At 45.0% G+C, this 57,671-nt stretch carries 55 protein-coding genes; 29 read left to right on the top strand and 26 right to left on the bottom strand.

The features are described 5' to 3' along the window. Window positions 1–364 precede the first annotated feature (364 nt). From HGT73_RS00005 to HGT73_RS00020, 4 genes are all read left to right on the top strand, one after another. Entirely contained in the window at window positions 365–688 is a 324-nt protein-coding gene (locus HGT73_RS00005; RefSeq protein ID WP_214211518.1) for a site-specific integrase, read from the top strand. Between the two features lie 226 nt (window positions 689–914). Continuing rightward, on the top strand, window positions 915–1,103 hold the full coding sequence (locus HGT73_RS00010) for a helix-turn-helix domain-containing protein (RefSeq protein ID WP_214212071.1): 189 nt from the start codon (window positions 915–917) through the stop codon (window positions 1,101–1,103). Between the two features lie 64 nt (window positions 1,104–1,167). Continuing rightward, entirely contained in the window at window positions 1,168–2,091 is a 924-nt protein-coding gene (locus HGT73_RS00015; RefSeq protein WP_214211520.1) for a peptidoglycan-binding protein, read from the top strand. Then, on the top strand, window positions 2,088–2,549 hold the full coding sequence (locus HGT73_RS00020; RefSeq protein WP_214211521.1) for a lysozyme inhibitor LprI family protein: 462 nt from the start codon (window positions 2,088–2,090) through the stop codon (window positions 2,547–2,549). The genes HGT73_RS00015 and HGT73_RS00020 overlap by 4 nt, the downstream gene beginning before the upstream one ends. A gap of 337 nt (window positions 2,550–2,886) precedes the next feature. On the opposite strand, the gene fis is transcribed toward HGT73_RS00020, so the two are convergent. The 8 genes from fis to aroQ form a co-directional block, all read right to left on the bottom strand. Further along, window positions 2,887–3,183, bottom strand: a complete 297-nt coding sequence (gene fis / locus HGT73_RS00025) for a DNA-binding transcriptional regulator Fis (RefSeq protein ID WP_048912826.1) — start codon at window positions 3,181–3,183, stop codon at window positions 2,887–2,889. 25 nt (window positions 3,184–3,208) lie between these two features. After that, entirely contained in the window at window positions 3,209–4,174 is a 966-nt protein-coding gene (gene dusB, locus HGT73_RS00030) for a tRNA dihydrouridine synthase DusB (protein ID WP_214211523.1), read from the bottom strand. A 310-nt stretch (window positions 4,175–4,484) separates the two neighbouring features. Then, on the bottom strand, window positions 4,485–5,366 hold the full coding sequence (prmA, locus tag HGT73_RS00035; protein WP_214211524.1) for a 50S ribosomal protein L11 methyltransferase: 882 nt from the start codon (window positions 5,364–5,366) through the stop codon (window positions 4,485–4,487). Window positions 5,367–5,379: 13 nt separating this feature from the next. Then, entirely contained in the window at window positions 5,380–6,825 is a 1,446-nt protein-coding gene (panF, locus tag HGT73_RS00040; RefSeq protein WP_214211526.1) for a sodium/pantothenate symporter, read from the bottom strand. A gap of 4 nt (window positions 6,826–6,829) precedes the next feature. Further along, window positions 6,830–7,060 carry a DUF997 family protein gene (locus HGT73_RS00045; protein ID WP_214211528.1) on the bottom strand — a complete coding sequence of 77 codons (231 nt, stop codon included), beginning with the start codon at window positions 7,058–7,060 and terminating at the stop codon, window positions 6,830–6,832. 68 nt (window positions 7,061–7,128) lie between these two features. Then, window positions 7,129–8,478, bottom strand: a complete 1,350-nt coding sequence (gene accC / locus HGT73_RS00050; RefSeq protein ID WP_214211530.1) for an acetyl-CoA carboxylase biotin carboxylase subunit — start codon at window positions 8,476–8,478, stop codon at window positions 7,129–7,131. 10 nt (window positions 8,479–8,488) lie between these two features. Then, the gene (gene accB, locus HGT73_RS00055; protein WP_214211531.1) at window positions 8,489–8,953 is read right to left on the bottom strand and encodes an acetyl-CoA carboxylase biotin carboxyl carrier protein; all 465 of its coding nucleotides are present in this window, start codon (window positions 8,951–8,953) and stop codon (window positions 8,489–8,491) included. Window positions 8,954–8,975: 22 nt separating this feature from the next. Next, window positions 8,976–9,428, bottom strand: a complete 453-nt coding sequence (gene aroQ, locus HGT73_RS00060) for a type II 3-dehydroquinate dehydratase (protein WP_214211533.1) — start codon at window positions 9,426–9,428, stop codon at window positions 8,976–8,978. 637 nt (window positions 9,429–10,065) lie between these two features. Between aroQ and mreB the strand changes: the two genes are divergently transcribed. The 7 genes from mreB (at window position 10,066) to tldD (ending at window position 20,178) form a co-directional block, all read left to right on the top strand. Beyond that, complete coding sequence (mreB, locus tag HGT73_RS00065) at window positions 10,066–11,109, top strand: rod shape-determining protein MreB (RefSeq protein WP_048912818.1); 1,044 nt, start codon at window positions 10,066–10,068, stop codon at window positions 11,107–11,109. 121 nt (window positions 11,110–11,230) lie between these two features. Continuing rightward, window positions 11,231–12,262: a rod shape-determining protein MreC gene (gene mreC / locus HGT73_RS00070; RefSeq protein WP_214211535.1), complete on the top strand. Its 1,032-nt coding sequence runs from the start codon at window positions 11,231–11,233 to the stop codon at window positions 12,260–12,262. Then, window positions 12,259–12,747 carry a rod shape-determining protein MreD gene (gene mreD / locus HGT73_RS00075; protein WP_214211537.1) on the top strand — a complete coding sequence of 163 codons (489 nt, stop codon included), beginning with the start codon at window positions 12,259–12,261 and terminating at the stop codon, window positions 12,745–12,747. The genes mreC and mreD overlap by 4 nt, the downstream gene beginning before the upstream one ends. 8 nt (window positions 12,748–12,755) lie before the next feature. Next, on the top strand, window positions 12,756–13,331 hold the full coding sequence (locus HGT73_RS00080) for a Maf family protein (RefSeq protein ID WP_214211539.1): 576 nt from the start codon (window positions 12,756–12,758) through the stop codon (window positions 13,329–13,331). Between the two features lie 9 nt (window positions 13,332–13,340). Then, window positions 13,341–14,810 (top strand): ribonuclease G, encoded by a 1,470-nt coding sequence (rng, locus tag HGT73_RS00085; RefSeq protein WP_214211541.1) that lies wholly within the window; start codon window positions 13,341–13,343, stop codon window positions 14,808–14,810. A gap of 32 nt (window positions 14,811–14,842) precedes the next feature. Next, window positions 14,843–18,673: an AsmA2 domain-containing protein YhdP gene (gene yhdP / locus HGT73_RS00090; RefSeq protein ID WP_214211543.1), complete on the top strand. Its 3,831-nt coding sequence runs from the start codon at window positions 14,843–14,845 to the stop codon at window positions 18,671–18,673. A 59-nt stretch (window positions 18,674–18,732) separates the two neighbouring features. Then, window positions 18,733–20,178 (top strand): metalloprotease TldD, encoded by a 1,446-nt coding sequence (gene tldD, locus HGT73_RS00095; protein WP_214211545.1) that lies wholly within the window; start codon window positions 18,733–18,735, stop codon window positions 20,176–20,178. Between the two features lie 24 nt (window positions 20,179–20,202). On the opposite strand, the gene aaeR is transcribed toward tldD, so the two are convergent. Then, window positions 20,203–21,123: an HTH-type transcriptional activator AaeR gene (gene aaeR / locus HGT73_RS00100; protein ID WP_214211547.1), complete on the bottom strand. Its 921-nt coding sequence runs from the start codon at window positions 21,121–21,123 to the stop codon at window positions 20,203–20,205. A gap of 263 nt (window positions 21,124–21,386) precedes the next feature. Between aaeR and aaeX the strand changes: the two genes are divergently transcribed. Genes aaeX through aaeB form a run of 3 tightly spaced genes read left to right on the top strand, consistent with a single transcriptional unit; the run spans window position 21,387 to window position 24,498 of the window. Continuing rightward, window positions 21,387–21,590 (top strand): p-hydroxybenzoic acid efflux pump operon protein AaeX, encoded by a 204-nt coding sequence (gene aaeX, locus HGT73_RS00105; protein ID WP_214211549.1) that lies wholly within the window; start codon window positions 21,387–21,389, stop codon window positions 21,588–21,590. 7 nt (window positions 21,591–21,597) lie between these two features. Further along, entirely contained in the window at window positions 21,598–22,530 is a 933-nt protein-coding gene (gene aaeA / locus HGT73_RS00110) for a p-hydroxybenzoic acid efflux pump subunit AaeA (protein WP_214211550.1), read from the top strand. A gap of 12 nt (window positions 22,531–22,542) precedes the next feature. Continuing rightward, complete coding sequence (gene aaeB / locus HGT73_RS00115; RefSeq protein WP_214211552.1) at window positions 22,543–24,498, top strand: p-hydroxybenzoic acid efflux pump subunit AaeB; 1,956 nt, start codon at window positions 22,543–22,545, stop codon at window positions 24,496–24,498. An 86-nt stretch (window positions 24,499–24,584) separates the two neighbouring features. Here the strand turns inward: aaeB and argR are convergent, their stop codons facing one another. From argR to zapG, 4 genes are all read right to left on the bottom strand, one after another. Beyond that, a complete protein-coding gene (argR, locus tag HGT73_RS00120) occupies window positions 24,585–25,055 on the bottom strand; it encodes a transcriptional regulator ArgR (RefSeq protein WP_048912807.1) in 471 nt (156 codons plus the stop codon). A 280-nt stretch (window positions 25,056–25,335) separates the two neighbouring features. Continuing rightward, the gene (degS, locus tag HGT73_RS00125) at window positions 25,336–26,388 is read right to left on the bottom strand and encodes an outer membrane-stress sensor serine endopeptidase DegS (RefSeq protein ID WP_214211553.1); all 1,053 of its coding nucleotides are present in this window, start codon (window positions 26,386–26,388) and stop codon (window positions 25,336–25,338) included. 84 nt (window positions 26,389–26,472) lie between these two features. Next, window positions 26,473–27,846: a Do family serine endopeptidase gene (locus tag HGT73_RS00130; RefSeq protein WP_407073131.1), complete on the bottom strand. Its 1,374-nt coding sequence runs from the start codon at window positions 27,844–27,846 to the stop codon at window positions 26,473–26,475. 16 nt (window positions 27,847–27,862) lie between these two features. After that, complete coding sequence (zapG, locus tag HGT73_RS00135; protein WP_214211557.1) at window positions 27,863–28,261, bottom strand: Z-ring associated protein ZapG; 399 nt, start codon at window positions 28,259–28,261, stop codon at window positions 27,863–27,865. A gap of 198 nt (window positions 28,262–28,459) precedes the next feature. Here zapG and zapE point away from each other — a divergent pair, with 198 nt between their 5' ends. From zapE to sspB, 5 genes are all read left to right on the top strand, one after another. Further along, on the top strand, window positions 28,460–29,599 hold the full coding sequence (gene zapE, locus HGT73_RS00140) for a cell division protein ZapE (protein WP_214211558.1): 1,140 nt from the start codon (window positions 28,460–28,462) through the stop codon (window positions 29,597–29,599). 238 nt (window positions 29,600–29,837) lie between these two features. Beyond that, a complete protein-coding gene (gene rplM, locus HGT73_RS00145; protein WP_214211559.1) occupies window positions 29,838–30,266 on the top strand; it encodes a 50S ribosomal protein L13 in 429 nt (142 codons plus the stop codon). 15 nt (window positions 30,267–30,281) lie between these two features. Then, a complete protein-coding gene (gene rpsI, locus HGT73_RS00150) occupies window positions 30,282–30,674 on the top strand; it encodes a 30S ribosomal protein S9 (RefSeq protein ID WP_048911352.1) in 393 nt (130 codons plus the stop codon). Between the two features lie 242 nt (window positions 30,675–30,916). Beyond that, window positions 30,917–31,546, top strand: coding sequence for a stringent starvation protein SspA (gene sspA / locus HGT73_RS00155; protein WP_214211561.1), 630 nt, complete (start codon window positions 30,917–30,919; stop codon window positions 31,544–31,546). Window positions 31,547–31,562: 16 nt separating this feature from the next. Further along, window positions 31,563–32,045 carry a ClpXP protease specificity-enhancing factor gene (sspB, locus tag HGT73_RS00160; protein WP_214211562.1) on the top strand — a complete coding sequence of 161 codons (483 nt, stop codon included), beginning with the start codon at window positions 31,563–31,565 and terminating at the stop codon, window positions 32,043–32,045. Between the two features lie 350 nt (window positions 32,046–32,395). Here sspB and HGT73_RS00165 read toward each other — a convergent pair whose 3' ends face one another. Together HGT73_RS00165 and gltB are read right to left on the bottom strand one after the other, a co-directional pair. Continuing rightward, window positions 32,396–33,814, bottom strand: coding sequence for a glutamate synthase small subunit (locus HGT73_RS00165; protein ID WP_214211564.1), 1,419 nt, complete (start codon window positions 33,812–33,814; stop codon window positions 32,396–32,398). A 9-nt stretch (window positions 33,815–33,823) separates the two neighbouring features. Further along, complete coding sequence (gene gltB, locus HGT73_RS00170) at window positions 33,824–38,290, bottom strand: glutamate synthase large subunit (protein WP_214211566.1); 4,467 nt, start codon at window positions 38,288–38,290, stop codon at window positions 33,824–33,826. Between the two features lie 634 nt (window positions 38,291–38,924). Here gltB and arcB point away from each other — a divergent pair. Continuing rightward, window positions 38,925–41,252 (top strand): aerobic respiration two-component sensor histidine kinase ArcB, encoded by a 2,328-nt coding sequence (gene arcB / locus HGT73_RS00175; RefSeq protein ID WP_214211568.1) that lies wholly within the window; start codon window positions 38,925–38,927, stop codon window positions 41,250–41,252. A gap of 727 nt (window positions 41,253–41,979) precedes the next feature. Further along, a complete protein-coding gene (gene mtgA / locus HGT73_RS00180; protein WP_214211569.1) occupies window positions 41,980–42,714 on the top strand; it encodes a monofunctional biosynthetic peptidoglycan transglycosylase in 735 nt (244 codons plus the stop codon). On the opposite strand, the gene npr is transcribed toward mtgA, so the two are convergent. The 9 genes from npr to kdsD all read right to left on the bottom strand — a co-directional run bounded on the left by npr (window position 42,711) and on the right by kdsD (window position 49,396). Next, a complete protein-coding gene (gene npr, locus HGT73_RS00185) occupies window positions 42,711–42,983 on the bottom strand; it encodes a PTS phosphocarrier protein NPr (protein ID WP_214211571.1) in 273 nt (90 codons plus the stop codon). The two genes, mtgA and npr, sit on opposite strands and share 4 nt — an antisense overlap. After that, window positions 42,973–43,833 (bottom strand): RNase adapter RapZ, encoded by an 861-nt coding sequence (gene rapZ / locus HGT73_RS00190; protein WP_214211572.1) that lies wholly within the window; start codon window positions 43,831–43,833, stop codon window positions 42,973–42,975. Before rapZ ends, npr begins: the two co-directional genes overlap by 11 nt. A 48-nt stretch (window positions 43,834–43,881) precedes the next feature. Beyond that, entirely contained in the window at window positions 43,882–44,367 is a 486-nt protein-coding gene (gene ptsN, locus HGT73_RS00195) for a PTS IIA-like nitrogen regulatory protein PtsN (protein WP_214211573.1), read from the bottom strand. A 159-nt stretch (window positions 44,368–44,526) separates the two neighbouring features. Continuing rightward, entirely contained in the window at window positions 44,527–45,960 is a 1,434-nt protein-coding gene (gene rpoN / locus HGT73_RS00200; RefSeq protein ID WP_214212072.1) for an RNA polymerase factor sigma-54, read from the bottom strand. A gap of 45 nt (window positions 45,961–46,005) precedes the next feature. Then, entirely contained in the window at window positions 46,006–46,731 is a 726-nt protein-coding gene (lptB, locus tag HGT73_RS00205) for an LPS export ABC transporter ATP-binding protein (RefSeq protein ID WP_214211575.1), read from the bottom strand. Window positions 46,732–46,736: 5 nt separating this feature from the next. Further along, window positions 46,737–47,285: a lipopolysaccharide ABC transporter substrate-binding protein LptA gene (lptA, locus tag HGT73_RS00210; protein WP_214211577.1), complete on the bottom strand. Its 549-nt coding sequence runs from the start codon at window positions 47,283–47,285 to the stop codon at window positions 46,737–46,739. Further along, window positions 47,269–47,832: an LPS export ABC transporter periplasmic protein LptC gene (gene lptC / locus HGT73_RS00215; protein ID WP_214211578.1), complete on the bottom strand. Its 564-nt coding sequence runs from the start codon at window positions 47,830–47,832 to the stop codon at window positions 47,269–47,271. The genes lptA and lptC overlap by 17 nt, the downstream gene beginning before the upstream one ends. Then, window positions 47,829–48,392, bottom strand: a complete 564-nt coding sequence (gene kdsC / locus HGT73_RS00220; RefSeq protein WP_214211580.1) for a 3-deoxy-manno-octulosonate-8-phosphatase KdsC — start codon at window positions 48,390–48,392, stop codon at window positions 47,829–47,831. Before kdsC ends, lptC begins: the two co-directional genes overlap by 4 nt. Before the next feature lie 17 nt (window positions 48,393–48,409). Beyond that, window positions 48,410–49,396 (bottom strand): arabinose-5-phosphate isomerase KdsD, encoded by a 987-nt coding sequence (kdsD, locus tag HGT73_RS00225; protein ID WP_214211581.1) that lies wholly within the window; start codon window positions 49,394–49,396, stop codon window positions 48,410–48,412. Window positions 49,397–50,316: 920 nt separating this feature from the next. Between kdsD and mlaF the strand changes: the two genes are divergently transcribed. The 7 genes from mlaF to murA all read left to right on the top strand — a co-directional run bounded on the left by mlaF (window position 50,317) and on the right by murA (window position 55,124). Next, window positions 50,317–51,132, top strand: coding sequence for a phospholipid ABC transporter ATP-binding protein MlaF (mlaF, locus tag HGT73_RS00230; RefSeq protein ID WP_214211583.1), 816 nt, complete (start codon window positions 50,317–50,319; stop codon window positions 51,130–51,132). A gap of 3 nt (window positions 51,133–51,135) precedes the next feature. Next, entirely contained in the window at window positions 51,136–51,918 is a 783-nt protein-coding gene (gene mlaE, locus HGT73_RS00235; RefSeq protein WP_214211585.1) for a lipid asymmetry maintenance ABC transporter permease subunit MlaE, read from the top strand. Window positions 51,919–51,922: 4 nt separating this feature from the next. After that, complete coding sequence (gene mlaD / locus HGT73_RS00240) at window positions 51,923–52,459, top strand: outer membrane lipid asymmetry maintenance protein MlaD (protein ID WP_214211587.1); 537 nt, start codon at window positions 51,923–51,925, stop codon at window positions 52,457–52,459. An 11-nt stretch (window positions 52,460–52,470) separates the two neighbouring features. Continuing rightward, window positions 52,471–53,136, top strand: coding sequence for a phospholipid-binding protein MlaC (gene mlaC, locus HGT73_RS00245; protein ID WP_214211588.1), 666 nt, complete (start codon window positions 52,471–52,473; stop codon window positions 53,134–53,136). Next, window positions 53,133–53,432: a lipid asymmetry maintenance protein MlaB gene (mlaB, locus tag HGT73_RS00250; protein ID WP_214211590.1), complete on the top strand. Its 300-nt coding sequence runs from the start codon at window positions 53,133–53,135 to the stop codon at window positions 53,430–53,432. The genes mlaC and mlaB overlap by 4 nt, the downstream gene beginning before the upstream one ends. A 100-nt stretch (window positions 53,433–53,532) precedes the next feature. After that, the gene (gene ibaG / locus HGT73_RS00255; RefSeq protein WP_214211592.1) at window positions 53,533–53,787 is read left to right on the top strand and encodes a BolA family iron metabolism protein IbaG; all 255 of its coding nucleotides are present in this window, start codon (window positions 53,533–53,535) and stop codon (window positions 53,785–53,787) included. 68 nt (window positions 53,788–53,855) lie between these two features. Beyond that, entirely contained in the window at window positions 53,856–55,124 is a 1,269-nt protein-coding gene (gene murA / locus HGT73_RS00260; protein ID WP_214211593.1) for a UDP-N-acetylglucosamine 1-carboxyvinyltransferase, read from the top strand. Window positions 55,125–55,193: 69 nt separating this feature from the next. On the opposite strand, the gene HGT73_RS00265 is transcribed toward murA, so the two are convergent. After that, window positions 55,194–55,493: a helix-turn-helix domain-containing protein gene (locus HGT73_RS00265; protein ID WP_214211595.1), complete on the bottom strand. Its 300-nt coding sequence runs from the start codon at window positions 55,491–55,493 to the stop codon at window positions 55,194–55,196. A gap of 303 nt (window positions 55,494–55,796) precedes the next feature. Between HGT73_RS00265 and HGT73_RS00270 the strand changes: the two genes are divergently transcribed. Beyond that, entirely contained in the window at window positions 55,797–56,405 is a 609-nt protein-coding gene (locus HGT73_RS00270) for a fumarylacetoacetate hydrolase family protein (RefSeq protein WP_214211597.1), read from the top strand. 19 nt (window positions 56,406–56,424) lie between these two features. Here HGT73_RS00270 and ispB read toward each other — a convergent pair whose 3' ends face one another. Then, a complete protein-coding gene (gene ispB, locus HGT73_RS00275; RefSeq protein ID WP_214211599.1) occupies window positions 56,425–57,396 on the bottom strand; it encodes an octaprenyl diphosphate synthase in 972 nt (323 codons plus the stop codon). Between the last annotated feature and the right edge of the window lie 275 nt (window positions 57,397–57,671).

A 57,671-nucleotide genomic window follows, 5' to 3' on the forward strand; every position in this document is an offset into this window, starting at 1 on the left:
GCTGGCAATGGTTTTATAATCACGAGCGTCCGAATATGGCACTGAATGGCTTCACACCAATGCAGCATATTCAACGTATTAACTGATTCTACTTATCGCCTCCGTTAAAAATGGGGGGATTACCATTATGCTGTGAGTAATGTATTGAATGATTTAACGATTAATGATGTGGGTAAAAAAATAGGCGAAGCGTGACCGTATTTATACTGAGTAAGGGTTAATCGATATTTGGTAATTGACGGCGAGTGAGCGTTTTCTCCCTTACTATGATCATTACTGATGGTGTTTGGCTGCCGCACTCAAGAAGCTCGATTATCGAACTGGAGCGAATGGGATTTAGAAAACTGGGTCTGGACGGTGCCACGTGAACATAGTAGACACACGTATTGTTCGTCCCATCCCATTATTACTCCGACCATTGATTCTTTCTCTCCAGCAGCAGTTTAAAGAGACTGGATTGTTATTGGGAGAAATCAAAGGCTCTGCCAGTGTGAGTCAATGGGGAAGAGTATGTTGGCAAAAATTAAGGCATGGGCAACCTTGGGGCCTCCATGATTGTAGACGCTCTCTTGCTACTAAAATGAATGATATGGGGATGGCGATTTATAATCGTAGCCAATATTGTTTTATTCACTCAACATTATTAGGGGGTTACAATCAGCCGAAAACCCCTCCCCAAGCTGTCTAAGCGCTCTCGACTTGTTAAGCGTTTTTTTGGTAGGAAAATATCTCAATGCCATACACTCTATTTCGTGATAATAATTAGAAAGCTGGGTCGTTATGTCTGTGTTTTTCTAACTTTATATCTTGTCAAACATCAAACTTATTTATGGATGGAGAACAACGGCTATCTGGACCATAATTGGCTGAACTAGATTAAAATTGATGTGTTTATGAAGAAATGAATTTTTTAAATCGTTGTTTTTTATTGTGGACGCCCAAAATTTCTGAGTAAGGACAAACAGACTATTACTGTTAAGCTTTATGATGAAGGAAAATACACAGTCACACAAATATGTGAATTAATGGCAGTGTCAAGGCCCACGCTTTATAAATATATTGGTGCATCAAAAAACAGCACATCATTCGTTATTGTTGGTTGATGATCGTATATTGAGTAACCTTGAGTATAAATGGAATGAAAAATTCATAAGGAAGGAAAAATAAATGTCATATTATAATCCCCGGATATACTGCTTGAAAGGAACTATTGGGAGTTGCGGAACCAATAATCCTGATGATGTAAAAGAAATACAGAAAATGATTATAAATGCTGGGTATCAATTTTCTACCGGAAGAACTATCAGAGTAGATGGAGTATGCGGCCCGGAAACCGAGCAGGCAGTAATATGGTATCAACGTTTGTTGACGTTATCCCCTTCAGGGCTTGTTCACCCCACTGATAGTTTTTTTATGCAGGCAATGGAAAATGCGTACTCTCCAGGACCGCGACCACAGCACACATCAGGTTCTCTCTGGGTAAGTGAAGGGCAGGTTACATTTGATTCACAAGGAATTGATTACATTACCGCAGTGGAACCTTTCAGACAGCAAAGCTATCCGAGTTTCTCCCGTATACTACACTGGCCTGCGAAATTATCATCTGGTGTTACTCTCGGACGGGGGTATGATATGGGAAGCCGTAGTAGTGGCGAGATAACCTCAACACTCAGACAGGCGGGTATTGAGGAATATAAAGCTGTTATCTGTTCAAAAGCATCACATCTTAAAGGACGTCAGGCCGGACAGTTTGTAAAAGTTTATGGCTCCCTTATTGGTGAGATCACGCACAGTCAGCAAATAAGACTTTTTGAAATTGTATACAGAGAAAAACTCAACTATGCAAAAGGTGTATATTCAAGAAATTCACGTCATGTTCATAATCCACTTACTTGGTACAAACTGGATAAAATAATACGCGATGTGTTTGTCGATACCATTTACCAGGGCAATCGGACCGCACCAGAGATGGTCAGAATAATGGCACGTGGTGGTTCTCGGAGTGAAATAATACAATACCTTAAAAATGATTTAACGTTAAGTCGCGATTTACGAAGAAATGAAATAAGGATAAGGAGTCTGAGAAAATGATTAGATATTTTTCTTCTTATATCTTTGGTGCAGTATTGTCAGTTTCTTCTATAAATTCTTATGCAGGAGAAAATCCAGTCAGTATTGTCGTAAATAAGGAAACTACTGCCTGCACAGCAAAGTACGGTGATAATGACAGTGAGTGCCTGAGTTCACTAAGTAAACTGACAGAAAAAAGATTAAATACCGTATATCAGGATAAATTAAAAGAGATCTCAGATTACGATTACACCCAGTGGTGGATGGGTGATAAAAGACGGAGAGAAGAGATGAAGAAAGCGTTTATCCGAAGTCAGGAACTGTGGTTGAAGTATCGTGAGGATTACTGTAAAGCAGCCAGCGCCGGGGCTGAAGGGATTGATGGTTATGGCGCAATCGCATTAAGCTGCGATATTAATATGGGGATAAGGCGTATAGACGAAATCAGGATGGTACATCCTGATCTTTCAGAGGGTTAAGTTTGGCCATACCTTTTGCTCCTATCGCAATTGAGTTTCAACTTGGATGAGTTTATTTATCCCAGCTGCTAGCCGTATTAGCGAGTACTTATAATCTTCTTTGTACAGCTCGTTGCCTAATTGGTACCTTTCTTCCTTGATAGTTTCTAGGCAATCCTCTAAAGCATTGACCAAGTGGAAAGGGGGGAAGGGATAATCTTTAAAAATTGACATATTGATATATAGGATAGTTTATATGTTACAAATTTATGCGTAGTCATCCATGTAGCCACTTCCATAAAAAAAGGCATTATCCTTGCAGATAATGCCTTTCTTTTAAATCAGTTACGAATGAAGATTAGTTCATGCCGTATTTTTTCAATTTCTTACGCAGTGTACCACGGTTGATACCCATCATCAGTGCTGCACGAGTTTGGTTACCACGGGTATACTGCATTACCATGTCCAACAGGGGCTGTTCTACTTCAGCCAGGACCAGTTCATAGAGTTCGTTAACATCTTGACCATTAAGCTGTGAAAAATAATTTTTCAGGGCTTGTTTAACATTGTCACGCAATGGTTTTTGGGTGACTTGGTCTTGTGAGTTAACAGTTGAAACGGTCAGTACGTCAGAATTTACGCGTTGTTCGAACATAGTTCTTTGAGCTCTTTTTTTTCGTTTACGCCAGATTTTCGAAGTATGCTTCCAACGCTTCCAGTTGTTCACTGGCATCCTCTATAGCGTTGAATGAGCGCCGAAACTGGTCATCAGGAGCATGCTCTTGTAAGTACCAAGAAACATGTTTTCGGGCAATACGGTATCCCTTGGCATGACCATAAAAATCATGCAACTCTCGTATATGTCCGATTAGCATTAACTTCACCTCACCGAGTGGTTTTGGTGCCAGTAGCTCCCCTGTGTCCAGGTAGTGCTGGATTTCCCGGAAGATCCATGGTCTTCCCTGAGCTGCTCGTCCTATCATAAGAGCATCAGCTCCCGTGTAATCTAAAACAGCTCGGGCTTTATGCGGGTCAGTGATGTCTCCATTCGCGATAACAGGAATAGAAACACTCTGCTTAACTGTCCGAATACTGTCGTATTCAGCTTTCCCATTAAATAAGCAGGCGCGAGTCCGGCCATGAATGGTTAAGGCTTGTATACCGCAGCGTTCAGCCAATTGGGCAATTTCAACACAATTGCGATTATCGGGGTCCCACCCAGTACGAATCTTTAAGGTAACAGGGACATCCACACCATTAACCACCGCGCGTAGAATCGCTTCTACGATATGAGGATATTGGAGTAGGGCAGAACCTGCCATTTTTCGATTCACTTTTTTTGCAGGGCATCCCATATTAATATCAATAACTTGGGCACCTGAATCTACATTAATTCGGGCAGCTGCCGCCATTTCATCGGGGTCACAACCTGCAATTTGTACTGAGCGAATACCCGGCTCATCACTGTGTACCATACGTAACCGAGACTTATCACTCGCCCAAACTTGTGGGTTAGACGATAACATCTCAGACACTGTCAATCCGGCGCCATTTTCATAACAAAGTGTCCGAAAGGGCCGATCGGTGATACCTGCCATCGGCGCGGCAATCAAACGATTTCGGAGTTGGTAGTGTCCAATGCGCATAGGGTAAAAAGTGGCCTTAAATGGTCGCAAGGCGGCGTATATTACGCATTTTTTCCCGAAGATGAAAGGCCAAACTTTGAACAATTTGTGGTTATGAGTAAAATATATGATCTCGATAACAATTATTAAGTAATAATTATCTTTTAATTCAGTATGTTAACTTCATTTTTGATGCCTATGTAGGCGAGTTTTATTTTTTTTTAAGCCCTTTTTTGAAATAAAAAACTGGATTTGGCTGATTAAAGGTGTTAATTGTGGAATCGGTATCATTCAGCCTATAAAAGTTTAATGATTCTCCGATTCCTTTTTTTTATTTCCGCTTACCGGTAATTCGGCACCACTCTTCTTTTTCTGCCACCGGATCGAGTTCAAAAAACTCAGCATAGGCTTCACACACGCCGTCTGCTTGGCTGGCCAGAATGCCAGAAAGCCCCAGATGGCCACCTGATACCGGTAATACTCGGATTAAAGGGGCGAGTTCGCGCAGCGGGCCTGCAAGAATATTGGCGACAACGACATCCGCTTGTAGATGCTCCGGTTGTTGTTCAGGAAGATAAAGCTCTAATTTCTCCGCTACACCGTTACGTGTTGCATTGTCTCGACTTGCCTGAATGGCTTGTGGATCAATATCAATACCAATTGCTTTTGCCGCACCGAGTTTAAGTGCTGCAATCGCTAAGATGCCTGAGCCACAGCCAAAATCGATGACAGTTTTTCCCTCGAGATCCAGTCCATCTAACCATGTTAAACACAGTGAGGTGGTCGGATGCGTGCCCGTTCCGAAGGCTAAGCCAGGATCTAACATTACATTGACCGCATGTGGATCGGGTACATCACGCCAACTGGGGCAGATCCACAAACGTTCACCGAAACGCATAGGGTGGAAGTTATCCATCCATTCACGCTCCCAATCTTTATCTTCGATTTGTTCTATTTTGTGGTGAAATCCTTCACCTAACAGCGGGTGTGCGGCCATCATGCTGACAATCATCGACATATCGGTTTCGGCATCAAACAGACCAATAATATCCGTATCACCCCATAAGCGGGTTTCGCCCGGTAGTGGCTCATAGACAGGATTATCATGGGTATCTTGAAACGTGACGGAAACGGCGCCCGTTTCGACTAAAGCATCCGCTAATTCTTCGGCATTAGTACCCGAAGTGTTTATTTTAATTTGAATCCAAGGCATAGCATTTCCATTATTAATGAGAGGGCGTTGGCGCAAGGCGCTGTCCGACATGATTAGCGATAATAAAGGACAGTAAACTTGCAATTAATGCTGGGACGATGGGATGTAACCCAAAAAGGTGTACTGAAAAACTCGCTAACAAACTGTAAAGCACCGCACCGACTAACATACCGCTTATTGCACCATAGGCGTTGGCATTTCGCCAGTAAAGTCCGAGCACTAAAGGCCATAAAAATACGGCTTCCAATGCACCAAAAGCGAGTAAATTTAACCAAATAATCATTTGCGGGGGATGCCAAGCAGCAATAATTACAGCGACCCCTAATAAAAACGTGAAACTGATGGATAGACGACGAAGGTGTTTTTCTTGCGTTACGTAAGTAGGGCGTAGACGAAGATAAAGATCTTTTACCAGAGTGGCTGAAGCCTGTAATAGATGAGCGTTGATGTTTGACATCATCGCTGCCATTGGTGCGGCTAAAAAGATCCCTGCGGCGAAAGGCGGTAACACCTTTATCATCAAGGTTGGGATAACTTGGTCGGGAACCGTTAAGTTCGGCAAGAGAGCCCGCCCGAGAGCGCCAGATAAGTGCATTCCAAGCATTAACAGGGTTAATAATAGGCTACCTATCAGAATACCACGATGCATCGATCGGCTATCCTTATAAGAGATCGATCGGATCGCCGTATTCGGTAAACCCAGGACTCCGAAGCAGACGAGAACGGTAAACGACATAATAAGGCTGGGTGTAATGACATTGCCTTCACCATGCAATGTAATTAGTTGAGGATCGATATGCTTTAGCTGCTCTATAGCTTGTGCGCTCCCCCCGGCTGCATGAATCACTGCGAAAAGTAGGAGGCCAGTCCCCACAAGCATCACTAAGCCTTGTAAGACATCATTTAATACACTCGCCCTAAAGCCACCTAATGAGGTGTAGAGAGCAATAATTGCGCCAAAGATCAGTAATCCGTGGGTATAGGGAATACCGACAACGGTTTCCAGCAAGCGTGCTCCGCCAATAAATTGTACGGTCATGATAGCAATAAAGGCGAGCAACAGTGTGAGACTGGCGATTCCTACGACCCAATGGCTTCGATAATGTGCATACAAAATATCGTTAAGCGTTATAGCCTGATAGCGTCGAGCAAGAATCGCAAATTTTTTGCCGAGTACGCCGAGTGATAATAACACCGTCGGCACTTGTGCCATGGCGATCATCACCCAGCCTAAGCCATATTGATAAGCAGCGCCGGGACCGCCAATAAATGAGCTGGCACTGATATAAGCGGTGGTTAATGTCATCGCGAGTAAAAATCCACTCATCGTACGTCCACCGAGAAAATATTCAGTGAGAAACGGGCCATCGGCGCGTTTTTGTTGCACCATGGCAACGATGGAAATAACCACGACAAGCAGTAAATAGATGATTAAAGGAATGAGTACATGAGTATTCATTGGGTTAGTCCTCTAGCGGCAGGTCAGTAAAGAGGTATCGCACCATCATCCAGCAGAGGAAAATAAACAGCGCTGGTGCAAATAAGCATGACCATTCAAACCAGCGAGGAAATCCAAAAACACCGATCTGTTGGCCGCCGAAATAGGCTGTGGTAATCCAGAGGGCTATCCATCCTAGGCTGAGAAGTAAAGACCAGCGAGCTTCTTTATGTGCTTGTGCAAAACGAGGATCCATTGTTGTCCTCACAGTTGACCAAAGAAAAAGGCCGGTCAGACCGGCCTTGATAAGAGTGGGTAAGGCAATTACTTTTCTTGAAGACCGAGTTTCTTTTCTAAATAGTGGATATTCGTTCCACCTTTTGCAAAGTTCTCATCGTTCATAATGCGTAGCTGTAAGTCAATGTTGGTTTTAATCCCATCAATGATTAATTCAGCCAGTGCATTTTTCATCCGGGCAATTGCAACGTCACGCGTTTCACCATAAGTGATCAGTTTTCCGATCATGGAATCGTAGTGAGGCGGAACGGTATAGCCTGCGTAGATATGCGATTCCCAACGAACCCCAAAACCACCCGGTGAGTGGAAACGGGTAATTAACCCTGGGCTAGGTAGGAAAGTATTCGCATCTTCGGCATTGATACGACACTCAATGGCATGGCCCACGACGTCGACATCTTCTTGTTTGATGCTGAGTGGCAGACCAGCCGCAATACGGAGCTGTTCTTTGATCAGGTCAACACCGGTGATCATTTCAGTTACCGGATGTTCTACCTGAATACGGGTATTCATTTCGATGAAATAGAATTCGCCATTTTCAAATAAGAATTCAAATGTTCCCGCACCCCGGTAGTTGATGTCGATACAAGCCTTAGCACAGCGATCACCGATAAACTTACGCAGTTCAGGGGTAATACCTGGTGCTGGGGCTTCTTCAACGACTTTTTGGTGACGACGTTGCATTGAACAGTCACGTTCAGCAAGGTAGATAGCTTGGCCTTGACCGTCAGCAAGAACTTGAATCTCGATATGACGTGGATTCTCGAGATATTTTTCCATATAGACCATATCGTTATTGAAAGCTGCTTTCGCTTCCGCACGGGTCATTTTAATGGACGTTTCAAGGTCTTTATCACTACGAACGACACGCATCCCACGCCCGCCGCCGCCGCCTGAGGCTTTGACAATGATCGGGTAGCCGATACGGTTAGCAATTTGACGGTTTTTGTCCATATCGTCGCCCAGCGAGCCATCTGATCCAGGCACACAAGGGACACCGGTTTTTTTCATTGCATTGATCGCAGAAACTTTATCACCCATTAGGCGAATCGTCTCAGCTTTAGGGCCAATAAACACGAAACCTGAACGCTCTACTTGTTCAGCAAAGTCGGCATTTTCAGATAAAAACCCATAACCTGGGTGAATCGCATCGGCACCGGTAATCTCAGCCGCAGAAATCAGGGCTGGGATATTCAAATAGCTTTTGACCGATGGGGCAGGGCCAATACAGACAGTCTCGTCCGCCATCAGAACGTGCTTTAATTCACGGTCAGCCGTGGAGTGAACAGCGACAGTTTTAATACCGAGCTCTTTACAGGCACGTAAAATACGCAGTGCAATTTCACCACGGTTTGCGATAACAATTTTTTCCAGCATAGAAACCTCGTTATTCGATGATGACCATTGGCTCGTCGAATTCCACCGGTTGACCGCTCTCGATAAGAATCGCTTTTACCACACCGGCTTTATCGGCTTCGATTTGGTTCATCATCTTCATCGCTTCAACGATGCACAGTGTGTCACCGACGTTAACTTTTTGACCGACTTCGATATAAGCCTTAGCATCAGGGCTTGGTGTACGGTAGAAAGTCCCAACCATGGGTGAGCGAACAATGTGCCCGGTCACTTCTGGAGCTGCGGTAGCTGGCGTGGCAGGCGTCTCGGTTGTTGCAGTCGCAACAGCGGGTACGGTTTGCATCGGTGCCGAATAAGAGTGTTGCATCATCGGGTAACCAGTATTAGCCGGTGTACGGTTAATACGCACTGACTCTTCGCCTTCTGAAATTTCTAATTCAGCAATACCAGACTCTTGAACCAGTTCGATTAACTTTTTAATCTTACGAATATCCATGGTGGGTTCCGTACTCTATATATTAATTTGAATTTAACAGGCGGTTGACCGCTGTATGTAATGCCCAACGATATCCGTCAGCACCAAGGCCGCAGATGACGCCGGATGATATATCTGAAAGATATGAATGGTGGCGGAAAGGTTCACGGGCATGCACATTAGATAAGTGCACTTCAATAAAAGGAACACTGACCGCTAGCAAAGCATCACGAATCGCGATACTTGTGTGCGTAAATGCTGCTGGATTGATGATGATATAATCCACTTTATCACGAGCAAGGTGAATATGATCGATCAGCGTAGACTCCGCATTCGATTGATAATGACTTAATTGCACGTTCAACTCCTGAGCCTGAATTTGCAGTGATGACACAATATCGTTTAAGGTGTCACGACCGTACTTTTCTGGCTCCCGAGTTCCCAACAAGTTAAGGTTTGGGCCGTTGAGGAGCAAAATGTGAAATTTATGAGCCATCTTGCGGGTATCTCCTGCAATAGTTAAGCACTGCGTAAAATACTCTGCCCAACTCTATTTGTCACTCGTTACACTCAAAAAAAGCGGTATTTAACGTCATTTAGTTGATGAGTACCGACGTTTTGGCGATTTTAGCCCCTAAAACCGATTAGTTTTTAGGTTAACTTATTGACATATTTTCCATAAAGGATGTCGATTAAGAATACATTCGTAAAGAATCTTCTTAAATATCCTGGCTATAAATACTCCAGTTGAAGAAAGGCTAGTGTTTAGTGTCAATTTTATGTTGAATAATTACGCTAAAAGTTGAGCAAATATCACCAAATAAGAGTAGAATCCCCCGACGTTTGTCCATCGCAAAGCATCGTGATTTTTCCTTACTGTGTGGTCAGCAGAAGAAAGCACAGATAAGTGTTAGATTTTATTTCTCGATGCATTTTTTCAATTTGCTGATATTTGGATAACGAATTGTTTTTTAAGGTATTTGTTATGCGGGTTGCGCTTGACGAGTACTGAGTGTCAATTAACTTAAAGTTTTCACCGAAGCCCCAGAATTTGCGCCTTGTCGCTGCTTCGAGTGGTTGGTAAAGTAGGCGGATTTTATTTTCGCCCCCAGCTTGCAGGATTACCCCCTAGTATGTTTAAAAAATTTCGCGGCATGTTTTCTAATGACCTGTCCATTGACTTGGGTACAGCCAATACCCTGATTTACGTAAAAGGGCAAGGTATTGTCCTCAACGAACCCTCTGTTGTTGCAATTCGTCAAGATAGAGCTGGCTCACCAAAAAGCGTTGCTGCGGTAGGACAAGGAGCCAAGCAGATGCTAGGTCGTACCCCCAGTAATATTGCCGCAATTCGTCCGATGAAAGACGGTGTTATTGCCGACTTTTTTGTGACAGAAAAAATGTTACAACACTTTATTAAGCAAGTGCATAGCAATAGTTTTATGCGTCCGAGCCCACGTGTATTGGTCTGTGTACCGGTTGGTGCGACGCAGGTAGAGCGTAAAGCGATTCGTGAATCGGCATTAGGTGCCGGTGCACGTGAAGTATTCCTTATCGAAGAACCAATGGCTGCTGCAATTGGCGCAGGTTTACCTGTTTCCGAAGCGACAGGGTCAATGGTGGTTGATATCGGAGGGGGTACGACAGAAGTAGCGGTAATCTCCCTTAACGGCGTCGTCTACTCAGCGTCCGTACGTGTCGGTGGTGATCGGTTCGATGAGGCGATTATTAACTACGTACGTCGCAATTATGGCGCATTAATTGGTGAAGCGACGGCTGAGCGTATTAAGCATGAAATCGGCTCTGCTTATCCGGGTGATGAAGTGTTGGAAATTGAAGTTCGTGGACGTAATCTTGCAGAGGGTGTGCCGCGTGGGTTTACACTTAACTCCAACGAAATCCTCGAAGCACTTCAAGAACCGCTTACTGGCATTGTCAGTGCAGTAATGGTCGCTTTGGAGCAGTGTCCACCTGAACTCGCCTCTGATATTTCAGAGCGTGGGATGGTCTTAACGGGTGGTGGCGCTTTGCTGCGTAACCTTGACCGTTTATTGATTGAAGAAACAGGAATTCCCGTTGTCATTGCCGAAGACCCGCTGACTTGTGTTGCGCGCGGCGGCGGTAAGGCACTGGAGATGATTGATATTCACGGCGGCGATCTCTTTAGCGAAGAGTAATAGACCATTCGCTGAATCTGAGCTTATGCACTACTCTGTATTCAGTAGGATCATCTTTCCGGCCTTGGGGAGTGCATAGAAACGCGCTCCCTTGTTTTTTGTTAAAAACACGCAGGGTTTTATGAAGCCGATTTTTAGCAGAGGTTCCTCTCTGCAGATACGCTTAGTATTAGCTGTATTGGCGGCTATAGCAGTTATCATTACTGATAGTCATGTTAGCTCTTTTCGCGGGATACGTGACTACCTCGACACCTCGGTCAGCCCATTTTACTTTATGGCTGATGGCCCTCGCCGTTTTCTTGATAGTACGGCAGATGCTTTCACCTCTCGTCAAACACTCGAACAAGAAAATCTTGCCTTACAACGTGAGTTGCGGCTAAAAAACAGCCAATTGCTGCTGTTAGGGCAATATCGTCAAGAAAATGTTCGTTTGCGGGAATTGTTGGGATCGCCGCTACGCCAAGATGAGCACAAAATGGTGACTCAGGTTATTTCAGAAGCGACCGATCCTTACAGTCATCAAGTGGTTATCGATAAAGGTGCTAGCAGCGGTGTCTACGAAGGTCAGCCGGTTATTAGTGACAAAGGTGTTGTCGGTCAAGTGATCGCTGTCGCACAATTCTCTAGCCGAGTGCTTCTGATTTGCGATGGTTCACATGCTTTACCGGTACAGATTCTTCGTAATGATTTACGTGCGATAGCTACCGGAAATGGATGTAGTGAAAATTTACAACTTGAACATTTGACGGGTAATGCGGATGTGAAAGTCGGCGATGTTTTGGTGACATCAGGACTGGGTGGGCGATTCCCGGAGGGATACCCGGTTGGCGTGGTTGCTTCAGTCACCCCAGATACCCAGCGCGCCACTACGGTGATTGAGGTTCGTCCAGCTGCAGACTTGCAACGTTTACGCTATCTATTACTATTGTGGAATAACGATAATAAATCTGGCGTACCGGCAACGCCTCAAGAGGTAAATCAAGTGGCGAATGAGCGTTTACAGCAGATGATGCCGCAAGTTCCCACCAGCACAACGACCGATCCTACGACAGGAAAATCGCCACTGGGTGCGGCGCAGCCAGCAGTCTCAGGTCCAGCAGTGAGTACGCCAACGATAACTGGGCGTTCAACTGTGCCAGGAGGGCGTCCTTGAGTCGCTATCGTAGACAAGGAAGTTGGGTAATTTGGCTTTCATTTATTATCGCGTTGATTTTACAGGTAATGCCTTGGCCTGAACAATATTATATGTTCAGGCCATCTTGGATGTTGCTGCTTCTTTTATACTGGATTTTGGCGCTACCGCATCGTGTGAATATCGGCACTGGTTTCTTTGTGGGTGCGGTAATGGATTTGCTCTCCGGGGCGACCTTGGGCGTTCGTGCACTCACCTTTAGTATCATTGCATATCTGATCGTGTATCGTTTTCAATTATTCCGGAATTTGGCACTATGGCAGCAAGCTGGGGTCGTAGTGTTGTTCTCCCTTGTTAGCGATGTCATGGTCTTTTGGATTCAGTTTATGGTGACAGATATTACTTTCCGCCCAGAAATTTTTATCGGTGCACTGGTCGATGGATTGTTGTGGCCTTGGCTATTTTTGTTGATGCGTAAAATCCGTTATCAATTTTCGATTCAATAAGGCTGCTTATGTATCCCATTTATCTTGCCTCTTCATCCCCTCGCCGCGCTGAATTATTAACACAATTAGGCGTTCCTTTTACGCGACTAAAGACAGACGTGATGGAGCAACGTCATCCCCAAGAGGGGCCACAAGATTATGTGGTTCGTTTATCGCAAGACAAAGCGCGTGCTGGCGTCGCAGTTGCCGTAGAGAGTATGCCTGTACTCGGCGCGGATACAATAGTTGTTCTTAATAACCAAGTTTTAGAAAAGCCGCTATCGGTGACTCATGCATTTCAAATGCTGACTCAGCTGTCGGGCAAAACCCATGAGGTGATCACGGCGGTTACTGTCGCGACGAACTCCCAGAGTCAAACAGTATGGGTGAAGACGGCCGTTGAGTTTTGCGTGCTTACTCCGCAGCAAATTAATCACTACATTGCGACACAAGAACCGATGGATAAAGCCGGTGCTTACGGTATTCAAGGTCTGGGTGGAAATTTTGTCCGCCAAATTCACGGAAGTTATTCGGCGGTTGTTGGACTGCCATTAGTTGAAACCCGTGAGTTATTAGCTGACTTTTCACAATACCGAGAGCGATAAGGAGTGTCCATGACTGCTGAACTGCTGATAAATGTTACCCCTTCTGAAACGCGTGTGGCTTATCTCGATAATGGTATCCTGCAAGAAATTCATATTGAACGTGAAGCCAAACGGGGTCTTGTTGGGAATATCTATAAAGGTCGTGTGAGCCGTGTACTACCAGGGATGCAGGCGGCCTTTATCGATATTGGTTTAGATAAGTCAGCTTTTCTACATGCTTCAGATATTGTGCCCCATACTGAGTGTGTTGCAGGAGAAGAGCAAAAAAAATTCCATGTTAAAAATATTTCTGAGTTAGTCAGACCAGGGCAAGATCTTATGGTTCAAGTGGTTAAAGATCCGCTGGGTACCAAGGGCGCTCGTCTGACGACAGATATCACTTTACCCTCTCGTTATCTTGTTTTTATGCCTGGTGCTTCACATGTAGGCGTTTCTCAACGTATTGAAAGTGAAGCCGAACGTACACGCCTAAAGAAAGTGGTCAATCAATACTGTGATGATCAAGGTGGATTTATTATTCGTACTGCGGCAGAAGGTATTAGCGATACTGAGCTGGCACGTGATGCAGCATTTCTTAAACGTTTATGGGCAAAAGTGTGTAAGCGTAAAAAGCGTCATCAAACGCGCATTAAACTCTATGGGGAAATTGCCCTTGCAGCACGAGTATTACGTGACTTTGTTGAAGCACCCCTTGATCATATTCGTGTCGATTCGGTTTCGACATACGAAAGTCTGTTGGAGTTCACCGCAGAATATGTGCCTGAACTGACGGAAAAGTTAGAGCATTACAGCGGAAAGCAGCCTATATTCGATTTGTACGACGTCGAGAATGAAATTCAACGTGCGATGGATAGAAAAGTTGCTCTTAAGTCCGGGGGTTACTTAATTATTGATCAAACTGAGGCGATGACCACTGTTGATATTAATACCGGTGCGTTTGTTGGGCATCGTAATCTTGAAGAGACTATTTTTAATACGAATATTGAAGCAACTCAGGTGATTGCTCGCCAACTACGGTTACGTAATTTAGGCGGTATTATTATTATTGATTTTATTGATATGAATAATGAAGAGCACCGTCGACGAGTATTACATACACTTGAGAGTGCGATGAGCAAAGATCGTGTCAAATGCAGTATTAATGGGTTTTCATCGCTAGGCCTCGTGGAAATGACACGTAAGCGAACCCGTGAAAGTTTGGAGCATATTTTGTGCGGTAAATGCCCGACGTGTTTGGGGCGAGGCACGGTAAAAACCCCAGATACTGTTTGCTATGAAATTATGCGTGAAATAGTACGCGTCCATCACAGTTATGACTCTGACAGTTATTTAGTTTATGCATCGCCTAAAGTGTGTGAAGCATTAAAGAATGAAGAAGCTCATGCCTTAGCGGAAGTCGAAATCTTTCTTGGCAAGTCCGTGAAAGTCCAAGTTGAACCCCTGTATACCCAAGAGCAGTTTGACGTGGTACTGATGTAATTATCGGCAATGGAGAGTGGAGTGAGGGGACAGTGAGCAGGCTATCGAAGTGGACGTTACGTATCATTACCGCTTTACTCGTAATGGCTGCACTGATGGTGACAGCCTTGCGTTTGGCTATGCCGCATATGAACCATTATCGCTCACAATTACTTAGCGCAGCGTCGACAGCAGCAGGTGTTCATCTCTCCGCAGATAAACTACAGGGTGAGTGGAAAAATTTTGGGCCGACGTTGGAGGTCGAAAACTTTTCTGCAGCGTTAGCCGATGGTGCAACCTTACGTATAAAACATGTCACTCTGGCCCTCGATATTTGGCAATCATTGTTGCATGCTAACCTGACATTTCGCGATCTTACCTTTTGGCAATTACATTTCTCTATTCAGCAATTTTCTGAACAGGACACATCCTCTCATTCAGGGTATGACAGCAATAAAGTTAAGAATCTCTTTTTACAGCGTTTTGATCACTTTATTTTACGAGAGAGTTCTGTGGAGTTTCCGACGCCATCAGGACAACGCGTTACCCTCAATATCCCAACACTAACCTGGTTTAACGAAGGCAAACTTCATCGAGCAGAAGGCCTTGTCAACCTGAGTAGTTTTACAGGGCAGCATGGTACCGCGCAATTACGCGTAAACTTACAAGACAACGAACAGCTTCTCGACAAAGGAACGATTTGGCTTAAAGTTGATGATATCGATGCCAAACCTTGGTTAGGTCGTTGGGTCAATGAAAATACCAACCTAAAGAAAGCCCATTTGAGCTTGATGGCCTGGCTCCATCTCTCAGAAGGTACATTGGCGTCTGGTGATGTCGTGATTAATCACGGTGATGCTCAATGGCAGGAAGGGAATCAAACGGCCCACCAGCTTGAACTAAGCCAACTTTCAGCGCGGTTATCTCGTGTCGAAAAAGGGTTTATCTTATCGATCCCTGATACAGGTATTTCGATTGACCAGCAGCGTTGGCCAAAAGGAAGTCTCGCCTTTAATTGGCAAGCAGATAGTCAGCAGCCTTGGTTACCCGCCACGCATTCTATGATGAGAGTGCGAGCGGCAAATATTGATATTGCGGGCCTCACACCTTTAGTACCGTTGCTCTCTCCCTTATACACAGACTATGCCAAACTCTGGCAGCAGGCCGCGCCACAAGGCCACTTAATGACGCTGGCGGCAGATATTCCCTTCGATGACCTGCGTCACACACGTATTGAAGCCAAATGGCGAGACGTAAGCTGGAAAGCATTAGCTCAGGTCCCGGCTATCAAAGATTTTTCGGGCTCCTTGACGGGCGGCGTGGAACAGGGCGAAACACAAATAGAGTTGGGGCAGCAAGCTATCGCCTCACAGGGGCAACTACTTGCACCGATTGAGTTACAGCGCTTTGTAGGGGGATTCTCTTGGAATAAGGGTGAGGATGCTCTCTCTCTTTCGGGACATGATCTGTATATCAAAGCTAAATCGGTTGAAGCAAAAGGTGATTTCTCTTATCAGCAGTCACCTCAGCAACCGCCTAATTTACAATTACTCGCCGGGATTAATACGGACAATGGTGCTGACGCGTGGCGGTATTTTCCAATCAAAATTATGCCTAAAGCACTGGTGCATTACCTAAGTACCGCTATTCAAGGTGGTCAGGCTCGAAATGCAACCTTAGTCTTTGCAGGGAATCCTCATCAATTTCCTTTCCTCCATAATGAAGGTACTTTCCAAGTGACGGTGCCGCTAAAACAGGCAACCTTTGCTTTCCAGCCAAATTGGCCTGCGCTATCTCCCCTCGATATTAATTTAAATTTTGTGAATAACGGGTTATGGATGGATGCGCCTTCAATTAGGTTAGGAGCGGTTCCTGTTCGGCATGTGACGGCAGTTATTCCTGACTATGACAAAGAAGAGCTCTTGGTCGATGGGGATATTCGCGGTCAAGGGGAAGATATTCATCGCTACATGAAGACTACTCCTCTGGCAAACAGTGTCGGTAGTGCATTAGACGAACTCAATGTAAAAGGTGAGGTTTATGGTCATCTCGGACTGACGATACCCCTTAATGGTAAAGAGGTCATCGCGAAAGGGGATGTAAATTTACAGAATAATCAACTGACTATCGTACCCTTACAAACCCGGATGAAAGGGGTAACGGGTAAATTTACCTACAATAATGGTCGGTTAGTCAGCACGCCTATATCAGCTCAATGGTTTGGGCAGCCGGTAAATGTGGTTTTCTCAACACAAGAAAACGCTAAACAATTTGACGTTAATATCCAAGCAGATGGCAACTGGGCAGTAGAAAGGGTGAATGCCATACCAAAAGCGTTATCGCAGCAGTTACAAGGTGAGTTACCGTGGCAAAGTCAGATAACAATCGCGCTGCCTCATGATGGGGGGGCAAACTATCATATTACCCTACAAAGCGATGCGACAAGGGTAAAAGGGCGTTTACCGGATGCGTTAGGGATAGAAACGAAATCATTTCCGATCACTGTGCAAGCAACGGGTGACCTTTCGACGTTGCACGTTTCTGGAGCAATCGACCATCGGCAACATTTTGCGACGCAATGGAACCTGTCTCCTAAGTTAGCGTTAGTGAAAGGCATATGGGCAAATGAGAACAGTGAGTCGGTATCTTTACCACAGTCCTCAGTAATGAGGGTGAGCTTACCGGCGCTGGACGGTAATCGACTCATCACGCTATTACAGGAACTGCGATCAACCACGTCCGTACCCTCTAAAAAAACTGCCCATGCTCGGCCTGTCGCCGAGCGTTGGCAGGATAGTCTTCCTTTTCAGCTTCCTGCGACCATACAGTTGACAACACCTGCATTAACTCTTTATGGGCAACAGTGGCGTAATTTAACCGTTACGGCAGAAAAATTACTTTCTCAACCTTATTTGACGCTGGACAGTGAAGAGGGTCGAGGGAGTTTACAAATTCGTCCAGGACAGCCTTGGCTGCTTAATCTTGGTTATTTTTACTATAATCCGCAATTTCCGTTATCCCTTGCGATGCAGCAAACTTCTGTACCGTCGAGTCCGACACAAATCGATATTAACCAATTACCGAAGCTTGATATCAACTGTACCTCTTGCTGGTTTGCCGGACAAAATTTTGGTCAAGTGAAAGGTAAATTGAGCGTAAGTCAGAATACCTTATTATTGCGGGATGGTGCCATTGACACGGGACATAGCCGACTATCCGTAATGGGCGAATGGAACACAGTGCCCGGTCAAGCACGTACTGCGTTAAAAGGACATTTACGTACTGATAATCTTGCTGATGCCGCGCATTGGTTTGGCTTAACAGTTCCCGTCAGTGACACGCCGTTACAGTTAGGCTATGACCTATACTGGAAAGATGTCCCGTGGCGACCCTCAATCCAAACATTGAGTGGACTCTTGACCCTGACGGCCGGAAAAGGCGCTTTTCGCCATATGGAAACAGGGACAGCAGGACAAGTATTGCGTCTACTGAGTATAGATGCGCTATTACGTAAAGTGAGTCTCGACTTCAGAGGCACTTTTGATAGCGGTTTTTATTACGATAGTATTAAGGGTACTGCGTGGATTAATAACGGGATATTGCACACTGAAAATGTCAATATCGATGGCCTTGAAGCGGATATAGGTATGAAAGGAACGGTAGACTTCGTTCATCATCAGTTTGATCTACTGGCTACGGTGGCACCAGAAATATCCGTCCCTGTTGGAGTGGCCGCCGCCTTTGCTATCAATCCTATTGTTGGCGCGTCGGTGGTGCTTGCAAGTAAAGTATTGTCCCCTATCTGGAGTAAGATATCTTTACTGCGTTACAGTATTACCGGCCCGTTAGACAAGCCTGTTGTGCAAGAAGTTCTGCGTAAGTAAAGAATGAAATAGCCGAAGTGAGATATTGTCTCAAAGGCGCCAATAAAAAGTGAGAATTTATGAAACTGAACTTGGTTAGCGAGCATTTACTAACTCAAAATACAATCACGCACCAAGATCTTTCTCGTGTGCTCAGCCAGCTTTCAGAGCGTCAATTAGACTACGGTGATCTCTATTTTCAGTCGAGTATGCATGAATCGTGGGGCCTTGAAGACAATATTATCAAAGAAGGCTCTTGGCACATCGATCAAGGTGTGGGTATCCGTGCAATAAGTGGTGAAAAAACCGGTTTTGCTTATGCAGATCAGCTGACGTTAAAAGCTCTCGAACAAAGTGCGACGGCGGCGCGTAGTATCGTTCAGGAACAAGGGAATGGAAAAATCCGAACCCTAGCGGCAGTTGAGCATAAAGCGTTATATGCAGCGGTCAATCCGCTGGATAGCCTGACACGCGAAGATAAAATTGCATTATTACATCGGGTTAATCGGGTAGCCCGCGATGCTGATCCACGTGTGCAAGAAGTTAGCGCCCACTTATCCGGTGTCTATGAAGAAGTCTTGATTGCCGCGACGGATGGTACGTTTGCAGCGGATATTCGGCCCCTTGTTCGTTTATCGATAAGCGTACAAGTTGAGGAAAATGGTAAGCGTGAGCATGGTTCTTGCGGCGGTGGCGGCAGAACAGGATACGAATTTTTCTTACTGGATGAACAAGGTGAAGCACGCTGTGACGGCTGGGCAAAAGAAGCGGTCAGAATGGCGTTAGTCAACTTATCGGCAATTGCAGCTCCGGCAGGAACCTTCCCGGTAGTATTAGGTGCCGGTTGGCCAGGCGTACTGCTTCACGAAGCAGTAGGTCATGGTTTAGAAGGCGACTTTAATCGTCGAGGAACCTCAATGTTTAGTGGTCAGATGGGCCAACTTGTCGCCTCGGAACTTTGTACGGTGGTCGATGATGGAACGTTGAGCGGGTTACGCGGTTCAATTGCGATTGATGACGAGGGAGTACCGGGTCAATACAATGTATTGATTGAGAAAGGCATACTGAAAGGGTTTATCCAAGATAAATTAAATGCTCGTTTAATGGGACTGCCACCTACAGGGAACGGTCGTCGCGAATCCTACGCTCATTTACCTATGCCGAGAATGACAAATACCTATATGTTGGCTGGGCAATCGACGCCACAGGAAATTATCGATAGCGTGGAGTATGGTATTTATGCACCGAACTTTGGAGGCGGCCAAGTCGACATTACCTCAGGAAAATTTGTGTTCTCAACGTCTGAGGCTTATTTAATCGAAAAAGGCAAAATTACATCGCCAGTGAAAGGGGCCACGTTGATCGGGTCAGGAATCGAAGCGATGCAACAAATCTCTATGGTGGGTAATGATCTCGCTCTGGATAAAGGGGTCGGCGTTTGTGGCAAGGAAGGGCAAAGTGTTCCTGTGGGGGTAGGGCAACCGACTCTCAAACTCGATCGCTTAACGGTCGGTGGAACCGCTTAACATCGATAAAGGTAGCCAACATGGCTACCTTTTGCTCAGAAAAAGCTCGTAGCGTGTTGCCATTTCCTTAAAATACTCGGTGAGTAACGCTAAACAAATTTGCACTTTTAGCGGTAATTTATCTTTCTCAGTATACAGTGCGTGAACGGGGCGCGGCTTGGCGCTGTAATCGGGCAGTAAAATTTTGATATTTCCTTGTTTGACCTCATCCATCACCCACATCATCGGCATATAGGCAATACCTGCCCCAGATTTTAGCCAATGTACGAGAGTTTGTGGGTCATTGGTGGCGAAGCGACCACGCAGAGACAGATGGATTAACTCACCGTCTGGCGTCGTAAGCTCCATCTCATTATAAGGCGATAGCGTGTATTCCAACCAAGAGAGTGCGGAAAGCTCACTGTGATGGGTAGGTAGCGTAATTTTACTGAGATATTCTTTACTGGCGCAAATCACCATCGGCATGGCTCCAATTTGTCGCGAGAAAAGTGTCGAGTTCTCCAAGTGCCCCGTCCTTAAAACCAGATCTAAGCCATGAGTAATTAAATCTGGTGTCGGGTTATCCGTAATGAGATCGATTTCTAAGCCAGGGTAATCAGTGAGCAAATTTACGGCGATAGGGGCAAGAACATTTTGCGCCATCGTTGTACTGCATCCAATGCGTAGGGTGCCAACAGGGGTATTATTAAACTCATACAATTGTTCGTGAACCAGTGTCACTTCATTTAGCATGCGTTGGCAGCCGAGATAATAAATTTTCCCTGCTTGTGTCATGCCAATGCGCCGTGTACTACGATTAAGAAGTTTAATGTTTAATTCATCCTCCAAACGAGAAATCGTTTGAGAAATTGAAGAAACGCTGACCTGCATCTGCTGTGCGACCGCGGTAAATGAGCCCAATTCGACGACTTTGGCAAAAACAGACATTCTTTTTAATCGTTCCATTATTAACTCTGAGTTAAAAGTGATTTAGTTCACGAAATATAGAAAAGGATCGTTAAGACAAGTTACTATAGTGCCATTGATGAAAGTTTATTTCTCTATTCTCGCATCGTCGTTGTTATCTTTAGCGTTACGTTTTAGATCCTTATAGGGTAGCCACCCTATTTTTGTTAGCTATGTGACAGAATATATTGTCATCATGGATCTTATCGCTTTCCCGTCACCCATGCATTGCCGCCGCTGGGTATTGTGTTAAAGGATTTTACATGAGTGTGCATCCAGTTTTGGTGATATTTGGGCTCTCATTTCCACCTATTTTTGTTGAGCTTATTTTATCTCTGATTGTGTTTTGGCTAGTAAAAAAAGTGCTAACCCCAACCGGCATCTATGATTTGGTTTGGCACCCTTCGTTGGTCAACACCGCTCTATACTGCTGTGTGTTTTATCTTGTTTCGTGCTTAATCGTCTGAGGTTTCAGTGAAAACGTTAATAAAAAAAGTGGCCCGCTATGCAATTACCTTTGTACTGGTGGTTATTGCCATCGTGATTATTTTTCGTACATGGGTATATTATACCGAATCGCCTTGGACACGTGACGCCAAATTCTCAGCGGATGTGGTGGCTATTGCTCCAGACGTTACAGGCTTAATCACGCATGTGAATGTTCACGATAATCAGTATGTTAAACAGGGCGATACCCTGTTTGAAATCGATCGTCCTCGCTTCAAAGAAGCGTTGGATGAAGCACAAGCCGACGTTGATTATTACCAAGCGGTCGTTGCTGAAAAACGTCGGGAAGCAGCAAGACGTAACCAACTGAGTACCATCGCTCTGTCCCGTGAAGCGGTAGAACAAGCGAATAATGATCTGCAAACGAGTGAGCATCAATTAGCGAAAGCCTCCGCTGCGCGAGATTTAGCTCAGATCGATCTCGAGCGTGCCACGGTTAAGGCTCCTGCTGACGGGTGGATAACAAACCTTAATGTGTACGGGGGGGATTTTATTAGTCGTGGCTCAGTCGTGGTCGCTTTAGTAAAAGATCGTACTTTCTATGTAACCGCTTATCTTGAAGAGACCAAACTACACGCGGTACGTCCGGGACTACGCGCTGAAATCACGCCATTGGGAAGTAATTTAACCCTCAGAGGAACCGTGGAAAGCGTCGCAGCTGGGGTAAAAAATAGTAGTAGTTCAAACGATACTAAAGGACTGGCGAGCGTAGACTCCAATTTAGAATGGGTCCGTTTAGCACAACGTGTTCCTGTCCGTATTCATCTTGATGAGCCAGTAAGTAACCACTTCCCAGCCGGAACGACAGCGACGGTTATTATTACCGGTGAAAAAGATCGTCCCGATCCACAGCCATCGCCACTTCAAAAGTTAACGAATCGACTGCGTGAATTTGGATAATCGGGAGGCGTTATGATTCAATTCTTACGCTTCCCGGTTAAATTAACTTTTGCGGTACTGTTAGCGATGTTACTGGGTTTCTATTTTAATTTAGAAACCCCGCGCTGGGCGGTGATGACCGCAGGGATTGTCGCCGGGGGCCAAGCCTTTGCCGCAGGCGGTGATCCTTACTCAGGCGCACTGCGCTATCGTGGTTTATTACGTATTATTGGTACGCTCCTAGGCTGTGTTGCGGCGTTGGCCATTGTGATGACCACGATTAGAGCGCCAATGATTATGTTGTTCTTAAGTTGTTTGTGGGCTGGATTCTGTGTTTGGGTATCGTCCCTCGTTAAGGTGGATAACTCTTATGCGTTTGGCCTAGCAGGCTACACAGCACTGATTATTATTATTTCTGCGAACGCTTCTGGTTCTATGGAATTAATGCCTCGCTTGGCGGTTGAGCGTTGTAGCGAGATTTTTATCGGTATTATCTGTGTGATTTTATCGGATATCTTTTTCTCACCTCGTTCAATTAAGAAAGTCATAGACCAAGAAGTCGATCATCTTTTGCTTGCCCAGTACCAACTTCTTCAGTTCTGTGTCGGGCAGAAGGATAAAGAAGAGGTTGATAAAGCGTGGAGTAGTCTCGTGGCTCGGAGCAGCGCTTTTAGCGGTATGCGTAGCCAACTAAAAATGGAATCTTCACACTGGCAAAATAGTAGTCGTCGTTTGAAAATGCTGAACACTCTTTCACTGACTATGATCACCCACGCGACGGAAACTTATCTCAATCTACAAGCTCATCCTGAATATCTTTCTAGTGCATTTGTGGAACTGATTGAGCAGAAAGTAGCTTCTATCGCTGATTTACGCATTAAAGTCCGTGAGTTGCGAAAACTGATCCATGAGTATCCGAAGGAGTCTGTTCCTCTGGCTCTTTCAACCTGGGTCAGTGCAGCCTCTGAATACCTCCTTCTGTCAAAAGGTATTCGTAGTAATGTCAAAGTGAATGGAACAGAAGAGGCTATTTTACGTCGCGAGGATATTGTGGCTCCTCGCTCAGCGGAAACTCATCATGCCATGATTAATGGGATACGTACTTTTGTTGCAACGTTTTCCGGCGTGTTATTTTGGCTTTACTCTGGCTGGAACGCGGGCAGCGGTTGTATGATCATGTTAGCGGTTGTGACGGCGTTAGCCATGCGGATCCCTAATCCATTAATGATGGCGAAAGACTTTCTCTATGGGATGACGGCTGCGTTTCCGGTGGGATTGTTGTATTACGCTTATTTGATGCCCAGCACCCAGCAAAGTATTTTTTTATTGTGCTTAATTATTGGTTTACTGGCGTTTGTTGCGGGTGCATTGATACAGCGTCGACAAGTCGGTGCCTTAGGGGGATTCATTGGAACGTTAAATGTCATCGTCTTGAGTAATCCGATTACCTTCCCCATTGAGTCATTTTTAGATAACTCTCTGGGCCAAATGATCGGCTGTTTCTTGTCATTAATGGTGATATTACTGATCAGAGATAAGTCTAAAGCAAAAACGGGTCGTAAGATTCTAAACCGTTTTATGTATGCGGCTGTTTCATCGTTAACCACCAATCCTTCTCGTCGTCGTGAGAATCATTTGCCAGCGTTATATCAACAGCTTTTTTTACTGCTAAATATGTTTCCTGGTGATTTGAACAAGTATCGATTGGCCTTGACGCTGATTATTAGTCAGCAACGACTGCGAGGATTTTCGATTCCGCCCAGTCCTGAGCTCTCCGCATTCCATCAGCGTTTACGTGGAACGGGGGATAAAGTGATCGCCGCCCGGAGCGTTGAAAAGAAAGAGTTCTATTATACGCAGCTTATTCAAGAGTTAGAAAAATATGAACAGCTGTTGGAGGAGTACGACGTATCAGTAACCGTTAAAGAGTCGGTACATCGTTTAACGGATATTTTAACGCGTTACCAGTCAACGATGATCAATATTTAGGGTTCTGCTAAGTTGGCAGTCGACATTGGTGTTGGCTGCCACTTTCCCTGATAACGACAGCGTTAGCCATCGCAACGATCCTTGACTTACAGTTCTTGTTCAAACAGCGTGAGTACAACGGCATGGAGCTTTTTAACCGTGAATCCGCGTGAGGGTGTGATAAAGATAGTATCGTCGCCTGCAATGGTCCCAAGGATCCCTTCAGATTTACCCAATGAATCTAATAAGCGAGCAATAAGTTGTGCAGCCCCTGGGCTGGTACGAATGACGACGAGTGCATCGTTATAATCAATATCCGTCACTAAGTTTTTTAATGGACTGCTGGTGGTTGGAACCCCTAATTCGGCAGGGAGGCAATAGACCATTTCCATTTTTGCATTACGTGTTCTGACCGCACCAAATTTTGTCAGCATACGTGAGACTTTTGACTGGTTAATATTTTGGAAACCATCTTCTTGTAATGCATGAACAATTTCGCTTTGAGAGCTAAATTTTTCTTCTTTGAGTAGTGCCTTAAAGGCGCGTACGAGATCATCTTGTTTAGAAGGGGTTCGCATAATAAACCTTTAAAATAGAGGAGATAAGATTATTATGCATCTTGCTGCATTTTTATTCAATAATCTCTCTGCGTGTAAAAATAAGTTATAGAGAATTAATCTTAATGATTATTTTTATAAAAGATTATATCTCATTCATTAACGATAGAGGGATGAATCAGACTGTATTTTACACTAAGACCAGAATTAATTACTAAGAAATCGTTAAACTACCTGCTAAAAAAATCGATTTATTATGCATAGAAAGTCATCATGGCTAAGTCGTATCATCCCTATAAGTCTAGTTACTGTCTTGAGGAAACTCTTGAATCGTAACAGGCAGGACTTTCTTTTGCCCATTTCGTAGAATCTTCACATCGATGACAGAGCCGGGACGGATCTCGGCGACTTGATCCATGGTTTCCTGTGCGGAAATGGCGGGTTTATCGTCGACACTGAGTAGCAGATCGTTGGCTTTAATACCTGCTTGTTCAGCAGGCCCTGTCACTTTGGTCACGATAATTCCTTGTAGCTTTTCATAACTATTTCCCTGTTCATGCATGGGAGGAATTTCTCGTCCAGTGATACCAATAAAACCTCTAATGACACGACCATCACGAATAAGTTTATTCATAATTTTTACAGCTAAGGGGGTTGGAATAGCGAAACCAATTCCTTCAGGTGTTTCACCGTCGTTGCTTTTATCGAAGGTAAGCGTGTTTATTCCCATTAGTTCACCCAATGAATTGATTAACGCTCCACCTGAATTTCCCTGATTAATGGAGGCATCAGTTTGTAGGAAGTTTTGACGGCCAGAGGAACTTAACCCGATACGACCTGTGGCGCTGATAATTCCTTGGGTGACTGTTTGTCCCAAATTGTATGGATTACCAATTGCCATGACGACGTCGCCGATATGCGGCACACGCTTAGGATTGATTGGGATAACCGGTAGGGTAGGCGCAGCAATTTTGAGTACAGCTAGATCGGTCAGTGCGTCCGACCCAACCAGCGTTGCCTCGTAAAAACGACCATCTTGTAAGGCAACAATAATTTGGTCAGCATTACTAATGACATGTCGATTAGTCAGAATATAACCACGTTGGTTCATAATGACTCCGGAACCTAGCGTCGTGAAGTCTTTACGTCCCTGGGTTTGGGAGTTTCGGTTATACACATTGACTACGGCTGGGGCTGCGCGACGGACACCGGGGCTAAAACTGAATACGGACTCTTGGCTATTGGTCGGAGCATCATTACTGGAGCTGCCGTTACCAAAAAAACGCATAACGATAAGCAGGACGATAGCAACCAGAATGCCGATAAATGCTGAGCGAAGTAATTTAAATAACATGCTAATAACATTGCCGAGAGAGGGGTGACAGCAGAATATCATGAGAAGGATAGGTACGCACCTCTGTACCTATCCTTATTAGTATTAGCGCAGTAATAAGAAAAGATTATCTTTACCGCGTATAACGCTCATAGCAATAACCGGAGGCTTGGTTGCTAATATTTTGTTCATGGCATCAAGCGACTCTACACGTTGACGGTTAATGGCCGTAATAACATCGCCAGTATGTAAACCAATCTGTTGTGCTGGGCTTGAAGGGGTAACACTATCGACTTTAACCCCTTTAGCTTTATCTAGTGTTGTGCCATCACTAAACTGTGCACCTTGTAAGGCAGGCAGATCAATGGTTGTTGGTGCAGCACTTGGCGTACTTTGCTCCAGTGTGACCTCAGCATTAATCGTTTTACCATCGCGCAATAACGTCAATGTGACTTTGTCCCCAGGGGCGCTTGTGCTGACTTTGACACGTAACTCAGCAAAGCTACTGATAGGTTTGCCGTTTAGGCCGGTTATAATATCCCCAGCTTTAATGCCTGCTTTCGCCGCTGCGGAGTTTGGAAGCACTTCAGCAACAAATGCGCCGCGTTGGACATCGACATGGAAGGCTTTTGCCATATCGGATGACATCTCGGTGCCTTTTAGTCCTAACTGTCCACGGGTCACTTTTCCGTTTTTGATTAACTGTTGGGCCAGATTCATTGCCATATTGGACGGGATAGCAAAGCCAATACCAATGTTACCCCCGCTAGCGGCAAGGATAGCAGTATTGATACCAATAAGTTGCCCCTTTAGATTCACCAAGGCACCGCCCGAGTTTCCGCGGTTAATGGCAGCATCCGTTTGAATGAAGTTTTCAAGTCCTTCAATATTTAAGCCACTGCGGCCAAGAGCGGAAATAATTCCCGATGTAGCCGTTTGTCCTAAGCCGTAGGGATTACCAATTGCCACCGCAAAATCGCCTACTTGTATAGCATCTGAATCTGCCACGTTAATTTGTACTAAATTCTTCGCATTTTTAACTTGCAGTAGGGCAATATCCGTTTGGCTATCATGACCCACTAAGCGTGCAGGATATTCATTACCATCAGCCAATTGCACTGTGATCTTATCCGCACCGTTAATAACGTGATTATTGGTGAGAATATAGCCATTTTTGGCATCAATAATGACCCCTGACCCCAGCCCTTGAAAAGGGGTAGGTTGCTGTGCTTGCGGGTTTTGCCCCAGAAAAGGTTTAAGCGGGTCAGGGATCTGCGTGTCTTGATTCGCGGTCGTAGTACCACTGACTTGTACACTGACAACGGAAGGCAGTGTTTTAGCGAGCATTGGGGCAAGTGAAGGCAAGGGTTGGTCGCCTACTTGTGCAGGTAAATTTGCATAGGAAGCAGGAAGGTATGCCATACCAAGCGCCATACTGAGCGCGATAGCTAGCGCTAAAGGCGTACGATTTTTTCTCATCATTGACCCTCTACCCTTATTTATCTGTGGTGGTGCTTCTCAGTAAGCCCGATGATTTTTCAGAATAATCTCGAGGCATTTCGGCTAAAGATTCATCGGTTTGATGGGTTGCCGACGTTTGCTGCCAGACAAATGGATTACTTTGTGCTGTTTGTTCAGGGAGAAGAACTTTCGTTGTACTCGACATATGTTGGTAAAGCTCTTGGTAATTTTGTGACATATTTTCGAGCAACTCAGCACTGCGAACAAAGTGTCCATTAAGCTCTTGCTTAAACTCTTTGAGTTCATCTTTGGTTTTTTCTAATTCGTATTGCAAAGCGTGCTGATCACGCAGTTTGCGACTACCGAAACGTGTGATGACAACACCGACAATCACACCAACAACTAATCCAATCAGCCCATATTCCCAGGTCATAATGACTCCCATAATATCCGTTGTTCTAAGAGGACGAGGCAAACAATTACCTATTTTATGTAAGAGGCTCGTCGAAGATAGTTTATCTCACTATACCTCTTAATGCTCAGGATGTGGAATCCTCCGTTAACCTGGCGTACTGTATAGCGATTTTCAAGGTTGTAATTGTCGTCTTCGATTTTCTAAACGGTGTCTACTATGCAAACCATTTCTCCACTTGCTCGTTATCAACAAGCCCTCGAACAGGGTGAGTATCGGCCTGATGAGGTACAAAAAGCCGCAGTTACAGAACTTGATCGGCTTCAGCAAGCGTTAGTCTCACGTCAACAAGGCGCCTCCTCATCCAGCCCTAAAAAAGGATTGTTGGGGCGTTTTTCATCGCTGTTTCATCGTGATACAGACACACAACAGTCTCCGGTACAGGGGCTCTATATGTGGGGTGGAGTGGGTCGCGGTAAAACATGGATCATGGATCTGTTCTATCAATCTGTTCCAGGAGAGCGAAAGTTACGCCTGCATTTTCACCGTTTTATGTTACGAGTACATGAAGAGTTAAGCCAATTACAAGGTCATAGTGATCCGTTACTGATTATTGCTGATCGTTTTCGTGAGCAGACAGACCTACTCTGTTTTGATGAGTTTTTTGTCTCTGACATCACCGATGCAATGCTACTTGGTACATTGATGGAAGCTCTGTTCGATCGCGGGATCACGTTGGTCGCAACCTCCAATATTCCCCCGGATGAACTCTATCGTAATGGATTGCAGCGAGCACGATTTTTGCCTGCGATTGAGCAGATTAAACAACATTGCCAAGTGATGAATGTGGATGCAGGTATCGATTACCGTTTACGTGCGCTTACCTCCGCTCATTTATGGAAGTCACCCCTAAATGATGAGACGGTTCAGGCGATTGCCTCGCTCTTTAAAACACTCTCAGGCTATGATTTTTCCAATGCATCCGCGCCGGTATTAGAAATTAACCATCGGCCCATGAATACGGTACATGTTGCGCAAGGGGTATTAGCCATCCGCTTTACCGTTTTATGTGGTGAGAACCGCAGTCAACATGATTACATAGCATTATCACAGCAGTTTCATACGGTTTTATTACTTGATGTTCCGCAGCTTACTAGCCAAACGGAAGACCAGGCAAGACGATTTCTTGCAATGATAGATGAATTCTATGAAAGACATGTTAAACTCGTCGTTTCTGCGGAAGTGGCGTTGGAAGATATCTATCAAGGTAATCAATTGAAATTTGAATACCAGCGCTGCTTATCTCGTCTTCAGGAGATGCAAAGCGAAGAGTATTTGCGCCTTCCTCATTTGCCGTAAGGCAGAAAACCGCGTGGAGTTGCGAATTAATGATAAAAGAGGTCGATTTTTGATGTCGACTTCTTTATAATCTTGCGACCCCACGTTACAACAAATGGTTTTATTCCCAAAAACCTTTGTGTTCCGGTAGTTCTATCCGAAGGGGTAGGCTTACTGGCAAAATGGTCGTGTGAGCCTCAACCGTTAATAGCGTTTGGGATTTCACCAACGTGTAACTTATATTTGGGTAAGCTTTTAGATGAAAACTTTTACAGCTAAACCAGAAACCGTCAAACGCGACTGGTATGTTGTTGACGCAACTGACAAAACCTTAGGTCGTTTAGCGACTGAACTGGCTCGTCGTCTGCGTGGTAAACATAAAGCGGAATACACTCCGCACGTAGATACTGGTGATTACATCATCGTTCTTAACGCTGAGAAAGTTGCTGTAACCGGCAACAAACGTAGCGACAAGATCTACTATCGCCACACTGGTCACATCGGTGGTATCAAGCAAGCGACCTTTGAAGAAATGATTGCTCGTGCTCCTGAGCGTGTCATTGAAACCGCGGTAAAAGGCATGCTGCCGAAAGGCCCTCTGGGCCGTGCAATGTTCCGTAAACTGAAAGTTTACGCGGGCAACGAGCACAACCATGCGGCACAGCAACCGCAAGTTCTGGACATTTAATCGGGATCAATGGCAATGGCTGAAACTCAAAACTACGGCACAGGTCGCCGCAAAAGCTCTTCCGCACGCGTCTTTATTAAGCCGGGTAGTGGAAACATCGTAATTAACCAACGCTCTTTAGAGCAATATTTCGGTCGTGAGACTGCACGTATGGTCGTGCGTCAACCGCTGGAATTGGTTGATTTGATTGGTAAATTAGATCTGTACATCACTGTTAAAGGTGGTGGTATTTCTGGTCAAGCAGGAGCGATCCGTCACGGTATCACTCGCGCTCTGATGGAATACGACGAATCTCTGCGTTCTGAACTACGTAAAGCGGGCTTTGTTACTCGTGATGCGCGTGAAGTTGAACGTAAGAAAGTCGGTCTGCGTAAAGCACGTCGTCGTCCACAGTTCTCTAAGCGTTAATTCATGGCTGCTTTGCAGCAATGTTTTTACGAAAAAACCCGCTTCGGCGGGTTTTTTATTGTCTTAATACTGCTTTTTTCTTACCTCGAACACCTTAATGATCAAAATTAGCGCCCAGATTGAAAGGTTGCCCACAAAGGCTGCAATTTCTGGTAAACTATCGCGCAGTTTATGGTCTATTATCTGCCATCGGTTATTGAGATGGTTTATCGCGGTTCTTATAAGTATATGTGGAGGTTTTCATGGCTGTCGCTGCCAACAAACGTTCGGTAATGACACTGTTTTCTGGACCCACTGATATCTATAGCCATCAGGTACGTATCGTGCTGGCTGAGAAAGGTGTAAGTGTAGAAATTGAACAGGTGGATAAGTCAAATCTTCCACAAGACTTGATCGATCTTAATCCGTATTGCACCGTTCCAACTTTAGTGGACCGTGAGCTGACGTTATATCAGTCGCAAATCATTATGGAATATTTGGATGAGCGTTTTCCTCATCCCCCGTTGATGCCAGTCTATCCTGTTGCGCGCGGTGAAAGCCGTTTAATGATGCATCGTATTGAACAGGACTGGTACAGCCTGCTGTTTAAAATTGAGCAAGGTAATAGCGAAGAAGCAGATTCGGCGCGCAAACAACTGCGTGAGCAATTGTTAGCTATCGCGCCACTATTTGCTCGTACCCCGTACTTCTTAAGTGAAGAGTTTAGCTTAGTTGATTGTTACTTAGCACCATTGCTGTGGCGCTTACCTTCGTTAGGTGTTGACTTAACTGGTGCGGGATCTAAAGATCTTAAAGGTTATATGAATCGTGTGTTTGAACGTGATTCGTTTCTCGCTTCTCTCACGGAAGCTGAGCGTGAGATGCGTCTCTAACCGAGGCTGAGACTTTATGGAAATGACGAATTTAACAGCACGTCGCCCTTACTTACTGCGTGCATTCTACGATTGGTTGCTGGATAACGAGTTAACGCCACATTTAGTGGTGGACATTAATTTGCCTGGTGTAGAGGTTCCATTAGAATTCGCTCGTGATGGGCAAATTGTCCTCAATATTGCTCCGCGTGCGGTGGGTAATTTGGAACTCGGTAATGAATTTGTAAGCTTTAATGCGCGATTCGGTGGTGTTCCTCGTCAGGTTTTCGTTCCTTTAGCGGCTGTGATGGCGCTCTACGCACGTGAAAATGGGGCAGGAACCATGTTTGAGCCTGAGCCACAATATGACGATATTGAGATAATGGCAGATACTGATTCCTCTGTCTCTACTGAGCCAAAGATGTCAGTCATTGATGGCGATGCAGTAACCTCGGATGAGGATAATGACGATAATCCACCGCCTAAGGGTAGTCGTCCGTCATTACGAGTTGTTAAATAATCTCAGTTTTAAAAAATAGTACGTATTCAGCATAAGACCGGTTACTTAACGATCGGCTTACTTTAAGAAAATCCGGTACAGGTTCTGTGTCCGGATTTTTTTTGCAAATTTTTTGCACGTGAACCCCACCTTAACCTTTCAGTTCAGCTAACGATATTCTCTTTAAGTATGACTTATAGGATTGATGGTATTACAGCAAGGACTATCCTAGAGGGTAGGCATTACAACCATGAGGTTAGCGATAAAATGAAAGCGCTTCAAAATCGCCCAAGATAAAACGAAAAATGCCAATCAGCATTGACTGATTGGCATGATGTATTCCGGGAATTTTGTCTTGTTAACCCAATATTCTAGACTTCAAGGTAGTCCAATATACCTTCTGCAGCTTTTCTCCCTTCCGCAATCGCCGTAACGACCAGATCGGATCCTCTTACTGCATCACCCCCTGCAAAGATTTTAGGGTGGCTAGTTTGAAAAGGATTATCTGCAGTTTCTGGGGCGACAATACGTCCGGTGGCATCAAGTTCAACATTATACTCAGCTAGCCACGGCATACTGTGTGGACGGAAACCGAATGCAAGAATCACTGCGTCCGCAGGGATAACATGCTCGGAACCCGCCACTGGTTGCGCTTGTTGGCGACCCGCTGCATCGGCAGGTCCCATTTCTGTACGCACCATTTTGACACCCACAACGTGACCATTACCGTCAATTTCAATCCCTAGTGGTTGTAGATTGAATTGGAAATCTACGCCTTCTTCACGAGCATTTTTCACTTCACGGCGAGAGCCCGGCATATTGGCCTCATCACGACGATAGGCACAGATAACGTTGGTCGCACCTTGGCGAATCGAGGTTCTAACACAGTCCATCGCGGTATCACCACCGCCGAGTACCACAACACGTTTACCTTGCATATCCAGGTAAGGTTGCTCTGCCAGTGCTTCAAATCCCATCGTTTTACGTGTGTTGGCAATCAAGAATGGTAAGGCATCGTAAACGCCTTTTGCATCTTCATTGTTAAATCCACCACGCATTGATTGGTAAGTGCCCACGCCAAGGAAAACGGAGTCGTATTCATCAAGCAGAGTTTGCATAGCAATATCTTGGCCGACTTCAACGTTCAGGCGAAACTCAATACCCATTCCTTCAAATAACTCACGACGCTTGATCATCACCTCTTTTTCTAATTTGAATGAGGGAATACCAAAGGTGAGTAATCCGCCAATTTCTGGGTGGCGATCAAAGACTGTAACCTTAACGCCGTTACGGGTTAAGACATCAGCACACGCTAAGCCTGCTGGACCTGCGCCAATGACGGCCACACGTTTATTGACTGACTTAACCTGTGACATATCAGGGCGCCAGCCCATCTCCATCGCTTTATCATTGATATAGCGCTCAATGTTGCCGATAGTGACTGCACCGAAATCGTTATTGAGCGTACAGGAGCCTTCACATAAGCGGTCCTGCGGGCAAACTCGGCCACACACCTCGGGTAAGCTGTTGGTTTGGTGCGACAGCTCTGCCGCTTCGATAATGCGCCCTTCATTCGCTAATTTTAGCCAGTTTGGAATGTAGTTATGAACAGGACATTTCCATTCACAATAGGGATTACCACAATCTAAACAGCGATCGGCTTGTGCTTTAACTTGCCCTTCTGAGAAGGGCTCGTAAATTTCAACAAATTCAATTTTACGGAGTTGCAGCGGTTTCTTTGGCGGATCAACGCGCTGTAAGTCAATAAACTGATAAACATTTTGGCTCATCTTTGCTCCTTACTGCGCCTGAACCCGAAGTTCTGCCGCTGACCGGCTACGGTGTCCCAGTAATGCTTTTACATCACTCGACTTTGGTTTGATCAGCATAAATTTTTCTGCCCAGTTTGACCAATGTGCAAGGATCTCCTCGCCACGGCTTGACTGTGTATATTGCACATGCTCGGTAATCAACCCGCGCAAATGCTCTTCGTGAATAGGGAGCGATGCAACGTCGAGCACTTCGACAAGTTCAGCGTTAACACGTTTACGGAATTCGCCATCTTCATCTAATACGTAAGCAAATCCGCCTGTCATGCCAGCACCAAAGTTGACGCCTGTTCGGCCAATAATACAGACAACTCCTCCCGTCATGTATTCACAGCCGTTATCGCCAATTCCTTCAACAACGGTGATCGCTCCTGAGTTACGCACGGCAAAACGTTCTCCTGCGCGGCCAGCGGCAAAGAGTTTCCCACCCGTTGCGCCATATAAGCAGGTATTTCCGGCGATGGTTGCTTCATGGCTACGGAACGCAGAGCCGATTGGGGGACGGATAGCGAGTAATCCACCTGCCATCCCTTTTCCGACATAGTCGTTGGCATCGCCGGTTAAAATCATCTCTAATCCACCTGCATTCCACACCCCGAAACTTTGTCCGGCTGTTCCGTTCAGATGAACCTGAATTGGATCCGCCGCCAAGCCTTGGTCACCGTAGCGTTGTGCGATAGCACCGGATAAGGTAGCACCGATTGAACGATCCGTATTTTTCACATCAAAGTAGAGATGTTTACTTTGTTTTGCTTCAATATACGGAAGAGCTTGTTCTAACAGCGCTTTATTTAGTGTTCCTTTATCAAAAGGAGGGTTGGACTCTGTGCAATACAGAGCCTTACCTGGCACAGGTGTCGCCGTTTCAAGCAGTGATCCGAGCGTCAACTTTTGTTGTTTGGCAGTAAAGCCTTCTAATGTAGTGAGCAAATCCGTACGACCGATCAAATCGGTTAACCGACTGACACCCAAAGAGGCCATGATTTCACGTGTTTCCCGAGCTATAAACTCAAAGTAATTAGTCACTTTAAAGGGTAACCCGTGGTAATGATTCTTACGCAACTTCTCGTCTTGTGTAGCAACGCCTGTTGCACAGTTATTGAGGTGACAAATACGTAAGTATTTACAGCCTAGTGCGACCATTGGCCCAGTTCCAAACCCAAAACTCTCTGCGCCGAGAATCGCCGCTTTGATAATATCGAGGCCGGTTTTTAGTCCGCCATCAATTTGTAAACGGATTTTATGACGTAGTCCATTGGCAACGAGGGCTTGCTGTGTTTCCACTAAACCAAGTTCCCACGGACAACCGGCATATTTCACGGAGGTCAATGGACTTGCACCGGTACCGCCATCGTAGCCAGCCACGGTAATTAAATCGGCATAGGCCTTAGCTACACCGGTAGCAATAGTGCCTACACCTGGCTCGGAAACCAGTTTTACTGAGATTAATGCCTTCGGATTGACTTGTTTGAGGTCAAAAATAAGCTGGGCTAAATCCTCGATTGAATAAATATCGTGATGCGGTGGCGGCGAAATAAGTGTGACGCCGGGTACCGAATAGCGTAAACGTGCAATGTAAGGGGTGACTTTATCCCCTGGTAGCTGTCCACCTTCACCTGGTTTAGCGCCTTGTGCCACTTTAATTTGAATTACATCGGCGTTAACTAAATAAGCGGGTGTAACACCAAAACGGCCAGAGGCTACTTGCTTGATTCGCGACACTTTATTGGTCCCGTAGCGCGCAGGATCTTCACCACCTTCTCCTGAGTTGGAGAATCCGCCAATACTGTTCATTGCTTCAGCTAAGGCTTCATGCGCTTCGGGACTTAATGCACCAATTGACATGGCTGCGGTATCGAAACGTTTAAATAGCGCCGTTGCAGGTTCAACATCGTCGATACTAATCACCTTGTCACTGGATTTTAAGGCCAGTAGGTCACGCAAAGTCGCAGTGGGGCGATTATTGACATGTTGGGCATAGTTTAGGTAATCAGCATAGTCACCGCTCTCTACGGCTTTTTGCAGGGTATTGACGATATCGGGGTTATACGCGTGATATTCTCCACCGTGGACGTATTTTAATAATCCACCTTGTTCGAGTGGCTTACGCGCTAACCATGCTCGTTTAGCAAGATTCACTAAGTCTTGCTCGAAGTCGCTGAAATTAGCGCCACCAATACGGCTGGTCACATTCTGGAAGCAGAGTTTTGTAATATCGGTATGCAGTCCGACGGCTTCAAACAGTTTTGAGCAACGGTAGGAGGCGACCGTTGAAATTCCCATTTTCGACATGATTTTATATAAGCCTTTGTTGATCCCATTACGGTAATTCAACATCGCTTTACGGTAATCATGGTCGATAACTCCGCTATCAGCCATTTTCGCTAAGGTTTCATATGCTAACCACGGGTAAATAGCCGTTGCACCAAAACCAAGTAGAACAGCAAAGTGGTGAGGATCTCGGGCCGAAGCAGTCTCGACAATAATGTTCGCATCACAGCGTAGACTTTTTTCGACTAAGCGTGCTTGTACGGCACCGACGATCATCGGCGCTGGAACAGGAAGTCTCTCTGCTGAGATATGCCGGTCAGAGAGCACAAGTAAGACGGTACCTTCACGAACCATTTTCTCTGCTTGATCATTGAGACGATGGATCGCTGCCTCCAAATGTTCTTCAGCGGGGTTAAAGGTACAATCTAGGGTATCTGCACGATAGTATTGACTGTCTAACTGCGTTAGCTGTGAGAAGTCTGAGTAAAGTAAGATCGGGGACTTGAAACTCACACGGTGAGCTTGCCCTTCTGCTTCACAAAAGACGTTCATCTCTTGACCAATACAGGTTGCCAACGACATTACATGATTTTCACGTAATGGATCGATAGGGGGGTTAGTGACTTGTGCAAATTGCTGACGAAAATAGTCATAAATGATACGCGGGCGGCTACTCAGTACGGCGAAGGGGGTATCATCACCCATTGAGCCGACGGCCTCTTGACCATTTTCGCCGAGTACGCGAATAACGGTGTCTAACTCTTCGCTGCTATAGCCGAATTGCTTATGCCATGTCGCAAGCTCTGTATCATCGAGTTGACGACTGCCTACGCGATCGTCAGGGAGATCTTCAAAAGGAACTAAACGCTTAACGTTTTTTTCCATCCACGTTTTATAAGGATGACGGCTTTTTAGGTCATTATCTGTTTCAGCGGAATGTAAAATACGGCCATTACGCGTATCGATAACCATTAATTCACCAGGCCCTACTCGACCTTTTTCGACGACTTCATCCGGTTGATAATCCCAAATACCCACTTCCGACGCACAAGTAATTAACTTATCTTTGGTGATAACGTAGCGCGCAGGTCGTAGGCCATTACGATCAAGGTTACAGGCGGCATACCGTCCGTCAGACATCACGATACCTGCAGGGCCATCCCAAGGCTCCATATGCATGGAGTTGAAATCAAAGAAGGCGCGTAGGTCTGGGTCCATATCAGGATTATTTTGCCAAGCAGGTGGCACAAGTAAGCGCATTGCACGAACTAAGTCCATTCCGCCATTCAAAAACAGCTCCAGCATATTATCCATAGAACTTGAGTCAGAGCCGGTTTCATTGACGAACGGGGCGACCGTCTGCAAATCAGGGATCAGCGGGGTATTAAACTTATAGGCGCGTGCTCTTGCCCATTGGCGGTTACCGGCAATGGTATTAATTTCACCATTATGTGCCATATAGCGGAAGGGCTGCGCGAGTGGCCAGCGTGGCACAGTATTGGTTGAAAAACGCTGGTGAAATAGGCAGATAGAAGACTCAAGACGTAAATCTGCCAAATCAAGATAGAATCTTGGCAGATCTGCAGGCATACATAGGCCTTTATAAATATTCACTTGGTTAGAGAAGCTACAGATGTAAAATTCGCTATCCTCTAAGGCTTCCACTCGCTTTTCGATACGACGACGAGCCATATATAGGCGTCGTTCCATATCACGTGGGCGCCAACCAGCCGGTGCATTAATAAAAATTTGCTCAATTACCGGTAGTGAAGAGAGGGCTATTTCACCCAAGACATCGCGATTAATCGGGACTTCACGCCAGCCGACAACGGAAAGTGTTTCACGTAACACTTCTTCTTCGATAATTTTACGCGATACGGCTGCTTTTTCCGGGTCATTATTTAGAAAAAGCATTCCAACGCTGTAATTCCGTGCAAGGCTCCAGCCTTGCGTTTCAGCAATATAGCGAAAGAAGCGGTCTGGTTTTTGTAGCAATAATCCACATCCATCACCCGTTTTTCCATCAGCAAGTATTGCACCACGGTGTTGCATCCGCGCGAGACCATGAATTGCCGTTCTGACAACTTTATGGCTGGGTTCGCCTTCTATATGGGCAATCAGGCCAAAGCCACAGTTAGCCTTTTCAAAGGATTTATCATACAACATTGAGTCAACCTCCACGGGCTCTGCGGCCCTTTTCTTCCAGCACTTTGCTACCGATAACGCTGCATGGGCTAGGGTAATGGTTAGGAGCGTAAATTCGCGTTTTAGCCCTGTGGGGTTAAGGGATACCAAGACCTTAAAGTCAGCAGGGAACGTTTAATTACTGAATAAAATAGGCGGGGATAATGCACGCCGCACAGATTACTACCAGCTATGTGTCAACTTATCGGGAATTATGACCGAGGTCAAATTAAGGAGGTAACAAATGTTTCATTGACTATTTTTATGTATCATAATGAATATTAACTATTTTTAGTCTATTTTAATCGGTTTGCATTGTTATGGTGCAACGGATTTGTGTTATCTGTATCACTGTGGTGCAGGCCAAAACATAGCTATACGCTCTGTTATAGTGGTAAATAGAAGTGGTTTATAGTGGTAAATGACATTTAAATGTTTTTTTTAACTATTTTATCCATCGCGGTTTTTTTTATTTCGCCTTCAGAACAAATTGTGCGGAATCGATAAATAACATGAATTTAAATGCAAATAGTTAACATTTAAATTCAAAAGTTAATCTGCTGCTTACCGCTTTATTTTTACGCTATCATGTAGACTCCTCGATGATGGAGTGATTATGAAACATATCCGCCTGTTAGCGCAGTACTACGTTGATTTAATGGTCAAACTTGGCCTTGTCCGCTTCTCTTTACTGCTCGCATCAGCATTAGTCGTGCTGGCGATGATTGTACAAATGGCCGTGACCCTATTATTACATGGCCATGTTGAATCGATTGATGTAGTGCGATCAATCTTCTTTGGTTTACTTATCACTCCTTGGGCCGTTTATTTTCTCTCCGTGGTGGTTGATCAATTGGAGGAGTCTCGGCAGCGTTTAGCGAAGTTGGTCGATAAATTAGAAGAAATGCGTGATCGCGATTTACAGCTTAATCAGCAGATGCAACAGACGATCACTCAACTTAATCAAGAGATCACTGAGCGTAAAAATGCGGAGCATGCACGGGAAAGTGCAATTCAAAAACTCGAAGAGGAGATGGAAGGGCGGATTAAAGCACAAATAGAATTGGAGCAACAATCTTCCTTTTTACGTTCGTTTTTAGATGCATCTCCAGATCTGGTTTTTTATCGTAATATTGACCGCCAGTTTTCGGGGTGTAACCGAGCGTTAGAGTTATTAACTGGGAAAAGTGAACAGCAGTTAATCGGCTTACGACCACAAGATGTATATGATATTGATACTGCAGAAAAAATATTAGCTACTGATGAGAAGGTTTTTCGTCACAATATCGCACTCACTTACGAGCAATGGTTACATTATCCCGACGGAAAGAAAGCCTGTTTTGAAGTACGTAAAGTTCCCTATTATGACCGCATTGGAAAACGAAGTGGCTTAATGGGCTTTGGTCGCGATATTACGGAGCGTAAGCGTTATCAAGAGGCTTTGGAAAATGCGAGTCGCGATAAGACGACCTTTATCTCAACGATCAGCCATGAGCTACGTACTCCACTAAACGGCATTGTCGGATTAAGCCGTATCTTATTAGATACCCAATTGGATGGCGATCAGCTTAACTATCTCAAAACTATCCATGTATCGGCGATTACTTTGGGTAACATTTTTAATGATGTTATTGAGATGGATAAAATCGAACGTCAAAATATTAAGCTTGACCGTCAGCCGATTAACTTTACAGATTTTATTGCTGATCTCGAAAACTTAGCTGGGTTACTGGTGCAACCGAAAGGCCTGACTTTCATCATGCATGTTGAAGAGCCGTTACCGCGAACCGTACTTGCTGATGGTACGAGATTAAGACAAATATTGTGGAACTTGATCAGTAACGCGGTGAAGTTTACAAAGGAGGGAGAGGTCTCAATCCGGGTAAGTTACCAATCGCAACACTTGACGTTTGCAGTGAAAGATTCGGGTATAGGCATTCCGCAGTCCGAACAGGACAAGATTTTCGCTATGTATTATCAAGTTGAAGATGCTCAGGGTGGGAAGCCAGCGACGGGGACAGGGATTGGCCTTGCTGTTTCTGCACGTATTGCCGAGGCAATGGGAGGGAGCATTCGTGTTGAGAGTGAGCCGCATCGTGGCGCATGTTTCACTCTTGATGTGTCTGCGCCTGAGATTCTGTCTTTAGCTTCCGACGTTGTGGATGAGGATGAGGGACTATTACCGGTGCTTCATATCCTTCTAGTCGAAGATATTGAGCTTAATGTGATTGTTGCCCGTTCGGTATTAGAAAAACTAGGTTGTTCAATCGATGTTGCCATGACAGGACAAGAAGCCCTAGACCTTTTTGATCCCGATGAATATGACATGGTACTGCTGGATATTCAATTACCGGATATGACCGGCCTAGAGGTAGCGAGGCAGTTAAAACAGCGATACACCCCGCAACAACTTCCGCCTTTGGTGGCCCTCACTGCAAATGTCTTAAAAGATAAAAGCGAGTATCTTAATGCAGGTTTAGATGGTGTGCTGAGTAAGCCTCTGTCTGTACCGGCGCTAACCGCTACCATCAAGCAGTTTTGGGATCCTAGCTCTACACCCACTCAATCATCCACCTCCTCTTTGGTTACCCAGTCTTCAGACAGATTGGATACCGAGATGTTGGAGCAATACTTAAGCTTAGTTGGCCCATCACTGATCCACGATGGCATAGCCATGTTCGAGAAAATGATGCCGGATTATCTTGAGGTGCTTGATTCAAACATGTTGGCGCGTGATCAAACCGAGATTGCAGAACAGGGACATAAAATTAAAGGGGCGGCAGGAGCCATTGGGCTAAAACAGATACAAAAAATTGCACAGAAGATCCAGTCACCAGAGTTACCGGCATGGTGGGATAATGTTCAAGATTGGGTCGACGAGTTACATTGTGCCTGGCAAAAAGATATTGATGTATTGAAAGCGTGGTTAAAAAGTCAGTCTTAGGAGAAAAATTACCCCGGTTAAACCGGGGTGCGCGAAGATTGCGCCAACACCAGGGAAAGAGAACCGAACAGCATATTAATTATTGATAGTAATCGTACTGCTATTCAGTGGTATTGGATATCGAGGTCTACTGTAGCAAACAAATGGTACCGATTTCTATAAAACATTAACGTTAGTAATGCATTTAATACAAAAAGACCTTTAACGCTTAGTTAAACCCTATATTGTCCTGATACTAAAATCGACTTTATACTTAATAACCTTATATTATCAAGGGTTATATACTATGAGCAACCATTTTCACATGTAAATACCTAAAGTTCTTAAGGTTATTTCTCTTATAAACATTAAAACGATAGATTTAACTAATGAATAAAAGAATAACAAAATGTAATTCTGTGAAAATACCTTAATTTTCTATCCAAAGTATTACGTACTATAGAAATTTCACAATGGTTAGTCAGTTAATTGTCACTATGTTTATTTAATGTTAAGTAAGAGTGTAACAAATGATAAAATTATTGGCGAATGATAATTTACGTTAAACTAAAAAAACTTAGGTATATTGACTGTGCTGGCAAGTAAATTTTATTGTTTACAGTAAGTTGGAACCGTTTCTCACTGTTCAGTTAAGTCATCTTTTTAAGAGATATATCCTCTATTATCACTTAATCTCATATAATTATTAGTTAGGAATTACAAACGGAATGGCTAAACGAGAGTGGGTATGATAATTAAACGTAAAGCAGGGTGGAGCCGGATAAAAAAAGGGCTAATCAGACTCTTTCTCTCTGTTACCGGACTCTGGTTAGTTGTTGTACTACTTTTGACGTTTCTTCCTGTTCCTTTTTCCGCTGTGATGGCTGAAAGACAGATCACGGCCTGGGCCTCAGGGAATTTTTCTTATCGTGCCCATTCTGATTGGGTCAGTATGGATGAGATTTCACCGTGGATGCCTTTAGCCGTTATTTCGTCAGAAGATCAGCGATTTACCGAACACTGGGGGATCGATTTTGGCGCGGTACAAACGGTGCTAACGCAGCAAGGGGAAACTCATCTACGCGGCGCATCGACGCTATCGCAACAGACGGCTAAGAATATGTTTTTATGGGACGGACGAAGTTGGGTACGTAAGGCAATCGAAGCGGGTATGACGCTCGGTATTGAAGCTATCTGGCGTAAAAAGCGAATCTTAACTATTTACCTCAATGTCGCAGAGTTTGGGCCTGGAATATTTGGAGTAGAAGCGGCTTCACAAGCGTATTTTCATAAGCCGGCTCGTCAATTGACAGAGGAGCAAGCAGCGTTATTGGCGGCGGTACTGCCTTCACCGTTACGCTACAAAGTTCAAACCCCTTCACGTTATGTACAGATGCGCGAACAATGGATTATGCGTCAAATGCGTCAGCTAGGTGGCCAGGCATTTTTAACGCAGCATCATTTGTACTCGCAGCGAACTTAGTCTTCGTCGAAACCTGAAGCAAAGAGTTCGACAACGGCCTGTAGAGCCTCTTGCTCTTGCGGGCCACTGGCTTCAACTTCTATCTTCCCGCCTTTTGCCGAATCCAACATGAGTAGTGCGATGACGCTGTTTGCTTCAGCCTCAGTCCCGGCTTCGTTCCTGAGTAATACCTCAGCATCGAAACTTTGTACCAACTCAAATAACTTCATAGCAGGCCGCGCGTGCATGCCTAATTTATTTTGTATTGAAACGGTTTGCTTAACGGTCATGGTTTTTCTTTTCCAAAGTACGGTGCCGGCGTTGAACATTTTTACCTCGGGAGGCGAAATAGTCGGCAAGTTGCTCAGCAATATAAACGGAGCGATGTTTACCGCCGGTACAACCAATTGCAACAGTCAGGTAACTGCGATTATTTCTTTCCAGCATTGGCAGCCACAATTCTAAGTAGCTGCGCGTTTGGTAGATGAACTGGTGAACGTCTGTATGGCGTTCTAAAAATTGACAGACTGGACGGTCCAAACCGGTTAATGGGCGAAGTTTGGCATCCCAATGCGGATTTGGTAGGAATCGCACATCAAATACGTAGTCAGCATCTACAGGCAGGCCATATTTGAAGCCAAATGATTCAAACACGATAGTGAGTTCGCGCTCTGGCTTTCCTGACAGTCGTGTCCGTAACATCTCTGCAAGCTCATGCACTGACATTTCGGAGGTATCAATCACTAGGTCGGCTCTTGAGCGAAGCGGTTCTAGGAGTTCAGACTCATGTTGAATGGCATCTTCGAGTGATAAATTCCGGGCAGTCAATGGGTGTAATCGACGAGTATCACTGTAACGGCGAATCAGTGTATTAGTATTGGCATCAAAAAAAAGGAGTTGAGGTGAGAATGCCAACTGGAGCTTATCAAACACCGCTTTGAATAATTGCGGCGACTCAGGCATATTCCTGATATCAATACTGACGGCTGCCGAAATTTCTCTTTTTGCTAAGGTTGCTGCGAGCTCAGGTAAGAGTTCAATAGGTAAATTATCGACGCAATAAAATCCCATATCTTCCAGTGCACGTAATGCAACCGATTTACCCGACCCGGAACGACCGCTGACGATCATCAGTGCCATGAATTTCTTTCTCCTGTAAATCTTTTACGAGTAAATCTGGATTAAGGGCTATGAGTCTTCATCATCAGTGTTACCCATAAGAATCTGATAAAGCACATCATCGCTTTCCGCTTGGCGCAATTGCCGACAAATCGCTTTATTAGAGAGTCGCTTGGCAATTAACGATAGCGTATGACGATGTATTTTGCTCTGTCCCGCAGGGACTAAAAGTGCAAAAAGAAGATCAACGGGTTGATTGTCGATAGCATCGAAAGCAATAGGGTGTTGAAGTTTAATAAAGACACCCACAGAACGCAGGGTATCTTGCTCAAGTTTACCATGAGGAATTGCTATACCCCCTCCGATACCGGTACTCCCCATTTTTTCACGATTCAGGATCGTTTCAAAAATGAGTTGATGAGGCAGATTCAGCTGGCTCGCCGCGATTTCGCTAATTATCTCTAACGCTCTTTTTTTACTTTGACAATCGATATTGTTGCGTGTGCAATCGAGCGTTAGCACATTACCTAGTTCTAAAGGGAGGTCGCTATTCATAGTACTCACTTGCTGATAATTTGACGATGAGTCAGACACAGACATCGTGGTTAATGATGATCATTAATTGGCCTGCATGGTAACAGAACACTTAATGCAGGCAAATAATTTACATAGCTGAGATCATCATGCACTTTTTATCGATGTTACACATCAACGTTACATGAGTCGTTTCCGCTGATTTGACGGTGGAATGGCTAATGATTCCCGATATTTTGCCACTGTACGCCGTGCCACAATAATGCCTTGTTCTGACAGTAATGTTGTTAACCGACTGTCGCTGAGTGGTTTAGCCGGGTTTTCCGCAGCAATAAAGCGTTTAACCAATGCTCTAATCGCCGTGGATGAAGCCTCCCCACCATTTTCTGTATTGACATGGCTCGAAAAGAAATATTTGAGCTCAAATATACCGCGTGGACTATGTAAAAATTTTTGTGTTGTCACACGGGAAATCGTTGATTCATGCATCTCTATCGCTTCGGCTATATCAGCAAGTACCATTGGACGCATATGTTCTTCGCCTAACTCGAAGAACGCTTGCTGTTGCTCGACAATACAGCGCGAGACTTTCAGTAAGGTATCATTACGACTTTCAACACTTTTGATTAACCAACGGGCCTCTTGCAGATGGCTACGGATAAATTGGGAATCACTTGCATTCACTGCACCACTGCTCATTGACGCATAATGCTGATTGATACCTAAACGAGGTAAGCAGTCTGAGTTGAGATCAACTTCCCATTTCTTACCTATTTTCTTCACCAAAACGTCGGGTATCACATAATCAGATTCACCGGTGTTCACCGATTGTCCGGGACGCGGATCAAGAGACTGGATCAATTGCATCGCGGCTTTCAGTACTTCTTCTTTAAAGCGTGTTACACGCATTAACCCTCGGAAATCGTGATTGGCTAACAGATCGAGGTGTTCCTTAATGATGTGGCGTGCTTCGTTGAGGAAAGGGGTTTCGGGAGAAAATTGCGAGAGCTGAGTTTGTAAGCTCTCTTGCAAATCTCGTGCTCCTACCCCGATCGGATCAAAATGCTGAATACGTTTAAGAACCGCTTCCACTTCGTCAATGTCACATTCGTCGTTACCCAGACTTTCTAAAATATCCTCAAGAGGAATCGTGAGATATCCTGTGGTATCGATCGCATCAATAATCGACGCTGCAATAGCTCTATCTTTTTCCGTAAAAGGCGTAAGATCAGCTTGCCAAGTCAGGTAGTCTTGCAGGGATTGTGTGGTTTCACCTTGATAAACAGGGAGCTCATCATAGTGATAATCATTCCCCGTACCCGAAGGAGTCCCTGCGGTATAAATGGAGTCCCACTCGGTATCGAGCGGGAGTTCTGCGGGCATGTCACGCTGCTCAAGCGCCTCGCGGGTATCTAACGACGCACTTTCTGCATCGTCTACCATGTCGATCTCGGAGAGAGAATCCGTTTGTTCAAGTAGCGGATTGCTCTCTAGCGCGAGTTGTAATTCTTGTTGAAGCTCAAGAGTAGAAAGTTGCAGCAGGCGGATGGCTTGCTGCAACTGAGGTGTCATCGCCAGCTGTTGGCTGAGTCTGAATTGCAGACTTTGTTTCATCATCTTAGACCCAATTGCCAGAAATTAAAAAAAACAGCCCTGAGACTACAGTCGGAATTCCTCTCCTAGATATACCCGTTTTACTTGCTCGTCCTTCAAAATATCTTCTGGAGTACCGTGAGCAATCAATTGTCCTTGGCTTACTATATAGGCACGTTCACAGACCGCGAGTGTTTCTCTTACGTTATGATCGGTAATTAAGACACCCAAGCCGCTATCGCGTAAATGTTCGATAATCTTTTTTATATCAATCACCGAGATCGGGTCAACACCTGCAAAGGGTTCATCCAATAAAATAAATTTAGGATTAGCCGCCAATGCTCGGGCAATTTCGACGCGACGCCGTTCACCCCCCGATAAGGATTGACCTAAACTTTTCCGTAAATGCTCGATATGGAACTCTTGCAGTAACTCGTCGGCACGGGCTTTGCGTTGTTCGTTATTCAGGTCATCACGAATTTGCAGCACGGCCATTAAGTTATCATAAACACTTAAGCGTCTGAAGATAGAGGCTTCTTGTGGAAGATAACCGATCCCACGACGAGCGCGGGCATGTAGCGGCAGTAAACTAATATCTTCTTCATCGATAATAATTTTTCCTGCATCGCGCTGAACGATACCGACAACCATATAAAAGGTCGTCGTTTTACCGGCGCCATTAGGACCTAGTAGCCCGACGATTTCGCCTGATTTTACATTCAAACTGACATCGCCAACCACTTGTCGGCCTTTATAGGACTTCGCTAAGTTTTGTGCAATTAACGTTGCCATAGGGCTTATTGACCTCGGGTTTTAGGGGTAGAGGAGGGTTTATCCTGAAGTTGGGATGGGATCAGAACAGTCGTTACGCGCTTATTTTGACCGTCACTGTAAGCCTGCATTTTTTGCGCTTTGACCAAATAGGTAATGCGATCACCATTGATATTGCTATCTAACTGTTGGACGTGCGCTTTACCGGTCAACTCGACAGAATCGGCAGCTAAATCATAGTGGAGTTTACTCGCACTCCCTTTTACCGGTTTACCATTATCTTGCATTTGATAGAAGGTTGCAGGGTTCCCGTAGGCATCGACTAATGTTTTTTTATTGTCGCCGCCAGGACGAGTAACCACGACTTTATCCGCTTGAATTTTAATCGTACCTTGGGTAATAACGACATTACCGGTAAAGGTCGCGATGTTACCGTCCATATCCAGTGACTGATTAATAGAATTAATATGTACGGGCTGATCCGTGTCACCGGTTACGGCCAAGGCTGGGAGACTCAGTGCGAGTAAACCGCCTGCGAGAAGCAGATTTAATGAAGATTTATTTTTGAATTTCATAAGAAGTATTTACCTTTTCAAGCAACTCGGCTGTTTTGGCGCGTAAATTACCGCGTAATTTCATTCCGTTCGACTCAAAGCCAATTCCCTTGAGCGTCACGCTATCGTTCGATGTGACATCTTGAGTCACTAAGTTAACTTGCGCCGTATCGGTAGTAACGCGTTGTAAGCGCGAGTCTGCAAGTTGAGATTGTATGACAACATGGCCATAAAGATAGAGCATTCTATCTTGCGTTAATTTTGCTTTGTCAGCGGTTAATACCCAAGTTGCACGTTTCGTATCATCGAACGTCGTTAATACCGGTTGGGTAAACCAAGTGAGCTGTTGCGTATCAAAATATTCAACCTGTTGTGAAACTAATCGATACGTTAAAGCGCCTTGCGGGTTATAAACAGTCGTTTTTGACGTTTCACTGGTATAGGTAGGTGATTGGTCATTGACGACTGTCGAGGCATTTTTATTCTGTGATGAGGTCAGATTCCAGCCGATTAGCGCTAACGCAATTATAGCGAGAAGTCCCGTTATCCATTTACGCGCATTACTCATAGTGATAACCCTTCGGCTTGTTCAAATTTATTTTGTGCCATGAGGATAATATCACAAAGTTCTCTTACCGCGCCTCGTCCACCTACAATACGCGTTGTATAGTCTGCACGTTGTTGGATGAGTGGATGAGCATCTGCGACAGCAACACTGAGTCCAACCTGTTCCATTACAGGCCAATCAATCAAGTCATCACCAATGTAGGCCACTTCATGTGGTGCACATTGAAGGTCGGTCAATAGCTGCTGATAAGCGATCAGTTTATTAGACTGGCCTTGATATAAATGTGTTATTCCCAATGTGGCGCAACGATCTTCGAGTAATTTCGCTTTACGTCCCGTAATGATCGCTACCTCGATATTGCTGGTGAGTAAGCAGCGAATTCCATAGCCATCTCGAACGTTGAAGGCTTTTAATTCTTCACCGGAATTTCCTTGGTAAACATTGCCGTCCGACATTACGCCATCTACATCACAGATGAGAAGTTTTATCTTCGCCGCGCACTGCATGACATCATGGGCAATTGGGCCATAACATGAGATAAAGTGGCTTTCTGCATTCATTAAATATTCTGTCCTGTTTATACGACGCCAGCACGAAGCATGTCGTGTAAGTGTACAACGCCAATCAGTTTCCCTTGCTCTTCAACGAGCAGAGAAGTAATGTTTTTTTGTTGCATAAGATTAAGGGCATCTACAGCCAATTGCTGGGGAGCGACGCGGATACCGCCTGGCGTCATCACTTGTGCAATGGGTGTTGTTTGCAGATCGATATTCATATCGATGACTCTACGTAAATCGCCATCGGTAAAAATACCGGAAATCTCTCCTGAAGCATTAGCAATGACGGTCATTCCCATTTTTTTCCGCGTAATCTCAAATAATGCATCACGCAGCGAGGCGCTTTCAAGAACGCATGGCACTTCTTCCCCTGCATGCATAATATCACTCACGTGAAGCAGCAGTTTCCGCCCTAAAGCGCCACCTGGGTGGGACAGCGCGAAGTCTTCTTGTGTAAATCCTCGCGCCTCAAGTAGGGCAACCGCGAGGGCATCGCCCATCACTAAGGTGGCCGTGGTGCTACTCGTCGGCGCAAGGCCAAGTGGGCATGCTTCAAATGGAACCTGAATACAAAGATGGACCTGTGCGGCACGGGCCATGCTACTTTCCGCTCTTCCTGTCATACAAATTAGGGGAATTGCCAAGCGTTTGATGACGGGAATGAGAGTCAGGATCTCTTGCGATTCACCACTATTTGAAATGGCAATGACAATATCGTTGCGACCGATCATGCCCAAATCGCCGTGGCTTGCTTCGCCAGGATGAACAAAAAAAGCGGGCGTTCCCGTGCTGGCAAGGGTCGCAGCTATTTTGCGACCGATATGCCCTGATTTTCCCATGCCCATTACGACGACTTTTCCGGTACAACGAAAAATCATCTCGCATGCCGTGGTGAAGTCTTGATTGATAAAGCGTTCAAGTTGCTTTAAGCACTCGCGCTCTATACGCAGGACCTTTTTTCCCGCCTCAATAAAATTTACGTTTTTTGCTTCAGCCTGAAAACGCATAGTATTATCCTTTAGCATGTCGTATCTAGCTTTAGCGGGCAGCATAACCGCAGTGCCCCGCTTTAAAATCCAGTAAGAAGTATCATCCCTATGATACGCCCACTCATTCTATTTTGTTTAAAACAAAGTAAAGTTAATCGTGCGTGCGCGATAAATACTAGCCAAAAATTGGTATCAACGGTTTTTTCAGAAATAGCCCCAGAGATGATGGCTAACGCAGGTAAAAGAATGCCTACCGCTAAAAATAGTAGCCTTCATGTGCGCTGACTTACACCTAAAAAGTGGCCGACTACCCCTAGATTATCCAAGATGATGCTTGTTGTGACTGGCAGCAAAATCAAAGCAATACCTAACCATAATAAAGCAACGGTTAACGAGATTTATTGATTGGGTAATATGGAAAGCTGCTCTTTTGTCAGGTGGTCGGGCGTAATAGTCGCAGCATAACATAAAGGTAGAGGAAGGCGATGAACAACAATACTACACCGTCCCAATGGGTTAATGAGTGACCTCACACTCATCCTCGAAAATGGTGGTCCATAGTCTCTACGACAGCACATGGCGTAGAGATATTGAGACTGAGAGAATGATTTCGGGTAACGACGCATCTAATCCCTTAATCAAGCGGGTGATATTCCTATCATAGAACTTAATACAGCCGCGCTAAAGGTTAACCGATCGCAGTCATAAGCGAGTAATATTAAGCCAACAATAAATTGTGTGGATGAGATCGACGTTAATCGTCATCGATAGCGACTAATGGATAGAGAGTTGTTAGGAGGCGCTTTGAAGACACTTTGCCAAAAAGTGAATTTTAAGCCGTAATTCATTAAAAAAAATCTTTTCCTTTCGGTAGAATTCGCACACCAGACTAAAATTATCCTAGTCGTAATCACTATTACCGATGAAATGAGGTTGATATGGTTCAGTCACAAACTCCCATTGTGGAAATTCGGAATATGTCGTTTAAACGTGGAAACCGCAAAATTTTCGACAATATTTCGCTAACTGTTCCCCGGGGTAAAGTGACCGCGATTATGGGGCCGTCGGGGATTGGTAAAACCACGTTACTCCGGCTAATCGGCGGGCAGCTTATTCCCGATGCGGGTGAAATTTTATTTCATAACGAAAATATTCCGACCTTATCTCGGCGTAAGCTCTACCAAGCCAGAAAGAGAATGAGCATGTTATTCCAGTCAGGTGCCTTATTTACCGATCTGAACGTCTATGACAATGTGGCTTGGCCGCTTCGGGAACATACACAATTACCCCAAGCATTGTTACATACTACGGTCATGATGAAACTTGAGGCTGTCGGCTTACGCGGTGCCGAAAATCTGATGCCCGCAGAGTTATCAGGGGGAATGGCACGACGCGTGGCGTTAGCCCGAGCCATTGCACTTGAGCCTGACTTAATTATGTTTGATGAACCTTTTGTTGGGCAAGATCCGATTACTATGAGCGTACTCGTAAAATTAATTGATGAGTTAAACCAAGCTCTAGGGGTGAGTTGCATCGTGGTTTCGCACGATGTGCCCGAAGTCTTAAGTATTGCTGACTATGCTTATATCGTGGCAGGTGAGCGTATTATCGCGCAAGGAACGCCTACGGAATTAGGTGCTAATGATGATCCACAAGTCCGACAATTTGTTGATGGAGAAGCCGATGGGCCAGTGCCTTTCCGCTATCCTGCCGGGAACTATCTGACCGATTTGGTAGGCACGAGGAGTGTGTAAACAATGGTTTTAAATACACTGGCCACCCTTGGCCGTTGGGGTATCACGCGTTGTCGTGCAATGGGGCGAGCCGGAATAATGCTGTTTCATGCCATTATTGGTAAACCTGAGCCGCTACAACAAGGACGCCTACTACTACGGCAGCTATATAGTTTAGGAGTGTTGTCGTTACTGATCATCGTTGTCTCAGGTCTCTTCATTGGTATGGTACTTGGTTTGCAAGGGTATATGGTATTGAAGACCTATGGGGCAGAGACAAGTTTGGGTATGGTCGTTGCCTTATCGTTGCTGCGCGAGTTAGGGCCGGTAGTGACGGCTTTATTGTTTGCAGGGCGTGCCGGCTCAGCCTTAACGGCTGAGGTTGGATTAATGAGAGCGACAGAACAATTATCGAGCATGGAGATGATGGCGGTCGATCCTCTACGCCGAGTTATTGCGCCACGTTTTTGGGCCGGGGTGATCAGTATGCCTTTGCTATCTATCCTATTCACGGCGGTAGGGATCCTTGGTGGAGCCTTAGTGGGGGTGCTGTGGAAAGGTATTGACGCTGGGTTCTTCTGGGGAGCGATGCAAAGCAGTGTGAATTTTCAGACTGATCTTGTGAACTGTGTCATCAAAAGTATCATTTTCGCCATAACTGTTACGTGGATAGCGCTATTTAATGGCTACGATGCCACACCGACTTCTGAAGGGATCAGCCGGGCGACAACACGTACTGTTGTTCATGCTTCTTTGGCTATTCTAGGATTAGATTTTGTGCTTACTGCACTGATGTTTGGGAATTAATGCAATGCAAAATAGAAAAAGTGAAATATGGGTCGGATTATTTCTCCTAGTCGCTATCCTTGCGGGGCTGTTTCTCTGCTTAAGAGTCGCGAATATCACCGCTTGGCATCGCGCTGCAACGTGGTCGTTAAGTGCCGAGTTTGATAATATTGGGGGTCTAAAACCGGGATCACCGGTAAAAATTGGTGGGGTGGTTATTGGCCGAGTCACGAGTATTTCCCTTTCCGACAGCACACTGACGCCAAAGGTAACACTCGCCATCGACGAACAATATCTGAATAAAATTCCTGATAGCAGTAGCTTAGCGGTCCGTACCCAAGGTTTACTCGGCGAGCAATATCTTGCATTAAACTTAGGTTTTAGTGACCCGGACTTGGGTACTAGTATGTTAAAAAATGGCGGAACCATTACTGATACGAAATCTGCGATGGTACTGGAAGATCTTATTGGTCAATTTTTATATAAGAGTAACGACAGTAAACCTTCTACAAATACTGCGCCGGAAAATGCGGCTTCCCCACCGACGTCTGTCGCACACTAAGAGGAACTAAGATGTCTAAATCACTATTTCTTGCCGGTGTACTGGCTGTGTTACCTATGACAATCAGCGCTGCGAATGCTGCTACTCCGACAGAGGGAGTCGTGGATCAAACCAATCCTTATACGTTGATGAACCAAGCTGCTGCAAAAACCTTTAGCAGATTGAAGAATGAACAACCCCAGATTAAGCAAAACCCTACTTACTTACGAGATATTGTTCGTCAAGAGCTACTCCCTTACGTGCAAATTAAGTATGCGGGTGCATTAGTTTTAGGCCGTTATTACAACCAATCAACGCCCGCCCAACGGGATGCTTATTTTGCTGCCTTTGGCGATTATTTAGCACAAGCCTACGGTCAAGCTCTCGCCATGTATCATGGACAGACGTATCAAATTGAACCCGCGCAACCGCTGGGTGATGCAACGATGATAGCGATTCGTGTATCTATCATTGACCCTGAAGGCCGTCCACCGGTACGTTTAGACTTTCAATGGCGTAAAAATACCCAAACTGGTAAATGGCAGGCTTACGACATGGTCGCAGAAGGTATTAGCATGATCGCGACTAAGCAAAATGAGTGGGGCGATCTGTTACGGACAAAAGGTATTGATGGATTGACTGCCCAATTAAAAATTTATGCGAATCAACCTATCACCTTAGGTCAAGGTGCAAAATGAGTCAGCCACTTAATTGGCAATGTAAGGAGAGGGTGCTCTCCTTACAGGGCGAATTAGTCCATAGTTCGTTGGTCAATCTGTGGCAGCAGCGTGCTCAAATTTTGCAGGGTATTGATGCCATCGATTTATCACAATTATCGCGAGTGGACTCGGCGGGGTTGGCGTTATTGGTACATTTTTCTGCAGACCATCATGCGACGGAAAAATTGCGACTTCAGGGAGTGACCCCTTCACTACTTTCATTGATTAGGCTTTATAACCTCCAAGGTGTTTTGCTTGATCACGATAACCCCTAAACAAATAAATTTGGCTGATAGATTCAGGAGCTTTCCTTGTTTATGATGAACGCAAATTGGACTAAGATAGCGGCCTTGAATTGAGGAGTAAGAAAGCATAATGGAAACCAATGAAATCCAAGCGGTGCTAGAGCAGGCACTGGTATTAGATGAAGTACATGTCACGGGTGATGGTAGCCACTTTCAAGTGATTGCTGTGGGTGAGATGTTTGCTGAACTGAGTCGAGTAAAGCAGCAGCAAGCTGTATATGCCCCGCTCATGCAATATATTGCCGATAACCGTATTCATGCGCTGTCGATCAAAGCCTATACTCCAGCAGAATGGTCGCGTGATCGTAAACTAAATGGCTTCTAAGACATGCTGATGTCTGGTAAGCAGAGATCATCATCCAATATAGCAAGTGTTAATTGAGAACCGTATTAATGGACAAATTTCGAGTACAGGGCCCTTCGCGCTTAAGTGGTGAAGTCACTATTTCTGGCGCAAAAAATGCGGCGCTACCCATTCTATTTTCCGCTTTGCTTGCCGAGGAACCTGTAATCATCCAAAACGTTCCCGAATTGCGTGATATCGATACGACCATGAAATTATTGACCCAATTGGGAGCAAAGGTCGAGCGTAAAGACGGTGCGGTTCTGGTTGATGCAAGCCAAGTTAATATTTTTTGTGCACCCTATGAGCTGGTTAAAACGATGCGTGCCTCGATTTGGGCGCTTGGCCCTCTAGTCGCTCGCTTTGGCCAAGGGCATGTTTCCCTGCCAGGTGGATGTGCTATTGGTGCTCGTCCCGTTGATTTGCATATTACTGGATTAGAGCAGCTTGGTGCGCAAATAAAGCTTGAAGAAGGTTATGTTAAGGCAACGGTTGCCGATCGCCTGAAAGGCGCGCATATCGTAATGGATAAAGTTAGCGTTGGGGCGACAGTAACCATTATGAGTGCGGCAACAGTCGCTAAAGGTACCACAATTATCGAAAACGCCGCGCGTGAACCAGAAATTGTGGATACCGCGGAGTTTTTAAATACCCTCGGTGCAAAAATTACTGGAGCCGGGACAGATAAAATCACTATTGAAGGTGTCGAACGTCTAGGTGGCGGAACCTATACCGTTGTTGCTGACCGTATCGAAGCCGGTACTTTTCTTGTTGCTGCGGCGATCTCAGGCGGTAACATCTTGTGTAAGCAAGCACGCCCTGACACGATGGACGCTGTCTTAGCTAAGTTACGTGACGCAGGAGCCTCTATTGAGACCGGCGCCGATTGGATCAAATTGGATATGCACGGCCGTCGGCCTAAAGCGGTTAATATCCGCACTGCTCCGCATCCAGGTTTCCCGACTGATATGCAAGCCCAATTTACCTTACTTAACTTAGTCGCGGAAGGAACGGGGATTATCACAGAAACGATTTTTGAAAACCGTTTCATGCATATTCCTGAGCTGATCCGTATGGGGGCTCATGCCGAAATCGAAAGTAATACAGCGATTTGTTATGGTGTAGAAAAACTGTCTGCCGCTCAAGTGATGGCGACGGATCTACGCGCCTCCGCAAGTTTAGTCTTAGCGGGATGTATCGCGGAAGGAACCACCTATGTCGAGCGTATTTATCATATTGATCGCGGTTACGAACATATCGAAGATAAGTTACGTGGATTGGGAGCGACCATTGATCGTGTTCCCGGTGACAACGAATAAAAGTTAAATCAATAGAGAGTGAAAGCCCCGATGTCCTTTGATATCGGGGCTTTTTTTATATCATTATGATTAGGGAGTAATCTCTGACTCACTGCTTTTTTTCTTTCTTTTTGTCCGGATGAGCTGCGATCTATCCAGTAACTCGTGAGTAATCGGATCATAATAACGGCTTGGCCAAATTTCGGCAGGATGAATATTGATTGCTTGGGCAATTAATAACTCACCTTTCGGCCAAGGTCTTGATAGCGCATTAGCGAGGGTCGATGAGCTCAGCCCTGCATTACGCGAAACTGCAGCTAATGAGGTCCCTTTCTTACGCAATGCTGCAATGATATCGGCACTGTGCCAGTCACTTTTTAACTTTTCCATGTCTTTCTCCATGCTATTTGAATTATCTATTTAATTCCGTCCCTATAGGAATATATAGCAGAAAATTACCTAAAATTTCCATATAAATATAATTAGTTTGCTTTTAGATGGACGATATATCGCAAAATTATTGTAATTACTGCAACGTATTAATATTCCTATTAATTCCAAAAATGGGGGTTATTACTTGGTATGACGCATAATGTTAAGGAAAGAATAAAGCTGCTCTGATATGTTAAATAGACGTGAAGAAAGAAGAATGACTACTACATCGTATTGAATTTTCTTTTTTGGAGTCGATAAATGATCAACAATATCTATTGTATTGGCCGTAATTATTCTGAGCATGCTCAGGAACTCGGTAATCGCGTTGAAGAAGACCCTGTGGTTTTTAGTAAACCGAACAGTTCGTTGATTGTAGGCAATACCATTACATTGCCGACCTTTTCTCAAGATATCCACTATGAGACTGAAGTGGTGGTGAGGATCTCTGTACCGGCTTATCAGATCGATGTCGATCAGGCTGAAGGGTATTACGATAGTATTGCAGTAGGACTCGATCTGACCGCGCGGGATCTACAAACTGAATTGAAGAATAAAAAATTACCCTGGTTATTGGCAAAAGGGTTTAACGGATCCTGTTATGTGAGTAATTTTTTTCCAAAGGAAACTCTGCCTGAGCCCATTCACTTTGCGTTGGATATCAATGGCAATAACGTGCAGCAGGGAGATACTTCTGAGATGGTCTTCAGCATTCATCATATTATTGCGTTTGTTAGCCAATATATTGCATTGCAGCCGGGCGATATTATCTTTACCGGCACACCAAAAGGTGTCGGTAAACTGGAGCTTGGCGATAAACTAACGTTACTGTTAGAAGGTCAGACACTCGCGGAACTACGAGTTAGATAGAGTTGTAGTTCCGCATCGGTCAGTGGTCGCGTTTGACTGACATATGGGCTAAGGCTTCTAGCGCATCACGCCAAGGAGTTGCCGGTAAAATAGATAATGCTTGGATCGCCTTATCGGCTTCTTCTTCTGCTTTTTGTTGCGTCCAAGTTAGCGATCCACACTCTTGCATGGTAACTAACACCTGATCCAAAAGATGACGCCCATTGCCTTCCTCGATCGCAGAACGGATCATTGAGGCTTGAGCCGGTGTCCCGTTACGCATTGCATGAAGTAAAGGCAGGGTAGGCTTACCTTCGCTCAGATCGTCACCGACATTTTTGCCTAGGGCTTCATTATCCGCGCTGTAATCGAGAAGATCGTCAATGAGCTGGAAAGCGGTGCCGATATAGCGTCCGTAGTCCTTTAAGGCCTGTTCTTCTTCGGGGCTGGCATCAGATAAAATCGCTGAAGTTTGTGCGGCTGCCTCAAATAAACGGGCAGTCTTACTATAGATAACGCGTAAATAACTCTCCTCAGTGATATCCGGATCGTTACAGTTCATGAGCTGCAATACTTCACCTTCGGAGATAACGTTAACCGCTTCTGACATCAATTCAAGGATCTTTAACGATCCAAGTTGGGTCATCATCTGAAAAGCGCGAGTGTAAATAAAATCGCCAACCAGTACGCTTGCCGCGTTACCAAAGGTGGCATTAGCGGTTGCTTTACCACGTCGCATATCGGATTCGTCCACAACATCATCATGAAGAAGTGTTGCTGTGTGAATAAACTCAATCAGGGCGGCATTAAGAATATGCAGCTCACCTTGGTAACCGAGTGCACGTGCAGCGAGAACCGCAATCATCGGCCGAATTCGTTTACCGCCGCCGCTAACAATGTAATGGCCTAGCTGACTGATGAGTACCACATCTGAATCAAGTTGCTTGAGAATATTTTGATTTACCGCAGCCATATCTGGGGCGGTAAGTTCTGTTATCTGCTCTAAATTCATACAATTAGTCAGTTTATCTCTGTGAGCCATCTTTATCGGCATTTCGGGTGAAAGTCGCGGAAATTCTGCTGGTGCCCAGAACCACGCCAAATAGTTAGTGTAACACTTGAATCGGATGTTAATTTATCAATAACGATCACTAAGAATAAACTTATTGTACTAGAAATTTTGTATTGCGAAACCTTGGAGCATGACTTGGCTTTTTTTTCTGCAATACCTGAAAAGTTCGCTTGTTTTCTGGAGGATAGTTGCGTAGAATTCGCGCCCTATGTGAA

The organism is Rosenbergiella australiborealis (genome assembly GCF_018494035.1).
GTDB classification, from domain to species: domain Bacteria; phylum Pseudomonadota; class Gammaproteobacteria; order Enterobacterales; family Enterobacteriaceae; genus Rosenbergiella; species Rosenbergiella australiborealis.

Bases quoted from the DNA above. Each gene is read 5' to 3' on its own strand.
- HGT73_RS00015 (WP_214211520.1), top strand. From the start codon at position 1,168: ATGTCATATTATAATCCCCGGATATACTGCTTGAAAGGAACTATTGGG.
- HGT73_RS00020 (WP_214211521.1), top strand. From the start codon at position 2,088: ATGATTAGATATTTTTCTTCTTATATCTTTGGTGCAGTATTGTCAGTT.
- fis (WP_048912826.1), bottom strand. From the start codon at position 3,183: ATGTTCGAACAACGCGTAAATTCTGACGTACTGACCGTTTCAACTGTT.
- dusB (WP_214211523.1), bottom strand. From the start codon at position 4,174: ATGCGCATTGGACACTACCAACTCCGAAATCGTTTGATTGCCGCGCCG.
- prmA (WP_214211524.1), bottom strand. From the start codon at position 5,366: ATGCCTTGGATTCAAATTAAAATAAACACTTCGGGTACTAATGCCGAA.
- panF (WP_214211526.1), bottom strand. From the start codon at position 6,825: ATGAATACTCATGTACTCATTCCTTTAATCATCTATTTACTGCTTGTC.
- HGT73_RS00045 (WP_214211528.1), bottom strand. From the start codon at position 7,060: ATGGATCCTCGTTTTGCACAAGCACATAAAGAAGCTCGCTGGTCTTTA.
- accC (WP_214211530.1), bottom strand. From the start codon at position 8,478: ATGCTGGAAAAAATTGTTATCGCAAACCGTGGTGAAATTGCACTGCGT.
- accB (WP_214211531.1), bottom strand. From the start codon at position 8,953: ATGGATATTCGTAAGATTAAAAAGTTAATCGAACTGGTTCAAGAGTCT.
- aroQ (WP_214211533.1), bottom strand. From the start codon at position 9,428: ATGGCTCATAAATTTCACATTTTGCTCCTCAACGGCCCAAACCTTAAC.
- mreB (WP_048912818.1), top strand. From the start codon at position 10,066: ATGTTTAAAAAATTTCGCGGCATGTTTTCTAATGACCTGTCCATTGAC.
- mreC (WP_214211535.1), top strand. From the start codon at position 11,231: ATGAAGCCGATTTTTAGCAGAGGTTCCTCTCTGCAGATACGCTTAGTA.
- HGT73_RS00080 (WP_214211539.1), top strand. From the start codon at position 12,756: ATGTATCCCATTTATCTTGCCTCTTCATCCCCTCGCCGCGCTGAATTA.
- rng (WP_214211541.1), top strand. From the start codon at position 13,341: ATGACTGCTGAACTGCTGATAAATGTTACCCCTTCTGAAACGCGTGTG.
- tldD (WP_214211545.1), top strand. From the start codon at position 18,733: ATGAAACTGAACTTGGTTAGCGAGCATTTACTAACTCAAAATACAATC.
- aaeR (WP_214211547.1), bottom strand. From the start codon at position 21,123: ATGGAACGATTAAAAAGAATGTCTGTTTTTGCCAAAGTCGTCGAATTG.
- aaeX (WP_214211549.1), top strand. From the start codon at position 21,387: ATGAGTGTGCATCCAGTTTTGGTGATATTTGGGCTCTCATTTCCACCT.
- aaeB (WP_214211552.1), top strand. From the start codon at position 22,543: ATGATTCAATTCTTACGCTTCCCGGTTAAATTAACTTTTGCGGTACTG.
- argR (WP_048912807.1), bottom strand. From the start codon at position 25,055: ATGCGAACCCCTTCTAAACAAGATGATCTCGTACGCGCCTTTAAGGCA.
- degS (WP_214211553.1), bottom strand. From the start codon at position 26,388: ATGTTATTTAAATTACTTCGCTCAGCATTTATCGGCATTCTGGTTGCT.
- HGT73_RS00130 (WP_407073131.1), bottom strand. From the start codon at position 27,846: ATGAGAAAAAATCGTACGCCTTTAGCGCTAGCTATCGCGCTCAGTATG.
- zapG (WP_214211557.1), bottom strand. From the start codon at position 28,261: ATGACCTGGGAATATGGGCTGATTGGATTAGTTGTTGGTGTGATTGTC.
- zapE (WP_214211558.1), top strand. From the start codon at position 28,460: ATGCAAACCATTTCTCCACTTGCTCGTTATCAACAAGCCCTCGAACAG.
- rplM (WP_214211559.1), top strand. From the start codon at position 29,838: ATGAAAACTTTTACAGCTAAACCAGAAACCGTCAAACGCGACTGGTAT.
- rpsI (WP_048911352.1), top strand. From the start codon at position 30,282: ATGGCTGAAACTCAAAACTACGGCACAGGTCGCCGCAAAAGCTCTTCC.
- sspA (WP_214211561.1), top strand. From the start codon at position 30,917: ATGGCTGTCGCTGCCAACAAACGTTCGGTAATGACACTGTTTTCTGGA.
- sspB (WP_214211562.1), top strand. From the start codon at position 31,563: ATGGAAATGACGAATTTAACAGCACGTCGCCCTTACTTACTGCGTGCA.
- HGT73_RS00165 (WP_214211564.1), bottom strand. From the start codon at position 33,814: ATGAGCCAAAATGTTTATCAGTTTATTGACTTACAGCGCGTTGATCCG.
- gltB (WP_214211566.1), bottom strand. From the start codon at position 38,290: ATGTTGTATGATAAATCCTTTGAAAAGGCTAACTGTGGCTTTGGCCTG.
- arcB (WP_214211568.1), top strand. From the start codon at position 38,925: ATGAAACATATCCGCCTGTTAGCGCAGTACTACGTTGATTTAATGGTC.
- mtgA (WP_214211569.1), top strand. From the start codon at position 41,980: ATGATAATTAAACGTAAAGCAGGGTGGAGCCGGATAAAAAAAGGGCTA.
- npr (WP_214211571.1), bottom strand. From the start codon at position 42,983: ATGACCGTTAAGCAAACCGTTTCAATACAAAATAAATTAGGCATGCAC.
- rapZ (WP_214211572.1), bottom strand. From the start codon at position 43,833: ATGGCACTGATGATCGTCAGCGGTCGTTCCGGGTCGGGTAAATCGGTT.
- ptsN (WP_214211573.1), bottom strand. From the start codon at position 44,367: ATGAATAGCGACCTCCCTTTAGAACTAGGTAATGTGCTAACGCTCGAT.
- rpoN (WP_214212072.1), bottom strand. From the start codon at position 45,960: ATGAAACAAAGTCTGCAATTCAGACTCAGCCAACAGCTGGCGATGACA.
- lptB (WP_214211575.1), bottom strand. From the start codon at position 46,731: ATGGCAACGTTAATTGCACAAAACTTAGCGAAGTCCTATAAAGGCCGA.
- lptA (WP_214211577.1), bottom strand. From the start codon at position 47,285: ATGAAATTCAAAAATAAATCTTCATTAAATCTGCTTCTCGCAGGCGGT.
- lptC (WP_214211578.1), bottom strand. From the start codon at position 47,832: ATGAGTAATGCGCGTAAATGGATAACGGGACTTCTCGCTATAATTGCG.
- kdsC (WP_214211580.1), bottom strand. From the start codon at position 48,392: ATGAATGCAGAAAGCCACTTTATCTCATGTTATGGCCCAATTGCCCAT.
- kdsD (WP_214211581.1), bottom strand. From the start codon at position 49,396: ATGCGTTTTCAGGCTGAAGCAAAAAACGTAAATTTTATTGAGGCGGGA.
- mlaF (WP_214211583.1), top strand. From the start codon at position 50,317: ATGGTTCAGTCACAAACTCCCATTGTGGAAATTCGGAATATGTCGTTT.
- mlaE (WP_214211585.1), top strand. From the start codon at position 51,136: ATGGTTTTAAATACACTGGCCACCCTTGGCCGTTGGGGTATCACGCGT.
- mlaD (WP_214211587.1), top strand. From the start codon at position 51,923: ATGCAAAATAGAAAAAGTGAAATATGGGTCGGATTATTTCTCCTAGTC.
- mlaC (WP_214211588.1), top strand. From the start codon at position 52,471: ATGTCTAAATCACTATTTCTTGCCGGTGTACTGGCTGTGTTACCTATG.
- mlaB (WP_214211590.1), top strand. From the start codon at position 53,133: ATGAGTCAGCCACTTAATTGGCAATGTAAGGAGAGGGTGCTCTCCTTA.
- ibaG (WP_214211592.1), top strand. From the start codon at position 53,533: ATGGAAACCAATGAAATCCAAGCGGTGCTAGAGCAGGCACTGGTATTA.
- murA (WP_214211593.1), top strand. From the start codon at position 53,856: ATGGACAAATTTCGAGTACAGGGCCCTTCGCGCTTAAGTGGTGAAGTC.
- HGT73_RS00265 (WP_214211595.1), bottom strand. From the start codon at position 55,493: ATGGAAAAGTTAAAAAGTGACTGGCACAGTGCCGATATCATTGCAGCA.
- HGT73_RS00270 (WP_214211597.1), top strand. From the start codon at position 55,797: ATGATCAACAATATCTATTGTATTGGCCGTAATTATTCTGAGCATGCT.
- ispB (WP_214211599.1), bottom strand. From the start codon at position 57,396: ATGAATTTAGAGCAGATAACAGAACTTACCGCCCCAGATATGGCTGCG.